Source organism: Microbacterium sp. CBA3102 (assembly GCF_007954505.1).
Taxonomy (GTDB): Bacteria; Actinomycetota; Actinomycetes; order Actinomycetales; family Microbacteriaceae; genus Microbacterium; species Microbacterium aurugineum.
The window spans coordinates 1-56568 of sequence record NZ_CP042412.1 but is presented as its reverse complement, the minus strand read 5'-3'; the positions used below and the strand labels follow the sequence as shown (position 1 = coordinate 56568).

Below are 56568 nucleotides of genomic sequence, written 5' to 3'. Positions count from 1 at the left end.
AAGCCCCCGCCCGGCAGAGTGACCTACCGGCCCCCGTTCACGCTGCAGTTCGCGACGCTGCGTGCACCCGCGTTCTTCGACCGCGGGAATCGCCTGATCGTCCCGCTCTCACGCCGAGGGGTTCTGGCATCCCTTCTGGTGGTGCTCTGCCTCGGCCTCGGCGCTGCGGCCCTGCAGACAGGTGAGGTGTGGGACGTCCTGACCATGCCGGTGTCGTTGCCCGGACTCGTGGGCGTCGTCATCGCGTTGTCCGTCATGACGCTGCTCCACGAGAGCGCTCATGGGCTCGCGCTCACACGCTTCGGCGGCGAACCGCGCCGCGCAGGTTTCATGCTCTACTACCTCACCCCCGCCTTCTTCGTCGATGTGACCGACGGCTGGCGCCTCTCCGACCGGTGGCAACGTGTCGCGGTCGCGCTCGCCGGGCCGGCCGTGCACGCCGTCGCCGCCGCGGTCGCCCTCCTCGCCGCGCTCGCCCTTCCGGACCCTCTGATCCACCAGGCGCTGTTGCTCCTCGCCGTGTCCTGCGTCGCGATCGTGCTGGTCAACCTGATTCCGTTCGTGCGATTCGACGGCTACATCGCGTTCATGAGTGCGCTCGACGAACCGAACCTCCGGGACCGGACGATTCACGACGGAGTGGACTTCCTGACCCGGATCCTGTTCGGCGGTCCGCGGACCGCACGGAGCCTCGATCGGTGGTGGAGCGTGCCGTTCGGTCTCGCCTGTCTCGTCGCCCCGATCGCGCTCGTGCTGTTCGCGGTCTCCCGCGTGGTGCGAGCGCTCGCCGGAGGCGGACCGGTGCTGGGGGTCCTCGTCGTCGTCCTGGAAGCTGCCGTGGTGCTCGTCGGCATCGTGATCCTCTCGACGGCGCTGCGCCGCGTCCTTCGGTCAGGCGTCTCCCGGCTCCGCTTCGTCGCCGTCGGTGCGACGCTGATCGCGAGCATCGTGGTCGTGGGCGCCGTGATCCCGCTGCCGGTGACGGCGACGTACGGTTTCGTCACCCGCGGTGACCGTGTGCTCCTCGTGCAGCCGGGCACCGCCGCCGAGGCGGAGGTGCCGGACGGCGCCCCGGTCGAGCTGATGAGCGCCGGGCTCCTCGCGAGCGCGCGGGTCGGCGGGGGGACCATCAGGCCGGAGCCGCCGATGCCGACGGAGGTCCCCTGGGCGGTGCTCGTCCCCGTCGCGGCGGACGGCGTGGACGTCCCCGCAACGGTCATCGCCGGCGTGGACGTGGACGACGGCGGCGGGAGCACGCCGCCGACCGGACGGGCGCAGGTCGCGCTCGGCACGAGGAGTCTGTGGCAGACGCTCTGGGCGACCGGCGTGGTGTCGCCGCTGTCCGCCCTTCTGGACCAGAAGCACGAGAGGCAGGAAGATGACTGAACACGCGATCGAGGTCCGAGGCCTCACGAAGAGGTACGGCCGCCGGACCGCCGTGGAAGACCTGTCCTTCGTCGTGCCGCGCGGGACGATCGTCGGGCTCCTGGGGCCGAACGGCGCGGGCAAATCGACGACGCTGCGCACGATCGTCGGCTTGCTCCGGCCGACGAGCGGCGAGAGCCTCATCGACGGTGTTCCGTTCTCGGCGCTCGACAACCCCGCATCGCACGTCGGTGTGCACATGGACGGCTTCGGTTTCGAGGCGGGCATCACTGCACGGCGGCACCTGGAGATCTGTCGGCTCGCGGCCGGTGCGCCGCGCGGCCGGACCGACGAGGTCCTCGAGGAGGTCGGGCTCACCGCCGACGCGCGTCGTCGCGTGAAGACGTTCTCGACGGGGATGGCTCAGCGGCTCGGCCTGGCCGCCGCCCTCATCGGGGCGCCGCCCACGCTCATCCTCGACGAACCGGCGAACGGCCTGGACCCCGACGGGATCCGCTGGCTGCGCAGGTTCCTCCGCCGCTTCGCCGAACGCGGCGGCACCGTGCTGGTCGCCAGTCATCAGCTGTCAGAACTCGAACACATCGTGGATGAGGTCGTGGTCATCAAACGGCGAGCACTCTTCGCCGGACGACTCGGCGACCTGGTCACGAGCAACGGCGACTCCCTGGAGAGCAAGTACTTCGAACTCGTCGAGGAAGTGCCGGTATGAGGGGCACGATCCAGAGCGAGGCCCTGCGCTCCGTGAGCGGACTCTCCCTCCTCGCCGTCTACCTCGTCGCGTTCCTCCTGCCCGCCTTCGTGCTGTTCTCCGACGGATCGCGCCTCGACGTGGCCGGCCTCGATCCCGCCGCGGCGACCACTCGTCTCCTGGAACCTCTCGCCTGGTCGGCGGTCTCCGCGGCGTTCGTCGGCGCGTACGGCGTCACTCGTGAGTACTACTACGGCTCGATGGACCGGACCCTCACCAGCGTCGGATTCCGGCGTGCATTCGCCGGAAAGCTCGTCGCGGGCGTCCTCGTCGCGCTCGCCCTGTCCGTCGGCCTCTTCGTCGTGTGGACCGCGGGTGTCGCCGTCTTCTTGAGCCGGAGCGGTCTCTCGCTCACTCTGACGCCGGACGGGTGGCGCCTCTGCGCGGGAGCTCTGGTCGGCGGCGTGCTCGGTGCGCTCATCGGGGGCTCCATCGGCTGGATCACCCGCAACTACTACGTGACGGCCGTCTTCGTCCTCGTCCTGCCGATGGTGGGGGAACTCGCACTGCTGCGCACGGTGCCGGAGGTGGCGAAGTTCTCGCCCGGGCTGGCGCTCGCGGCCTTGGGCGTGCCCGGATATCAGGGCCGCCTGCTCGAGTTCGGCCCGGCGCTCGTCGTCGCACTCGCGTGGACCGCGGGGCTGGCCGCGGTGGCGTGGACCGGTGGTCGCAGGAGGGCGGGATGATCGTCCGCGCGCTCCGAGCCCACGCGCGCGGTGTGACCGGCGACATCGTCCTCCTCTGGGTGGTCGCGGCCGCCGTCGTGTTGTCGACTTCGATGGCGACGAGCGTTCCTGCGGAGCTCGCCGAGGCACCGGCCGGGGTTCGCGCCGCACTCAGTGCGCCGTTCAGCGCGGTGCTCGCGACCTATGGTGCGGTGCTCGCGGCGGTCTACGGTTCCTTCCGCTACACCGTCGACCGGCGGGATGGCGTCATCGCGCAGCGGCTGATGCTGCACCCCCGGTGGGTGACGCTGCTCAGCCGGACACTCGGGTCTGCTCTCGGCGGCGCCGTCGTCGCTCTCGCGGGACTCGCCGGTGGCCACATCGCGCTGGCCGTCGCGATGGGCGGTGTCCCGGTGGGCTGGGCGTCGGTGGGATCCGCACTGGCCGTCGGCGCAGGCGCCGGCCTCTGGGGGCTGGGGGTGGGCATCGTCGTCCAGAACCATCTCGTGGCACTCTTCGTCGCGTCCATGTCTCTGGGCAGCGCCGTCCTCGTCGCGATGTTCTGGAGCGCCGCTGCCCACGGCTTCCCGCTGATCGCGCTGCTCGACGCTTTCGGGTTCGACGTCACGGCTGTGGGGGTGTCGCCAGCCGACGGATCCGGTGGCTCTGTGCCGGTCGCCGTCGGATGGATGCTGGCGGCTCTCGTCGCGGGGGGAGTCACCTTCGTGAAACGCGATGTGACGTAGCGGTCTCGAGCCGCACCGGGGTTCGGAACCGCTCGGGGTGACGACGTAGGATCCCTAGGTGGCAACCCCCAAGATCGTCCTCTTCTACGCGTTCACGCCCCTCGCCGATCCCGAGGCCGTCCGTGTCTGGCAACGCGACCTCGGCGAGGCACTCGGCCTGCGTGGGCGCCTGCTCATCTCGAAGGACGGGATCAACGGCACCCTCGGCGGCGATATCGGCGTGTTGAAGAAGTGGCTGCGATCGTTCCGCTCGTACGGCCCGTTCGCCGATGCGGACATCAAGTGGAGTGAGGGGACGGGGCTGGATGCGGACGGGCGCAGCCTCGATTTCCCCAAGCTCAGCGTGAAGGTGCGCGACGAGATCGTCTCATTCGGTGCGCCCGGTGAACTGCGCGTCGATGAGCACGGGGTCGTCGGCGGAGGCACGCGACTGACGCCCGAAGAGCTGCACGGGCTGATCGACGAGCGCGGAGACGAGGTGGTCTTCTTCGACGGCCGGAACGCCCTCGAGGCGCAGATCGGGAGGTTCCGCGGCGCGGTCGTGCCCGACACCGAGACCACCAGGGACTTCGTGAGACTGCTCGACTCCGGCGCCTACGACGATCTCAAGGGCAAACCCGTCGTCACCTACTGCACCGGCGGCATACGCTGTGAAGTGCTGTCGAGCCTAATGACGGCGCGCGGCTTCGGCGAGGTGTACCAGCTCGAGGGTGGCATCGTCCGCTACGGCGAGAAGTACGGCGACGACGGGCTGTGGGACGGATCGCTCTACGTGTTCGACGGCCGTGGTTCGGTCGACTTCTCGGACCATGCGCGCGTCATCGGGGAGTGCGTCGGGTGCGGGGTGCCGACCAAGCGCACCGCGAACTGCCCCGACCTGTCGTGCCGCTCGCAGTTCGTGGTGTGCGAGACCTGCGTGGCCGTGCCCTGCACGGCCCACGCCGCGTGACCGCGCAGGAGACGCGCCCGCGTGCGGGCATGCTCAGACGGCGACCTCGGGTTCCGCGGCGCGGGGAGCGTACAGTGACCGGGGCAGCAGCGTCGCCCGCACACGCGTCGGCCCATCCACACTCCGGCGCAATGCCTGCAGCACCTCGCTGAGCGGTTCGGTGAGATCCGTCTGCAGCTCGGCCGATCGCGCGTAGTTCGTCTGCTCGACCGCATCCGTCAGCCGTCGCATCGTCTCCGCGTCCACATGACGGTCGCGCACCAGGCCGGCAGCACGGACCCGCGGGGTGTCGGCGTCGGAGACCGGCAGCTGCAGGTCGATCAGGGTGTCGCGGAGCTCGGCCCAGGCTGCCGCGGGATCGCCGCGCCTCGCCTGCGTGAATCGTCTGCGACGCTCGATGATGCGGATCAGTGCCGGTACCAGGAGCAGCGCCACGGCGCCGAAAGCGATGAGCACGACCGGCGTCGGATCGAGACGACGCTGCGCGGCGCCGTCGGCCGAGTCGCCCCCGGCGTCCGCACGGTCGATCTCCGGTCCCGAGGTCTCCTCGCTCTGCGGGGCCGTGGTCGGTGCGGGGGTGGCGGGTGATCCGGACTCGCCGCCCTGCGTCACTCCCGCACGGAACGCGGTGGGCACGCCCAAGGATGCGGTCGGCTCGAACGGCACCCAGCCGATACCGGGGAAGAGCACCTCCGGCCAGGAATGCAGCTGATCGCTGGTCACGGAGAAGACCGATTCGCTGCCGCGCTTCTCGTCGGTGAGCGAGCCGGGAAGATAGCCGACGACGATGCGCACCTGCATCCCCAGGCTCTCCGCCATGAGCGCGAACGCCCCTGCGAAGTGCACGCAGTACCCCGATCGCACGTCGAGGAACTGCGCCACGGCTTCGGCGCCGGTGCCGTCGAAGCCTTCCTCCACCGGCGTCTCCAGCGAGTACGCGAACTGCGAGCGGAACCAGTTCTGCAGGGCGATCAGCCGGTCGTAGTCGGTGCTCGCGGCGGCCGTCACCTCGGCGGCACGCTCCGCGATGATCTCGGGCAGCTCCACCGGCTCGGCGTCGGGATCGACCACGGGCGATGCCGCATCGATCGCACGGATCTGCTCGAGCGTCGGAACGAGGCGGGAGGAGGTGACGGTGTAGTCGTTCCCCACCGCGTCGGCGCTGCGCGAGAAGAGGGTGCGGTTGAGCGGGGACACCCGCCACGAGCCGCTGAGCCCCTGCACGTCGGTCGCCGGGTACGGGACCGGCAGCCACGAACTCGACATGCGGAGCACGCGGATGGACGTGTTCTCCTCCTCCGTCGCGATCTCCGGTCCCCACTCCGGAGTGCCGAACCCGTCGTCCTGCGACTGCAGATCGCCCCGGTCCGGCTGCCACACCCGGCCGTCGAATCGAGAGAGTGTCGTCAGCCGCAGATACGGGGCCACGTCGGTCTTCGCCGCGATGGTCAGCACTTCGACCGGATTGGGCTGACGCAGATCATCGCCCAGACGCAACGAGGCATCGACCGTGACCCCGACGCCGGTGCCCGCCATGCTCGTCGCGACCGGTAGTGCGGGAGCGATCACCAGGGTCGTCACCAGAGCGGCGGCTCCGACACCGACGGCGACCGAGAGCGAGGACCTGCGGGGGGATTCCGGATGCCGCCTCGCGGTGTACCGGAAGAGGAAGAGTGCGACGAGGGCGAACAGCACGAACCACACGACGTTCGTGTCGCCGAGGGTGATGATCATCGGCACGGCGCCGACGATCCCTGTCAGCAGGGTCGCCAGCACCGCGGAGCGATGCGCCACCAGGTGATCGACCAGGAGCGCGACGCCCGCGAAGCCGGAGGCCATGGCGGCGGTGAGAGCCGGCGAGGCATCCAACGGCGCGGAGCCGAACACGATCGCTTCGAGGGCCGCAGCGCCGAGGGTGCCGAACACGGCGACGGTCGTCGGTGTCGGAAACACGCCGAAGAGCGCGGTATCGCCGGCCACCAGCAGCGTGACCATCGCGACCGCGACGATGATCTGACCGAGGAATGTCCCGGCGTCCCGGAGCCAGGCTGTCCGTCGGCGCAGCAGTCGCCGCAGGAGCATACCCCCACCCGCTACGGCGAGGATCACGATGAGGACCGAAGACGACCACGCTCCAGGGGAGATCACCGAGGTGTACGGCCACATCGCCACGATCGTCGCCGTCGCGGCCAGCACACCGGGACCGACGACACCGGTCGGCTCCTCCTCGTCGCGGTGCCACGTCGGCGCCGTGTGCGCGGGGGGCGCGGTCGCCCGCGGGCGCTGCTCAGCGCGGAACATCGCCGACTCCGATCCGCGCCGAGACGGCGTCCTCCCACGCGTCCGCGATGACGGGCCCGAGCGTCGCCACCGTCCAGCCGTGTGGAGTGGCCGCCTCCGCGGCGCCGGGGAGAAGCTCCGTGCTGAACAGCATCGGCGCGGCGGCGCCGGCCGGACGCAGCCGGGCGGCATCCTCCTCATCGAGCTGACCGGTGATGAAGACCAGAGGCCCGGGCGGGGTGCCGCCGATGAGTGCCGCCAGATCACGGCCCTCACCCCTGGGGGCGACCATCGCGAGCGCCACCAGCAGTCCGTCGCGATCGTCCTCGTGCCCGCGGAGCGCACCGAGCAGCGTGCCGGCGCTGTCGATCACATCGACGCTGTACCCCTCGGAGGCGAGGTGCACGGCCGCGGAGGCGCAGAGCGACACGGCGGTTTCGAAGGCCGGGTCGGCATCGGCGCCGGGCACATCCCAGCGGCCCGCACTGCGATCGAGGACGACGACCGCGTCGGGGCTGGATTCCTCCTCCTCCTGGCGCACCATGAGCTGTCCGCGGTGGGCGGTCGCACGCCAGTGGATGCGGCGCATCGAGTCTCCGGGGATGTACCCGCGCGGCGAGAGATTGTCGCTGCCCTGCCCGAGGCGCGTCGACGAAGTGTGCGCGGTTCCGCCGGCGGCTCCGACGCGCACGGCCAGCGGGGCGAGGGCGAAGACCTCGGGGACCACGGTGATGCTCCGGGTCTCTCCGAACGCTTGCTCGCGCTGTGCCAGGCCGAACGGATCGACGGTGCGCAGCATCAGCGGACCCAGCGGCCAGACACCCCGTCGCACACCGGTGATCGGGTACGTCAGCTGACCCGACTCGGGGGGATACTCACCGCCGGAATCGCCGGCGACCGCCGCGGGGAGGATGTCGTGCCAGAGCCCGTGCGGCACCCGCAGTGCGCGGAGTGAGATCCGCACCGTCACGCGCGACGTCTCCGACACGGTGAGCAGATCGGTGGAGATCTGACGCGTGACCGTCCCCGAGCGGCGGGGCAGGCGGACGGCGAGGAGCGAGAAGAGCGTGAGGGCGGCCAGGAGCAGCCCGATGTAGAGCAGGATGCGGGTGCCGAAGACGTTGGCGGCGATCACGCAGCACAGGGCGGCGACGAGCGCGCCGGCTCCACGGCCGGTGAGAGGTCGGCGTCTTCGCATGACCGACCCGATCAGGAACGCGTCGCGACGGGGACGCGCACCCGCTCGACGATCTGGGTGAGTGCGGCCTCGACGGGCTGTGCGCCTGCACGGTGGGCACCACGCGCCGGCAGCAGCCGGTGGGCGAGGACCGGGATGAGCAGGGCCGTGATGTCGTCGGGGATGACGTAGTCGCGGCCGTCCAATGCCGCCCACACCTTCGCGGCGCGGATCAGCTGCAGGGTCGCCCGCGGACTGGCGCCGAGGTGCAGGTTCGGGTCGGAGCGGGTCGCCTGTGCGAGGGCGACCGTGTACTCCTCCAGCGCGGGGGCGACGTGCACCGAGCGCGCCCAGGCGATGAGCTGGGAGATGGCGGTCGCGTCGGCGACGGGTGACACCGCGGCGAGCGGGTTCACCACATCGCGCTGACGGAGCATGAGCGTCTCGGCCTCCGCGTCCGGGTACCCCATCGAGATGCGCATCATGAAGCGGTCGCGCTGCGCCTCGGGGAGCGCGTACGTCCCCTCCATCTCGAGCGGGTTCTGGGTCGCCACCACCAGGAACGGTGTCGGCAGCATGTGGGTCGACCCGTCGACGGTGACCTGCCCCTCCTCCATCGCTTCGAGCAGGGCCGACTGCGTCTTGGGGGAGGAGCGGTTGATCTCATCGGCGATCACGATGTGCGCGAAGACCGCGCCGCGCTTGAACTCGAACTCCTGGTCGACCGGGTTGTAGACCGAGACACCCGTGACGTCGCCGGGCAGCAGGTCGGGCGTGAACTGGATGCGGCGCACGGTCGCGTCCACGCTCGCGGCGAGGGCACGGGCGAGCATCGTCTTGCCCACACCGGGGACGTCTTCGATGAGCAGGTGCCCTTCGGCGAGGAGGCAGACGAGGGCGCTGCGCACGGCGTCCGGCTTCCCGTCGATGACCCGTCCGATGGAGCCGAGGATCGCAGAGGTCTGCGCGGCGAACCGTTCGGCATCGATCATCACCGGGATCAGGGGGGCGTTCTCTGGCATGCGTTCCCTCTCACATCGGCGCTGCGGTGCGCGTTACTCGATCGTAACCCGGCGGCGCGGTCCCCGCTCTGGAAGCTTCCCCTGAGAGGGCGGTCGGCGGCGTCCGTGACCCACCCGGTCCGTCGAGCGCTCGAGCGGTGTCGTCGCACCCCACGTGCTCGGGTTAGGATGGTTGACGGCTCTCCGCGTGACAGCATCCAGGCCAATTCCCCCAGGGCGGAAACGCAGCAAGGGTAACCGGGCTCTGCTGGGTGCGCGGAGAGTCTTTTTCATGTGCGGGCGCCCTGTCGTGACGCCCACTCGAACGTCAGCGGCACCTGAGACAATCGTCCGGTGACCGTCTCCCCGCCTCCGAAGGCGCAGCATCCGCTCGGCCGATTCGCCTCGCCGGTGCTCCTCCTCGTCGCGATGTGGATCGTGCAGTTCGCCGATGCGGTCCTTCCGGGGTCGTTCACCGGTTTCGGCCTGAGGTCCTGGGATGTCTCGGGTCTGGGCGGCATCGTGCTCGGTCCGCTCCTGCATGCGAACTGGCAGCACCTCATCGCGAACTCCGTACCCTTCCTGGTGCTCGGATGCCTGGTCGCCGTCGAAGGTGCCCGGAGGTTCTGGGCCGTCACAGCCATCGTCGCGATCGTGGGCGGCATCGGGACCTGGGTCGTGAACGCTCCGGGGACGCTGACGGTCGGCGCCTCCGGGCTCGTGTTCGGCTACTTCGGCTACGTCGTGATGCGGGTGTTCGCCCCCGGACGCGTCGCCCATCGCATCCTCTACGCCGTGATCGCTCTGGTCGTGATCGCGCTGTACGGCGGCTCGATGGTGGCCGGAGTGTTCGGCGCCGCAGAGGGCATCTCCTGGCAGGGGCACCTGTTCGGCGCGATCGGCGGGGGTGTGGCTGCGTTCGCCGGTCGCCCCCGCACCCCGCGCGGCAGCGTGGCGACATGACCTCGGGGCGCACGGCGTCCCGGCCGAAAGGTCGAGCGGCGACGAAGAAGACCGCGAAGAGCCGCAGGAGCGCGACGCGGCGACGCAAGACCGGCGCGCGCAGACGCGCCGCGATCCGGGCGCGCCGGAGGAAGATCCTGCGACGGGTGCTGCTCTCCGCGGCGGCGGTCGTCGTCCTCGGGGGACTGCTCGCGCTGATCCCGCTGGGACTCGCCCGCGATCCCGCCCCGATCTGCCTCGACGAACCCCGGACGTTCCCGGAGGCGGGCATCCGCGGCTGGAGCGGGGAACAGCTCGACAATGCCGCGACGATCATCCGGACGGCGGGCGACCTCGGGTTCCGCCGCGACGGGCAGATCCTCGGGGTGATGACGGCGATGGGCGAGAGCAGCCTGCGCAACATCGACTACGGCGACTGGGAGACGAGCGGGTTCACCAACCCCGACGGATCGCGCACGACCAGCATCGGACTCTTCCAGCAGCAGGAGTGGTGGGGGAGCGTCGAGCAGCGCATGGATCCGCAGACCGCGGCGACGCTGTTCTACGACCGGCTGGGCCGCCTGCCCGGATGGCAGGAGCTGGAGCCCTCGCACGCGATCCACCGGGTGCAGATCAACACCGATCGCGACTACTACGCGCGCTTCCAGGAAGATGCCGCCGCCGTCGTCGACGCACTGTCCGGTCCGTGCGGGTGAGACCCCGCGTTTCTCCCGGTGGTTTCCCCGGCGGCTTCCCGAACGCCGCGCCTAAGCTGGGCTCGTGGCGCGGAGCATCTACATCACCTCGGCCGAAGGTCATACCGGCAAGTCGACGATCGCCCTCGGGGCGCTCGACGCCCTGATGCGCGTCTCGCCGCGGGTGGGGGTGTTCCGCCCGATCGCGCGGTCCACGACCGAGCGCGACGAGATCCTCGAACTGCTGCTCGCCCACGACGGCGTACACCTCGACTACGAGGACTGCATCGGCGTGACGTACGATGATGTGCGCTCCGACCCGGAGAGCGCGCTGTCGACGATCGTCGCGCGGTTCAAGTCCGTCGAGGCGCAGTGCGATTCCGTCGTCGTCATCGGCAGCGACTACACGGATGTCGCGAGCCCCGCCGAGCTCGGGTTCAACGCGCGGATCGCCGCCAACCTCGGTGTCCCGGTGCTGCTCGTGCTCAGCGGTCGCGATCAGCAGCGCCAGGCCGAACAGCTCGGCACCACGACCGCCCGTGAGGCCGCGGCGATCGGACAGATCGCCGCACTCGCGCTGTCGGAGCTCTCCGAGGAGCGTGCGGAGTTGTTCGCCGTCGCGGTGAACCGTGCCGACCCCGATGCGCTGGATGCCGTCATCGACGCGGTCCACGCCGTGCTCCCCGAGGACCGCACGCCGGTGTGGGCGATCCCCGAGGACCGTGCGCTCGTGGCCCCGTCGATCCGTGACATCCTCACCGCCGTCGACGGCACGCTGTTCACGGGCGACGAGGACCGGTTGACCAGGGAGGCGCTGACGATCGTCGTCGCCGGCATGTCGATGGTCAACGTGTTGCCGCGGCTCACCGAGGAGGCGGTCGTGGTGATCCCGGCCGACCGCACCGAGGTGCTGCTGGCCGCCCTGCTCGCCGATGCGTCCGGCACCTTCCCCCGCATCGCCGGCATCATCCTGAACGGCCCGTTCCCTCTTCCCGAGCAGATCGTGCGCCTGCTCGACGGCTTCGCGTCATCGGTGCCGATCATCACGACCGATCTGGGCACCTACGACACCGCCGTGCGTGTGATGAGCACCCGCGGGCGCCTCTCCGTGGATTCGCGCAGCCGCTACGACCGCGCGCTCGGCCTGTTCCAGGCGCACGTCGACATCGTGGAGCTGACCGAGCAGCTCGGGCTCGCCGAGGCACACGTGGTGACCCCGCTGATGTTCCAGTACGGCCTCATCGAGCGTGCACGCGCACATCGGCGTCGCATCGTCCTGCCCGAGGGCGACGATGACCGCATCCTGCGGGCCGCGGCGACGCTTCTCGCGAGGGAGGTCGCGGATCTGACGATCCTCGGCGACGAGGCGGCCGTCCGTGCCCGCGCCGTCGAGCTGGGCATCGACATCGCGGCGGCCCAGGTGCTGAGCCCCACCGACCCTGAACTGGTCGAGAGGTTCGCCGCCGAGTACGCACGGCTGCGGGCGCACAAGGGCATCACCCTCGCCCAAGCGGCGGACACGGTGACCGACGTGTCGTACTTCGGCACGATGATGGTGCATCTCGGTCTGGCCGACGGCATGGTCTCCGGCGCGGCGCACACCACGGCGCACACGATCCGTCCGTCGTTCGAGATCATCAAGACCAAGCCGGGCGTGAACGTGGTCTCCAGCGTCTTCCTCATGGCGCTCGCCGATCGTGTGCTCGTCTACGGAGACTGCGCGGTGATCCCCGATCCGACGAGCGCGCAGCTCGCCGACATCGCGATCTCCTCCGCCGAGACCGCCCGCCAGTTCGGCATCGATCCGCGCGTGGCCATGCTGTCGTACTCGACCGGGGAGTCCGGCTCCGGGGCCGACGTCGACAAGGTGCGCGCCGCGACCGCGCTCGTCCGCGAGCGTGCCCCCGAGCTCCCGGTCGAAGGGCCGATCCAGTACGACGCGGCGGCGGATGCGGCGGTGGCCAAGGCCAAGCTCCCGGACTCGGCGGTCGCCGGCCGGGCGACCGTGTTCGTGTTCCCCGACCTCAACACCGGTAACAACACGTACAAGGCCGTGCAGCGCTCAGCAGGAGCCGTCGCCATCGGACCGGTGCTCCAGGGGCTCAACAAGCCCATCAACGACCTGTCCCGCGGCGCGCTCGTCGATGACATCGTCAACACGGTCGCGATCACGGCGATCCAGGCGCAGGGAGATGAGGCATGAGCGCGATCCTGGTGATCAACAGCGGGTCGTCGTCGCTGAAGTACAGCCTGATCGACATCGAACAGGAGGACCTGCTCGCGAGCGGACTGATCGAGCGCATCGGGCAGGAGTCCAGTCCCGTGGCGCACACCGTCCGCCCCGCCGTGGACGCCGCCGCCGTGCCGACGATGCTCGACGCGACGTACCGCAGCGAGCAGCCGATCGCCGACCACGCCGCCGCCTTCGAGGTGATGCGGGAGCAGTTCGCCGCGCACGGGCCCTCGCTCGACGAGCGTCGCCCCGTCGCGGTCGGACACCGCGTGGTCCACGGCGGTGCGCGCTTCTACGCCCCGACCCTGATCGACGCCGACGTGGAGCGTCAGATCGACGAGCTCGCGGTGCTCGCCCCCCTGCACAACCCCGCGAACCTCGCCGGGATCCAGGCCGCACGCGCCGTGTTCGATCAGGTTCCGCACGTGGCCGTGTTCGACACCGCGTTCCATCAGACGCTTCCGCCCGCCGCGTACACCTATGCGATCGACGCAGCGCTCGCCGCCGAGCATCGGGTGCGGCGATACGGCTTCCACGGCACGAGCCATCAGTACGTGAGCGAGGCGGCGGCGGCATTCCTCGGGCGCGACCTCGCCGAGCTCCGGCAGCTCGTCTTCCACCTCGGCAACGGCGCCTCCGTGACCGCGATCGAGGGCGGGCGCTCGGTGGAGACGTCGATGGGGCTCACCCCGCTCGAGGGGCTGGTGATGGGCACGCGGTCGGGAGACATCGATCCGGCGGCCCTCGTCCACCTCTCCCGCCGTGCCGGGTACTCGATCGACGACCTGGACTCGCTGCTCAACACCCGCAGCGGTCTCGCCGGACTCGCCGGCCGCAGCGACATGCGCGACATCCTCGCCGGTGTGGAGGCCGGAGACGAGTCCGCCGTGCTCGCCTTCGACGTGTACGTGCACCGCCTGCGGGCTTACGCCGGGGCGTACATCGCACAGCTCGGCGGAGTGGACGTCATCTCGTTCACGGCCGGTGTGGGCGAGAACGCCGCGCCGGTGCGGGCCGCTGCGCTGGCGACGCTCGGTTTCGCGGGCGTCGAGATCGATCCGGCGAGGAACGACGCTCGTGAGCGCGGCATCCGTCGGATCTCCACGGACGCCTCCGCGGTGACGGTGCTCGTCGTGCCGACCGATGAGGAACTGCAGATCGCCAGGCAGACGGCCGAGCTCCTCTGATCCGCTCGCGGGGGTTACCCCGTGACGCGATGCCGCATTACGCTTGAGCGGTGGCACGGAGAGGTGCCGGCCCCCTGATCGCCCTTCTCCTGGAGGCTCTGTGCCAGACGCACTGCCCGACCTGTTCCACGCCGACGGCGTGCTCTTCGACCTCGACGGCGTCCTCACCCCGACCGCCGAGGTCCACATGCGCGCCTGGCAGGCCGTGTTCGACGATGTGTTCGCCCGGTGGAGCATCACCCCGCCGTACACGGATGCCGATTACTACGACTACGTCGACGGCAAGAAGCGCTACGACGGCGTCGCGAGTCTGCTGCGCAGCCGCAACGTCGAAGTCCCCTGGGGACACGTCGACGACGACCCCTCCGCCGAGACGATCTGCGGCATCGGCAACCGCAAGAACGCCGCCTTCGCAGCGTCTCTGCGCGCGCAGGGCATCGTTGCGTACCCGGGGTCGCTCGCGCTCGTCGAGAGCCTGCGTGCCGCCGGGATCCTGCTCGGCGTCGTGTCGAGCTCGAAGAACGCCGAGGAGGTGCTGGCCGCCGCCGGCATCCGCTCCCTCTTCCGGATCGTGGTCGACGGCGTCGTCGCGGAGCGCGATGGTCTCGCCTCCAAGCCGGCCGCCGACATGTTCGCCGCCGGCGCCGCGGCCCTCGGGGTCGACCCGAGCCGCTCCGTCGCCGTCGAGGATGCCACCTCCGGTGCCGCCTCCGCCTCCGCAGCCGGCTACCGCACCGTGGTCGGCGTCGATCGCGGGGCCGGTGCCGACGCCCTGCGAGCCGCCGGCGCCACGATCGTCGTCGACGACCTCGCCGTCTTCGTCCCCGCCACCCGCACCGACATCCCGGAGACCGCATGATCGACCGCGACCGCTTCCCCGTCGACGCGTGGCGTCTGATCGACACGCACTACTCAGAGGAAGGCGTCAGCGAGACGCTGTTCTCCGTGGGCAACGGCTACCTCGGCCTCCGCGGCAACCACATCGAAGGTCGGGGTGCCCAGGAGCACGGGACCTTCATCAACGGACTGCACGAGACCTGGACGATCCGGCACGCCGAGCAGGCCTATGGATTCGCGGAAGTCGGGCAGACGATCGTCAACGCCCCCGACGCGAAGGTCATGCGTGTGTACGTCGACGACGAGCCGATCTCGCTCGACGACGCCGACGTGCGCGAGTACCGGCGCACCCTCGACATGCGCACCGGTGTCCTGGAGCGCCTGGTGGTGTGGGAGACCCCGTCGGGCAAGCGCGTGCGCATGCGTGACGAGCGCATCGTGAGTTTCGAGGAGCGCCACCTCGCCGTCCTCCGGCTCGAGGTCGTCGTCGAGAACGCCGATGCCCCGGTCACGATCAGCTGCCAGTTGCTGAACCGCCAGGACGGAGCCGGTGTGTACGCCGGGACGCCGATCGGCACGAAGGCGGCCGCTTTCGACCCGCGCAAGGCCGAGAAGATCGCCGACCGCGTGCTGGAGCCGGCCGAGCACTGGCAGGACGGACTGCGTTCGGCGCTGTCGTACCGGGTCGCAGACTCCGGGATGACCGTCGCCGTGGTCGCCGACCACATCGTCGAGACCGAGAACGAGTACAACGCACGCACGCTCGTCGAGCCCGACATCGCGAAGAACGTGTTCCGCGTGCAGGCCAAGGCCGGCGTCCCGATCACGGTCACGAAGCTCGTCAGCTACCACACCTCACGCGGGGTGCCGCCGCGGGAACTCGTCGACCGCTGCCGTCGTTCGCTCGACCGTGCGGCGGATGAGGGCGTCGAGACGGTGTTCCGGCGTCAGCGGGAGTGGCTCGACGCGTTCTGGGAGCGCAGCGACGTGCAGATCGGCGGGCGCGACGACCTGCAGCAGGCCACTCGCTGGTGCCTGTTCCAACTCGCGCAGGCATCGGCGCGCGCCGACGGCGCCGGGGTCCCCGCCAAGGGCGTCTCCGGGTCGGGGTACAGCGGTCACTACTTCTGGGACACGGAGATCTACGTGCTCCCGTTCCTGACCTACACGACGCCGCGGTGGGCGTACAACGCGTTGCGCGCCCGCGCGGGCATGCTCCCGGCTGCGCGTCGTCGCGCGGCACAGCTCAACGAGGCGGGAGCGCTCTTCCCCTGGCGCACCATCAACGGCGAGGAAGCCTCCGCCTACTACGCCGCCGGCACCGCGCAGTACCACATCAACGCCGACATCAGCTTCGCGCTGGGTAAGTACGTGCGGGCCACGGGGGACGAGGAGTTCCTGCGGCGCGAGGGCGCCGACATCGCGATCGAGACCGCGCGGCTGTGGGCGACCCTCGGGTTCTGGCGCGCCTCGCGTCTGGTGGACGAGGTGGACACCGGAGACGGCATCGAGACCTTCCACATCCACGGCGTGACCGGCCCGGACGAATACACGACGGTCGTCAACGACAACCTGTACACGAACGTGATGGCGCGCTACAACCTCCGCTATGCGGCCAAGGTGGTGCGCGAGATCAAGGAGAGCCACCCGGAGGATTACGTCAAGCTCGTCGACCGCACGGGGCTCGGTCCCGGTGAGGCCGAGGCGTGGGAGCGGGCGGCGTCGGCGATGTTCATCCCGTACAGCGAGGGGCTCGGCATCCATCCGCAGGACTCGCTCTTCCTCGAGCGCGAGGTCTGGGATCTCGCCAACACCCCCTCCGAGCAGCGGCCGCTGCTGCTGCACTTCCACCCCCTGGTGATCTACCGGTTCCAGGTGCTCAAGCAGGCGGACGTCGTGCTCGCGCTGTTCCTGCAGGGCAACCACTTCACGCCCGAGGAGAAGAAGGCCGACTTCGACTACTACGACCCGCTGACCACGGGCGACTCCACCCTGTCGGCGGTCGTGCAGTCGATCATGGCCGCCGAGGTGGGCTACCAGGACCTCGCCAGGAAGTACTTCGAGCAGTCGCTGTTCGTCGACCTGCATGACCTGCACCACAACGCCGCGGATGGTGTGCACGTGGCCTCCGCCGGTGGGGTGTGGACCGCGCTGGTGTGCGGCTTCGGCGGCATGCGCGACTACGCGGGCGACCTCAGCTTCGATCCGCGACTTCCGGTGGACTGGCCCTCCCTCTCGTTCCCGCTGCAGTGGCAGGGGTCCACGATGCAGGTGACCGTGACCAGGGACGAGCTCCGCGTGGAGGTGCGCAGTGGTCCGCCGGTGCCGTTCAGCGTGCGCGACACCGCCTACTTCGCCACCGTGGAGGACGCGGCCGTCGTGCCCCTCGCTGATCAGGGGCCGATGCTCCCGGGGCGTCCGACCCTGCGGCAGTTCGCCGATGCACGACGCGAGGACGGCACGCGCATGTCGGCATCCGTTCCGGTGATCACGACCGCGGTCCCGGTGATCGAACCGATCGACTGACCCTCCCTCCTCCTCTCTCTTGTGCCGAGACCCCCGCTGGTCGTCGGCGCCCCCGCTGGCGTACGCCGAAGCGCGGGGGCGCGGACGCTCAGCGGGGGTCTCGGCGGCGTGTGTGGACGGATCATGCCGGGATGCCGGTCTCCCGAAGCGAAGGTCGGTGGCACGCCGTAGGCTGTTGAGGTGACCACAGCCCTCTACCGCCGCTACCGACCCGAGACCTTCGGCGAGATGATCGGGCAGTCCCAGGTGACCGATCCGCTGATGACGGCTCTGCGCGGCGATCGAGTCGGCCATGCGTACCTGTTCTCCGGTCCTCGCGGCTGTGGCAAGACGACCTCTGCCCGCATCCTCGCGCGCTGCCTGAACTGCGCTGAGGGGCCGACCGACGTTCCCTGCGGCGTGTGCCCGAGCTGCGTCGAGCTGTCGCGTGCCGGCGGAGGATCCCTCGACGTCGTCGAGATCGACGCGGCGAGCCACAACGGTGTCGACGACGCACGAGACCTGCGTGAACGGGCGACGTTCGCCCCCAGCCGCGACCGGTACAAGATCTTCATCCTCGACGAGGCGCACATGGTGACGCCGCAGGGCTTCAACGCGCTGCTCAAGCTCGTCGAAGAACCGCCGGAGCACGTCAAGTTCATCTTCGCGACCACCGAGCCCGAGAAGGTCCTCGGCACGATCCGCTCCCGCACGCATCACTACCCGTTCCGGCTCGTGCCGCCCGCAGCCATGCTCGAATACGTGGCCAAGCTGTGCGCCGAAGAGGGCGTGATCGTCGAACAGGGCGTCCTCCCGCTCGTGGTCCGCGCCGGTGGTGGCTCGCCTCGAGACACGCTGTCGCTGCTCGACCAGCTGATCGCCGGATCCGACGCCCCGGCCGACTCCGAGACGGTGACGGTGGGCTACGCGCGTGCCGTGTCGCTGCTCGGCTATACACATGCCGCCCTCCTCGACGAGATCGTCGACGCGCTCGCCGCAGGAGACGCGGCCGCCGCCTTCCCGGCGATCGACCGTGTGGTGCAGACGGGGCAGGATCCGCGCCGCTTCGTCGACGACCTGCTCGAACGCCTGCGAGACCTCATCGTCATCGCGGCGGTCGGAGCCGGTGCCTCGGCGGTCCTCCGCGGCATCGCCGAAGACGATCTGGAGCGCATGCGTGCCCAGGCGGCCACCTTCGGGTCGGCGCGGCTCTCGCGCACGGCCGATGTGGTCAGCGCCGCCCTCGACGACATGTCGGGTGCGACCTCTCCGCGCCTTCACCTCGAACTCATGGTGGCTCGCGTGCTCGCCGCTGCGTCGGAGGCGTCGACGTCGGATCCGACACCCGCGGCCGCGCCCGAGCGTGCGGCCGCACCGGCCCGCTCGACTCCCGCGGCTGTCTCGACTCCCGCGGCTGTCTCGACACCTGCAGCCGTCTCGACCTCCGAGCCCGCCACGGGCTCCCCGGCTGCTGCCCCAGTGGCGACGCCGGCCGCTGCCCCCGTTGCCCCCGCTGCTGCGCAGACCGCCCCCGCCGAGGAGCCGGCCGCCGCGCGCACCGAGAACGAAGCGCCGAGCCCCGCACCCGCACCCGCACCCGAGGCGGCAGCCGCACCGGAGCCCGCCGTCGCGCAGGGTCCCGTCACCCTCGAACGCATCACCGCCTCGTGGCCCGCCGTGCTGACCCGGCTCGAGAGCATCAGCCGCACGTCATGGTTGCTGGCGACCGCGGTGCAACCGCTCGCCTACGCCACCGACACCGAGGTCCTGACGCTCGGCTTCACGAGCCAGCATGATGTCGCGAAGTTCAAGGGCACCACTCCGGGCTCCGGACCCTCGGACCATCTGCGGTCGGCGATCGAGAGCGAGCTGGGCGTGCGGGTCAAGTACCTGCCCGCACCGATGCCCACCGGTGGAGCTCCGCGGCAGTCCGCGGCGTCCGGCCCGTCGGCACCCGCCGATCCTGCTCCCGCATCGGAGCCTGCGTCAGCGGGTTCCTCCCGTCCGCAGGTCCGCAGCGCGTCGGCCTCCACCGTGACGGAGTGGGCCGTCGCGCCGATCCCGTCCGCCGTGGAGCAGCCGAGCGTGCCGCCCGCAGCCGCCGCTCCGCTTCCGGTCGACGACGAGCCCGAAGAGGTCGAAGCGGCGGCATCCGCACCCCTGCCGCCGTCCGATGGTGCTGTCGATCGCGACGCACCGCCGCTTCCCGGTGATGACGAGGCCCCGGCATATGACGATGAGCCGCCCTACGACCCGTCGTACGAACCGCCGGTGGCGCGTCAGGCTCCGCCCGAACGGTCGGCACCGGCGCAGCGCACGGCGACAGCCCCTCCGGTCGTCATCGAGCGCGCTCCCACTGCCGGGGGAGTGCAGCGCTACGGTGAGGCCGTGATCCGCCAGGTGCTCGGCGCGACGTTCCTGCGTGAAGAGCCCTACGAGCCCCCGACGAGGTTCTCCTGATGTATGACGGCATCGTTCAGGAGCTGATCGACGAGTTCGGTCGGCTCCCCGGCATCGGCCCGAAGTCCGCACAGCGGATCGCGTTCCACATCCTCCAGACGCCGACGTTCGACGTCGCGCGTCTCGCCGAGCTGTTGAGCGAGATCCGACTCCGCGTGCGGTTCTGTGAGATCTGCGGCAACGTGGCCGAGCAGGAGCGATGCGGGATCTGCCGTGATCCGCGTCGCAGCCAGGCGCTGATCTGCGTGGTCGAAGACGCGAAGGATGTCGCCGCGATCGAGCGCACCAGGGAGTTCCGCGGGCTCTATCACGTCCTCGGCGGGGCCATCAGCCCCATCGCCGGCATCGGTCCCGACGACCTCCGTATCGCGCAGCTCATGACGCGTCTCGCCGATGGCACGGTGCAGGAGGTGATCCTCGCCACCAACCCGAACCTCGAGGGGGAGGCGACGGCGAGCTACCTGAGCCGACTGCTGACCACCATGCAGATCACCGTGTCCCGTCTCGCCTCCGGCCTGCCCGTCGGCGGCGACCTGGAATACGCCGACGAGGTCACGCTCGGGCGCGCGTTCGAGGGCCGGCGCGTCCTGTGACGCCCAGCGCGGGTTTCTCGCGTCGCGGCTGGCTGCTCTTCGGGGCCATGGCCCTGCTGTGGGGCGTGCCGTACCTGTTCATCAGTGTCGCGGTCGAGTCGATCTCCCCGCCGGCGATCGTGGCCGGACGCACGCTGATCGCCGCGGTGCTGCTGCTGCCGTTCGCGATCCGGAGTGGCGCGCTGCGGGCCGCTCTGAAGCACTGGCCCTGGGTCCTCGCCTTCGGCGCGGTCGAGATGGCCGGTCCCTTCCTCCTGCTGGGCCATGCCGAGATGACGCTGACCTCCGGGATGACCGGGCTGCTGGTGGCAACGGTGCCGTTGTTCGCCGCTCTGATCGCCCTCGGCGGGGGCGACCGCGGGGTGCTCCGGCCCGCCCGCGCGATCGGCCTGCTCGTCGGATTCCTCGGTGTCGCCGTCGTGGTCGCAGGCCCGGGACTCTTCGGGGGCGAAGTGAGCCTTCTCGCTGCGGGGGAGGTGCTCCTGGTGGCCGTGCTGTACGCGACGGCTCCCTTCATCGTCGCTCGCAAGCTCAACGCCGTCCCGTCTCTGGGCACCATCACGCTGTCGCTGCTCATGATCGGGATCTTCTACCTCCCGATCGGCCTGCTCACGCAGCATCAGGTGCCCACGCTGCCGTCGATCGGGGCGCTGCTCGCGCTGGCCGTGATCTGCACGGCGGTGGCGTTCCTCGCGTTCTTCGCGCTCATCCGCGAGGTGGGGCCGGTACGTGCTCCGCTGTTCACGTACGTCAACCCGGTGGTCGCGATCGTCCTCGGGGCGATCGTCCTCGCAGAACCGTTGACGCCGGGTCTGCTCCTCGGGTTCCCGCTGATCATCATCGGGTGCTGGTTCGCCGCCACGGGCGGTCGCCTGCGCCCGGTGTCTGCGCAGGCGCTCCCACCGACGCTCTGATCGCCGAGGCACCGTTCCTCGCCGTCGGAAGCGATGACACATGCGCAGCAGGGCATACGCGCCGATCATAGAATGAGCGTGGGCGGATCCGCCCGACATCCCAGGGAGTGATCGTGGCCCTCATCGTGCAGAAGTACGGCGGCTCGTCCGTCGCCGACGCAGAGAGCATCAAGCGCGTCGCCAAGCGCATCGTCGACACGCGTCGTGCCGGGCATGACGTGGTCGTGGCGGTCAGCGCCATGGGCGACACGACCGATGAGCTGTTGGAGCTCGCGGACGAGGTCGCCCCGATCCCCGCACCGCGTGAGCTCGACATGCTGCTCTCCAGCGGAGAACGCATCTCGATGGCACTGTTGGCCATGGCGATCCACTCGATGGGATTCGAGGCGCGGTCGTTCACCGGAAGCCAGGCGGGCATGATCACGGACTCCCAGCACGGTGCCGCACGCATCGTCGACGTGACGCCGATTCGTCTGCGCGAAGCCCTCGATGAGGGGGCGATCGTGATCGTCGCCGGGTTCCAGGGCTTCAACCGCGACACCAGGGACATCACGACGCTCGGCCGTGGAGGCTCCGACACCACGGCCGTCGCTCTCGCCGCCGCGCTCGACGCCGACGTGTGCGAGATCTACAGTGACGTGGACGGCATCTTCACCGCGGACCCGCGCGTCATCCCGAAGGCGCAGAAGCTCGATCACGTCTCCAGCGAGGAGATGCTCGAGCTGGCCGCCAACGGCGCCAAGGTGCTGTACATCCGCGCCGTCGAGTACGCACGCCGTCACGGCGTCCTCATTCATGCTCGGTCGACCTTCTCGTCGGCCGAGGGCACATACGTTCTGGGCGAGGGCATGAAGAACCCGCGCGAAGCCGAGGGAGCAGTCATGGAAGAACCGATCGTCGCCGGTGTCGCCACCGACTTCAGCCAGGCCAAGATCACGGTCGCGGGCGTGCCCGACGTGCCGGGCAAGGCCGCGGAGATCTTCAAGATCGTCGCGAAGTCGGGCGCGAACGTCGACATGATCGTGCAGAACGTCTCTGCGACCGGACGCACCGACATCTCCTTCACGGTTCCCAAGGCGGATGCGGCGGCTGCGCTCAAGGCGCTCGCCGGCGATCAGACCGAAGTCGGGTTCCAGAACCTGATCCACGACGATCAGATCGGCAAGCTCTCGGTCGTCGGCGCGGGAATGCGCACGCACTCGGGGGTCTCGGCGACCCTCTTCGAGGCGCTGTCGGCCGGCGGCATCAACATCGAGATGATCTCCACCTCGGAGATCCGCATCTCGGTGGTGCTGCGCGACACCGACCTGACCGAGGCAGCGCGGACGGTGCACACCGCCTATGGACTCGACGGCGACGCCGAAGCCACGGTCCACGCCGGCACCGGCCGCTGATCTCTGCCGATCGTCGCCGTTTTCCTGACACAGGTGAGTGGTCGCGGAGCGCAGAGCCGACGGTCCGTCGCGGCACGGTAGACTCACCGAAACCCTGACACCGGCGCCAGGCGCAGCATCCACATCCCGACGCCGCGCCCGAAGCCTCGTACGCAGTACCGCACGACGCCAAGGAACATCATGACCCGCATCTCCGAATCAGGACTCTCCGTCGCCATCGTCGGCGCCACCGGCCAGGTGGGCACCGTGATGCGCGAGATTCTCGCCGAGCGGTCGTTCCCGATCCGCGACCTGCGGCTGTTCTCATCCGCACGCTCCGCGGGCACGGCCATCGAGTTCGGCGGCGCGACCGTCATCGTCGAAGACGTCGAGACGGCGGATGCCTCGGGCATCGACATCGCCCTGTTCTCGGCAGGAGCCACCGCGAGCCGTGCCTATGCGCCGCGTTTCGCCGCCGCCGGCGCTGTGGTCGTCGACAACTCCAGCGCCTGGCGGATGGACCCCGAGGTTCCCCTCGTGGTCAGCGAGGTCAACCCGCACGCGATCGACGATCGCCCCAAGGGCATCATCGCGAACCCGAACTGCACCACCATGGCGGCCATGCCGGTGCTGAAGGCCCTCGACGCCGAGGCCGGCCTCGAGCGGCTCATCGTGTCCACCTACCAGGCGGTCTCCGGCTCCGGACTCGCCGGCGCCCAGGAGCTCCTCGGCCAGGTCGAGGGAGTGCTCGCGCAGGGCGACACCCTCCGCCTCGTGCACGACGGCTCGTCCGTCGATTTCCCGGAGCCCGAGAAGTACATCGCTCCGATCGCCTTCGACGTGATCCCGTTCGCCGGCAATCTGGTCGAAGACGGGGACAACGAGACGGACGAGGAGAAGAAGCTCCGCAACGAGAGCCGCAAGATCCTCGAACTCCCCGATCTCCGGGTCGCGGGCACCTGCGTGCGTGTCCCGGTCTTCACCGGTCACTCCCTCTCGATCAACGTCGAGTTCGCCCGTGCCATCTCGCCCGAGCGTGCGCGCGAGGTCTTGAGCGCGGCTCCCGGCGTGGTCCTCGACGAGGTCCCCACGCCGCTGCAGGCTGCCGGCAAGGACCCCAGCTTCGTCGGTCGCATCCGGGCCGATCAGTCCGCGCCGGAGGGCAAGGGGCTCGTGCTGTTCCTCAGCAACGACAACCTCCGCAAGGGAGCCGCACTGAATGCGGTGCAGATCGCCGAGGTCCTCGCGGAGCGTCTCGCCGTCGTGCGCTGATCTCTTCGCCGCGGACACCGTCGCATGGTCCGCGGTGGCGTGCCCGCGAACTAGACTGGTTCGGTGACTGAAAACGTCGATGTCGTCCTGATCGGCGGTGGCATCATGAGCGCCACCCTGGGTACTCTGCTGCACGAATTGCAGCCGGAGTGGAAGATCGTCGCCTTCGAGCGACTCTCCGATGTGGCCCAGGAGAGCTCGAACCCGTGGAACAACGCCGGCACGGGTCACGCCGCCCTGTGTGAGCTGAACTACATGCCGCAGCAGGGGGATGCCCCGCTGGACCCCGCCAAGGCGGTGTCGATCAACGAGCAGTTCCAGCAGAGTCGCCAGTTCTGGTCGTCGCTCGTGGACCGTGGTGTGCTCGATGCGCCGTCGACGTTCATCAACGCGACTCCGCACATGACGTTCGTCCGCGGTGAGAAGGATGTCGCCTACCTGAAGGCACGCTACGAGGTGCTCAAGGAGCAGCCGCTGTTCGCGGGCATCGAGTACAGCGAGGACTCGCGCGTCATCAACACCTGGGCGCCTCTGCTGATGCAGCAGCGCCGCAAGGGCGAGCCGTTCGCCGCGACCCGCGTTCCCGCAGGAACCGACGTCGACTTCGGCGCGCTCACCCACCAGCTCTTCGACCATCTCACCGAGTCGGGCGTCACGCTGCGCACCAACCATGAGGTGCGCAGCCTGAAGAAGCAGAAGGACGGGACCTGGCTGGTCAAGTACCGCAACAGCATCGGCCACACGCCGAACGAGGTCAAGGCGCGCTTCGTGTTCGTCGGCGCCGGTGGCTGGGCCCTCAAGCTCCTGCAGAACTCCGGGATCCCCGAGATCAAGGGATACGGTGTCTTCCCGATCGGCGGACAGTTCCTCAAGACCACGAACCCGAAGATCGTGGCGCAGCACAAGGCGAAGGTGTATTCGCAGGCCTCGGTCGGTGCGCCGCCGATGTCGGTCCCGCACCTCGACACCCGCGTCGTCGATGGGGAGTCCTCGCTCATGTTCGGGCCGTTCGCGACGTTCAGCCCGAAGTTCCTGAAGAACGGATCGATGCTCGACATCGTGTCGCAGGTGCGGGCGCACAACCTGCTCCCGATGCTGCAGGTGGCGGTGAAGAACCCCGACCTCATCACCTACCTGGTGGGCGAGCTGCTGAAGAACCACGCCAAGAAGGTCGACAGTCTGCGGACCTTCATGCCGACGGCGAAGGATGAGGACTGGACCCTCATCGACGCCGGTCAGCGTGCGCAGGTCATGAAGAAGGACCCGCAGAAGGGGGGCATCCTGCAGTTCGGCACGGAAGTGGTCTCGTCTGCGGATGGCTCGATCGCCGGGCTCCTCGGTGCCTCGCCCGGCGCGTCCACGGCGGTCCCGATCATGCTGGGTCTGTTGAAGACCTGCTTCCCGTCGGAGTACCCCGGCTGGGAGCCCGAGCTTCGCGCCCTGATCCCCACGTTCGGCCAGAAGCTGAACACGGATGCGGCGCTCGCGGAGGAATCCACGGAGGCGACCGCCGCCACCCTCGGCATCAACGCCTGAGCTCGACCCGTGGCGAAGCTCTACTTCCGCTACGGCGCGATGAACTCCGGCAAGTCGACCGCCCTGCTCCAAGCCGCGTACAACTACGAGGAGCGCGGACAGCACGTGCTGCTCGCGAAGCCGGAGATCGACACCAAGGGTGCGGCCGAGATCGAGAGTCGGCTCGGCGTCACCCGTCAGGTCGACTTCCTCGTCGGGCAGGCCGACGACGCCCGCGAGCTGTTCACCCAGCATCGTGACCGCCTCCGTCGTTCCACGGATGAAGAACTGCTCCCCGGCGGGCCCGTGGATGTGGCATGCCTCCTCGTCGACGAGGCACAGTTCCTCACTCCGTCGCAGGTCGACGATCTCTTCCGGATCGCTGTGGAGGACGGGGTGCCGGTGATGGCATACGGCATCCGGAACGACTTCCTCACGCACGCTTTCCCCGGATCCGCGCGGCTGCTCGCGATCGCGCACTCGCTCGAGGAGCTCAAGACCATCTGCCGGTGCGGGCGGAAGGCCGTGTTCAACGGCCGGGTGGTCGGCGGGCGCTTCGTCTTCGACGGCGATCAGGTCGCGATCGACGAGGGCGCGGTCGGAACGGCTTCCCCCGAGCTGACGACCTACGAGTCGCTGTGCGGGACGTGCTACCTCGACGAATCGGGTGGGCGCCTGGGCTGAGCCCCCTCCCGGGCCTGCTCCCGCGGTGGTTTCGCCGCCTCGTCGCGTTCACGACTCCGCAGATCCTCGACCGGATCCTGCGGTGACGCCGCTCCGCAGGGTGTTCCGTGAATTCTTTGCGGAGTTGTGAACCTGAACGAACCCGAGGCTGCCTGTGTTGCGTGGTCTGACCACAGGAGGATACGCTGTGGTCAGACCACAGGAGGATCGATGAGTGAACAGCCGGCGCGCGCCTGGCAGCTCGTACTCGAACACATCGAGCGCGACCTCCTCGACGCTCGTCTGGGCCCGGGGGACAGGCTCCCTTCGGAGCGTGACCTCGCGAGCGAGCTCGGTGTCGGGCGCTCCAGCGTCCGTGAGGCGTTCCGTGTGCTCGAGGTGATGGGTCTCATCCGCACCGCGACAGGTTCGGGTCCGCAGTCCGGCGCCATCGTCATCGCGACCCCGACCGGAGGGATGTCCGCGCTCCTCCGGCTGCAGGTCGCCGCGCAGGGCTTCCCGTTGGACGACGTGGTGCGCACGCGCCTGGTGCTCGAAGACGCGGTGGTGACGGCGCTCGCCGCATCCGCAGATCGCGACACGACACGCGCGCACCAGCTGCTCGAGGCGATGGACGCGACAGGCCTTGCTGCCGCGGAGTTCCTCGCCCTCGACGCCGAATTGCATCTCTCCCTCGCTGAAGCCAGCGGCAACACGGTCATCGCCGCGATGATGGCGGGCCTGCGTTCATCCATCGAGTCCTACGTGCAGGCGGGCGTCGCCGCGATCCCCGACTGGGACGCGATGGCGGAGCGGCTGCGCACCGAACACCGGGCCCTGGTCGCCGCGATCGACGAGGGCGATGGCGATGCCGCTCGCGCTCTCGTCCATTCGCACATCACCGGCTACTACACGTCCGCGGGGCTGACCCGCGACCTCCATCCCCTGAACTGAGAGGCACACCATGGTGCAGCGCCAGCTCCCGAATCCCGTCGAACTCCTCGACCTCATGAAGTTCAAGAAGCCGGAGTTCGACGGCCGCAAGCGCCGTCTCGATGCCGCGCTCACGATCGACGATCTTCGTCTGATCGCCAAGCGCCGCACGCCCAAGGCGGCTTTCGACTACACCGATGGCGCCGCCGAGGGCGAACTCTCGCTCTCGCGCGCCCGGCAGGCGTTCCAGGACGTGGAGTTCCACCCGGGCATCCTGCGGCCCGCTCCCGACGTCGACACGAGCGTCGAGATCCTCGGCGGCCCCTCCGCGCTGCCCTTCGGGATCGCGCCCACGGGCTTCACCCGGTTGATGCAGACCGAGGGCGAGGTCGCCGGTGCCGGAGCCGCCGGCGCTGCGGGCATCCCGTTCACGCTGTCCACCCTCGGCACCACGTCGATCGAGGGCGTCACGGCCGCCAACCCGCATGGGCGCAACTGGTTCCAGCTCTACGTCATGCGCGACCGGGAGATCTCGTACGAGCTCACCCGCCGCGCCGCCGCGTCCGGCTTCGACACCCTCCAGTTCACAGTGGACACCCCGGTCGCGGGTGCCCGTCTGCGGGACAAGCGGAACGGCTTCAGCATCCCGCCGCAGCTCACGCTCGGCACGATCATCAACGCGATCCCGCGGCCGTGGTGGTGGTTCGACTTCCTGACGACTCCGAAGCTGGAGTTCGCCTCCTTGAGCACCACGGGCGGAACGGTCGGTGAGCTGCTGGACGCCGCGATGGACCCGACGATCAGCTACGACGATCTCGACGTGATCCGTGACATCTGGCCAGGGAAGATCGTGATCAAGGGCGTGCAGAACGTCGAGGACTCGGTGCGCCTGCGTGATGCGGGAGTCGACGGCATCGTGCTCTCGAACCACGGCGGACGACAGCTCGATCGCGCGCCGATTCCGTTCCATCTCCTGCCCGAGGTGCGACGGGCCGTCGGCGACGACTTCACGGTCATGATCGACACCGGCATCATGAACGGTGCCGACATCGTCGCCGCCGTGGCGCTCGGGGCGGACTTCACCCTGATCGGGCGCGCGTACCTCTACGGCTTGATGGCCGGCGGGCGCCAGGGGGTCGACCGGACGATCGCGATCCTGCGCAGTGAGATCGAGCGCACGATGCGTCTGCTGGGGGTCTCCTCACTTGCGGAGCTCGAACCGGGACACGTCACTCAGCTCACGCGCCTGGTGCCCGTGGCGAGGGCGGCTGCGGACGCGCGCACGCGCACGCGCTGAGCGGGAGTGGCGGGGCGACCCCCGGACAGGCTCAGGCCTGCGGGGCGACGGCCCTGCGGCGCGGCGGCCACGGCACCAGCATCGACGTCGTCCGGCGATACTCGGCGTAGGCCGGATACTTCGACGCGGTGATCGACTCGGTGAAGACCGTCGAGCCGATGAAGAGCACCGTCAGCAGGGCAGGGCCGATGATCGTCGGATTCAGGACGCCACCGAGCACACCCGCGCCCGCCGCAGTGGCGGCCGTCGCACCGATCGCGTAGAGGGCCCACCACTGTGCCTGCTCGAAGAAGAAGTTCGGGTGTCGGCTGTAGCGGAACAGCCCGGTGGTCGCGAAGCCGGGGGAGAGGGAGCCGCCCGCCCGCTTCTTGCGCTGATGGAAGGCCCACTGCTGCTGGTCGGCGATGGTCTCGCCGACCAGGAAGGCGAGGAACGCCGCGATGAAGAGCGCGTCCCACCCCGTGAGCGCCGAGGGGTTCTGCGCGGCGACGAGGGCCGGCAAGGTGATGAGGACGAGCAGTGTCATCTGATAGCCGATGATGAACAGCAGGTTGAAGATCTGGAACTGCCAGGGCCGCATGCGTGCGCGAAGAATCGCCCAGCGGTAGTCCTCCATGCCCGTGTAGCCGCCCTTGCGCGCGAAGTTGAAGGTCAGGCGGGCTCCCCAGGCGGTCACGAGCACCCCCATCAGCACGACGCGCGCCGATCCGTCGCCCTCTGCGAAGGCACCGGCGACGAAGATCCACACGTAGGCCACGGGCACGATCGACCAGGCACGGTCGACCCACGAGGTGTCGCGGGTGGCCAGGGACAGGATCCAGCAGGCCGCGCTGGTGGCCGCGGCGACGATGATCACGATCAGCAAGGCGTCCATGTCGCCATGCTAGGGCCACGCGGTGACGTCGCGCCGTGCGACACCGCGGCGGCTCAGAGCGAGCGCAGGAGCTCGTCGAGCTTGTCGGCGGTGTCTTCCCAGCCGTCGACGGCGACCGACGGCACGCCGATGGCGAGCACCGGGTAGTCGTTCCCGCCCTCGTCGAGCCGGTCGCCGTAGAACAGCATGTCCGTGAGAGGGATCCCGGTGTGAGCGGCGAGCTGCGTCATCCCGAACGCCTTGTCGATGCCGGCGCGGGTGATGTCGATCGACGTTGACCCGCCGGAGCGCACCTCGAGGCCGGGGAGGCGGGCGGCGACCGCATCCCGCAGAGCCGCGCGCTTCGCCCCGGTCGGATCCCAGTCGTGCTTGGCTTCGCGCGGGGCGCGCTGGCCCAGCGCGGAGAAGGTGATCTGAGATCCGCGGTCCTCGAGGATCTCGCCCAGGGGTCCGCTTCCCAGAGCCCGAGACGCTCGGCCTCTTCGCGCAGAGCGGTCAGGGCCGCCTGCTTCTCCTCTTCGCTGAGGTCGTGCGCGTAGACGGGCACGAAGTCCGCCCCGTCGTGGCGCAGATACCGCGTGCCGCAGGTGGGCAGCAGATGGAGTCGTGCGAGCGCAGCAGGGTCCGCGTCACCGAGGCGGGCGACGACCTGCGAGCGGAACTGCGCCTCGTTGCCGCCCGAGATGATCGCGACGTCCACGGTGCGCAGCAGGGCCCGCAGCTGTTCGGCGATGCGCGGGTCGATCACTCCCTTGGACGGCGCGAGCGTGTCGTCGAGATCGAAGGCGACGAGGACAGGCGTGGTCATGGTGTCTCCAGCCTAGAAGATGGGCGCGGGGAGGCGCGCGGGGCGAACAGCAGTGTGCACATGACGGCGAGGGCCACGCCGAACACGGCGCCCGTGGAGTTCGCCAGGACATCGGTGAGGGTCGCTGCACGATGGGGGAGTGCGAGGTGCTGAACTGTCTCGATCGCCAGGGAGAGCGCCGGTCCGACGAGCAGTGCGAGAGGCCAGACACGGCGGGGGAGCAGCACGAAGGCGAGGATGCCGACCGGGATGAAGACGAGGATGTTCGCCAGGATCTCGAGGCGGGTGAAGTCGAGCGACGCCCAGCCGAGGCGATGGGCCATGCCGAGGATCACGTCGAGCAGATTGGGCATCGTGTGTTCGACGCGTGAGGGCGTCAGCGTGAGCGCCGCGAGGACGAGGAGGAACGGGATGCCGAGGGCGAGAGCCCAGGCGCGGGTGAACCGGCGCGGCGGCGGGAGCAGAGACCCCATGCGTTCCCTTCGTGCGCGAAGCCGATACAGAGAAGGCCGCCCCTGAGGGCGGCCTTCCGGTGTCACTGGTCGGGGTGACAGGATTTGAACCTGCGACCTCTTCGTCCCGAACGAAGCGCGCTACCAAGCTGCGCCACACCCCGTTTGCAACCCTCCGAGTCTACAGGGAAATGCTCCGTGCGCCGAATCGAGACCGGGATCAGTTCCGGGCCGTGAGGGTGAGCAGCGTCGCCTCGGGGCGGCACGCGAAGCGGACCGGGGCGTAGATCGAGTGACCGCACCCCGCGCTGACGTTGAGCGGGACCGTGCGCCCGCCGTGCGACCAGGTGCTGAGGCCCTTGGCCTGTTTGAGCGGGATATCGCAGTTCGCAACGAGCGCACCGTATCCGGGCAGGCAGACCTGACCGCCGTGTGTGTGGCCGCCGAGGATCGCATCCGCGCCGAGGTCGGTGAATCCGTTGAGCACGCGCTGGTAGGGGGCGTGGGTGACGCCCAGCAACGGTGTCGATGCGTCGCGCGGACCGAGGGCACCGATCGCGTCGGGGAGCACATCGAGGCGGTCCCAGTCCCGGTGCGCGTCATTCACGCCGAAGGCGTCGACCACCGTGCCGGCGACCGTGAGGCGCGCTGCGGAGTTGTTGAGGTCGGTCCACCCCAGCTCGTCGGTGAAGTACCGGTCCATCGCCGCAGTGTCCAGCGGCGTCGGCTCATGATGCTTCTTCGAAGGACCGAGGAAGTAGCGCAGCGGGTTGCGCGGGGAGGGAGCGGTGACGTCGTTCGACCCGTGCACGAAGACGCCGGGGATACCGGCGTGCGGATCGAACGCCCGGCGGATGCCGGCGAGGCCGTCGAGGTGGCCGAGGTTGTCGCCGGTGTTGACGATCAGATCGGGCTTCAACTCCGCGAGCGATGCCAGCCAATCCTGCTTCCGATGCTGCCACGGCGCCATGTGCGCATCCGAGAGGTGCAGGATGCGGATCGGAGCTGAACCGGCGGGGAGGGCGGGGGCGGTGACCTCGCGCACCGTGAACAGGTAGCGCTCGATGCCGATGCCCCAGACGGCGGCAGCAGCACCGACGACCCCCACCGCGCCGAGCGCGATGAGGGCCGGGTGGGCCGTGCGCCGCGAGGCTACTCGCACGTCACTCGCACGGCGGTGGACTTGCTCGTGGCGGTGCCGGGTGCCGGATCCGTGGAGCTCACGACAGCGTTCGGCGGGTTGCACGAGTTGTCGAAGTCGATCGACGTGAAGCCGGCGGCACCCAGCGCGGCCGCCGCGTCCGCACGGGACATCCCGGCCAGGTTCCCCGGAACCGTGGTCCCCTGCCCATTGCTGGGGGAGATCGTCACGGTCGTGCCTCCTGCAGCCTGCCCGGAGGGATCCTGGGCGACGACGATGTTCGTCGGCTGGTCGCTATCGACAGCCGGCCCGTCGGCGACCGAGAAGCCCCGGCTCTCCAGCGTCGACCGCGCTTCGTCCATCGTCATCCCGACGACGTTCGGCACCTCGGTGAGCACCCGACGGGTCAGGTTGTTGTCGGGGCGGGGGAAAGCGTCTCCGCCGTAGGCGCCGTTGGCCGCAGCCTGCGCTGCCTTCGCCAGCGGGTACCGCATGTTGTTGAGCAGGTGGTCACCGGCTCGCTTCTGGTAGATGTCGGACTGGCCCTTCCAGCGCCCGGCCCACACCGCGGTCGTGACCTTGGTGCTGGACTCGATCATCATGGTCGACCAACGGTCGTGGGTTCCGGTCTTGCCGATGAGCGGGGTTCCGTCGAACGGGTTGGCGCGGGCACCGGTGCCGCCGCCGGACATCACACCCTGAAGCGCGTAGGCGGCGGTCGCCGCGACCTCCTTCGAGATGACGCCGTCGGTGCAGGACGACTTCGGGAGCTCGCGGTCCTTGCCGTCGGGGCCGACCACGCGGTCGATCGCACGCGGTGTGCAGTACTTGCCGCCGCTGGCGACCGTGGCGTAGGCGTTGGCCATGGCGATCGGGGAGATGTTCTTCGGGCCGAGCACGTCGTACGGCACGTTCTCGTCCGTGACCTTCTTGCCGCTCGCGAGGGTGACGCCCATGCGGTCGGCGACCTGGTTGATCTCGCAGATGTCCAGCTTCGAGGCCATCGCGAAGTAGCCGCTGTTCAGGGACTGTCGGGTGAAGTCCATGACGCTCGCGGTGTAGCCGCCGCCGCCGCCGAAGTTGCCGATCTCCTTGGTGTTGGTGGTCTGTGGGCTCTCGCACACGGGGATCTTCAGGTTCGTCTGCACCCGGCCGTTGAGGACCTCGTTGACGGAGTGGCCCTTCTCGAGCCAGTCGATCAGGGTGAAGAGCTTGTAGACCGATCCGACCTGGAACCCGCCCGAGTTGCCGTGCGTCGTGTCTCCGGCGAAGACCAGCGAGCTCTTCGCCAGGTCGTCCGTCGTGGTCTCATCGAACTGCGTGTTCTGCGTGATCGACAGGATGCGTCCCGTGCCCACCTCGATCGATACTCCGGCAGCACCGAAGTAGTCGTTGTCGTAGTTGGCCGGCACGATGTCCTTCATCGCCTGCGCGGCGGGGTCCTGGATGCGGTAGTCCAGCGAGGTGTAGATCTTGAGGCCCCCGCGACGGAGCAGGTCGGCCCGGTCCTGCGGCTCCTTGCCGAATGCCTCGTCGTTCAGCACGATCGACTTCACGTACTGGCAGAAGTAGGCGTTGGCGCCCGCGGAGGCACAACCCTGCGTGGGCGGGTTGAGCGAGGGAGTGATCTCGGAGGCGTCGGCCTCGTCGTACTGCGCTTGGGTGATCTTGCCGTCCGCGAGCATGCGGCCGAGCACGTAGTGACGCCGATCCTTCGTGAGGGCGTAGCCGCTCTCGGCGGTGTTGAGCGCCTCACCCTTCGAATTCGTGATGGTGCCCTCGGGCTTGTCGATGCGGTACGTGTTGGGGTTCTGCACGATGCCCGCCAGCGTCGCCGCCTGCGCGACCGTGAGCTTCGCCGAGGTCGTGTTGAAGTAGTAGTTGGCCGCGGCCTCGATGCCGTAGACCGTTCCGCCGAAGTTCGCGATGTTCAGGTAGCCGAGGAGGATATCGTTCTTCGAGAACTCCTTCTCGATCTGGATCGCGTAGCGCATCTCCTGGAGCTTGCGCTCGATGCCGTCGGCGCCCGTCGCGTTCGTCGCGTCCTTCCAGCACTGCTGCAGATCCTCGTTGTGCGTCTCCGAGGTCGTGTCGACCTTCTGCTCGCACTCCTGGATCAGCACGTTCTTCACGTACTGCTGGCTGATGGTCGATGCACCGCGGCTGGAGGTGCCGCGGACGTTGTCGATCAGCGCCTTCACCGTCGCGCCGACGTTGACGCCGCCGTGGCTGTAGAAGCTCTTGTCCTCACTGGACAGGATCGCGTCGTAGAGCACTGGGGAGACCTGCTCGTAGGTCACGGGCACACGATTCTGCTCGTAGAACGACGCGAGGGCGACGTTCTTGCCGTCGGGCGTCGTGGCGTAGATCGTGGACTGCTCCATCGGCGTACCCGGGTTGAGGTTCTCGGGGAGCTGGTCGAAGAGTGTGAGGGCCTGGGTGCCGGCGAGGCCGGTCATCGTGAGGACGGGCGTGACGCTCGCTGCGACCAGGAGTCCGGCGACGGCACTCAGCCCGACGAGCCCGACGAGTCCGCCGAGCACGCCTCTCACCGTGCGATTCTTTTGGGGCATACGCTTGATCGTAGGGGAGTTCCCTGAATACCGCCTTTGACGAGCCCGACGCGGAATCACGGCGTCGCGCCCCGATCGACAGGAGTGCCATGACCACGTGGGAGTACCTCACCACGCCGCTGCTCATCCACAACACCGCCGCGATCCTCAACAACTGGGGCAAGCAGGGCTGGGAGCTCGTCCAGGTCGTGCAGGGCCCCGAGGGTGGGCTCGTCGCCTACCTCAAGCGCCCTGTCACGGCCGAGGCTTCTGCCAACGCCGGCCTCGCTGCGGCAGAACAGGCCGCCCGCCAGTTCGAGGGGGAGCAGGCATGACCGTCGCTTCCCGCCTGGCCGAGCTCGGCATCGAGCTGCCCGCGGTCGCCGCACCGGTGGCCGCCTACGTGCCCGCGGTCGTGCACGGCGGGCTCGTGTACACGTCGGGCCAGCTGCCGTTCATCGAAGGCGCGCTCCCCGCCGTGGGCAAGGTCGGTGCGGAGGTCTCCGCCGAGGATGCGAAGACCTACGCACGGACCTGTGCGCTGAACGCTCTCGCCGCGGCAGCGGATGCCGCGGGTGGACTCGACCGCATCGCCGGTGTGCTGCGCGTGGGCGGATTCGTCGCCTCCGCCGAAGGCTTCACCGGGCAGCCCGGGGTCATCAACGGTGCCAGCGATGTGCTTGGCGAGATCTTCGGGGATGCCGGACGCCACGCCCGCGCAGCCGTGGGCGTCGCGGAGCTTCCCCTCGGCAGTCCGGTCGAGGTCGAGGTGGCCTTCCGCCTCGCTTGACCCGCCGCCCCGCCCGCGTGCGGGATCGAAAACGCGCCTCCCGGAAGCCCGGGAGGCGCGTTTTCGATCTTTCAGGGGCTTACTTCACCTGGGCCGAGATGATGCTCATCACTGCGGTGTCGGCGAGGGTCGTCGTGTCACCGACCTCGCGGCCTTCGGCCACATCGCGCAGCAGACGGCGCATGATCTTGCCGGATCGCGTCTTGGGGAGTTCGCCGACGATGTAGACGTCACGCGGACGCGCGATGGCGCCGATCTGCTCGCCGACCCACAGCCGCAGCAGCTGGGCGAGTCCGGCGGGCTCATGCGCCGCGAGGTAGCTCTCCTTGATGATGACGAACGCCACGACGGCCTGCCCGGTGGTCTCATCCGATGCCCCGACCACGGCGGCCTCGGCGGTGGCTTCGTGCGCCACCAGCGACGATTCGATCTCGGCGGTGGACAGGCGGTGGCCCGACACGTTCATGACGTCGTCGACGCGCCCCAGCAGCCACAGGTCGCCGTCCTCGTCGAGGCGGGCCCCGTCTCCGGCGAAGTAGTAGCCCTGGTCCTCGAACTTCTCCCAGTAGGTTTCGCGGTAGCGCTCCGGGTCGCCCCAGATTCCGCGCAGCATGCTCGGCCAGGGCTCCGTGATGACGAGCAGGCCGCCGTTGCCGTTGCCGACTTCGACACCGCTCTCGTCGACCACATCGATCGAGATCCCGGGCAGCGGCACCTGGGCGGACCCGGGCTTGGTCTCGGTGACGCCGGGGAGGGCGGAGACCATGATCGCTCCGGTCTCGGTCTGCCACCAGGTGTCGACGATCGGGGTCTTGCCTGCGCCGATGACGTCGCGGTACCACATCCACGCCTCGGGGTTGATGGGTTCGCCGACCGAGCCGAGCAGGCGCAGCGACGACAGGTCGAACTTCTGCGGGACGCTGCGGCCGATCTTCATGAAGGAGCGGATCGCGGTCGGCGCGGTGTAGAAGATGGAGACCTTGTACTTCTCGATGATCTCCCACCAGCGGCCGGGGTGCGGGGTGTCCGGCGTGCCTTCGTAGAGCACCTGGGTCGCACCGTTCGCGAGCGGGCCGTAGGCCACGTAGCTGTGCCCGGTGATCCAGCCGATGTCAGCCGTGCACCAGAAGACATCGGTCTCGGGGTGCAGGTCGAACACGTATTTGTGCGAGTACGCCGCCTGGGTGAGGTAGCCGCCGGAGGTGTGCAGGATGCCCTTCGGCTTCCCGGTGGTCCCCGAGGTGTACAGGATGAAGAGGGGGTTCTCCGCCGGGAACGCCGATGCGGTGTGCTCGGACGACGCTGCGGGGACGACGTCGTGCCACCAGACGTCGCGGCCCTCGACCCAGTCGACGTCGTTCTCGCCGCGCTTGACGACCAGCACGTGCTCGACGGTCTGCTGCTCACCGTCGCCCCGATCGGCCAGTGCCTGGTCGACCGCGGGCTTGAGCGCCGAGACACGGCCCTTGCGGTATCCGCCGTCTGCCGTGATCACCAGCTTCGCTCCGGCGTCGTCGATGCGTGAGCGCAGGCTGTCGGCGCTGAATCCGCCGAAGACGACCGAGTGGATGGCGCCGAGACGCGCGACCGCGAGCATCGAGGCGATCGCCTCGGGGATCATGGGCAGGTAGATCGCGACGCGGTCGCCCTGCCCCACTCCCAACCCTTCGAGCACGTTGGCGACACGCTTGACCTCGTCGGTCAGCTCGGCGTAGGTGATGCGGCGGGAGTCGCCGGGCTCTCCTTCCCAGTGCAGCGCGACGCGGTCGCCGTTGCCGGCCTCGACGTGACGGTCGAGGCAGTTGTACGCCACATTCAGCTCGCCGTCGTCGAACCACTTCGCGAACGGCGGATTCGTCCAATCGAGCACCTGCGTGAACGGCTTGTGCCAGTGCACGAGTTCGCGGGACTGCTCTCCCCAGAAGGCCTCGCGATCAGCCGCGGCGCGCTCGTACAGCTCTGGCGAGGAGATGGTCTGGGCGATGAATTCCTCCGACGGCGGGAATCGCCGGGTCTCATCGAGAAGGTGGTCGATCTGGCTGCTCATCGGCAGGCGCTCCTTTGCGGCATTCGGTCGTTCGAGCATGGTCGTGGGGTGGACGACCAGGTCAGGGTGAATCTATCCCCGCGGACTCCCCTCGAATACTGCCGAAAGTCGGTAGTGGTTTCGGTTTTGTGAGGACGGTTGCCTTGCGTACACTCGACGACAGCCGAGATCTCATTCCGGCCTTGGTGCGCCCGATTCCCCCGATCGTGGCCCACCGTGGGCGGCATCTCATTCCCCCCGTGAGGTGCCGCCCATTTCGTTTGGGAGCGCTCCCGCGTGACGGCTCCCGCGATGCCCGATCGACTCCTGCACGGGCGTTGCCGGATGGCACTTCTACACAGGCCCCGCTCCGCCCGTACTCGACCACGTTCTCGTGCCGGGGGTGCCGCCTAGCGTCGCTGTATGCCCGATTCGTTCGTCATCCAGCCCCGGGGAGCGGCCTCCGCCCGGACGGACTCCCTCCTCGACCCTTTGCACCTCGATCCCGCGTTCGGTCCCCTTCTCGCCCACATCGACGACACCGTGACCGATGTCTTCGTGAATGGCACGGCCGGGCTGTTCGTCGACCGCGGCAGCGGCGCGGAACCGGCGACGCAGTGGCGGGCCTCCGAGCGAGAGGTCAGGGATCTGGCGGTCGCTCTCGTCGGTCTCGGCGGACGACACCTCGATGATCAAGCGCCGTGCGTGGACGTCCGTCTCGCTTCCGGCATCCGCGTGCATGCCGTGCTCGCGCCGGTCTCGACGACGGGAACGGCGCTCTCGATCCGCATCCCGAGGGTGCGCGCGGCGGATCTCGCGGCGCTCGCCGCCCTCGGCGCCTTCGACGCGCGCCAGCAGGCCTGGCTGCTCGGGCTCGTCGCCGACCGGGCGAACATCCTCATCACCGGGGGCACCGGAACGGGAAAGACGACGTTGCTGTCCGCGCTGCTCTCCGAGGTCCCGCCGACCGAGCGCATCGTCACGATCGAGGATGTGGCGGAGTTGCGTCCCCGGCACCCGCACCACGTCGCGCTCGAAGCCCGCCAGGCGAATCTGGAGGGGGCGGGCGGGATCACCCTTGCTCGCCTGGTGCGGGAGTCCCTGCGTATGCGGCCCGATCGGCTGGTGGTCGGGGAGTGTCGAGGGGAGGAGGTGCGTGAGTTGCTCAGCGCGCTCAACACCGGGCACGACGGGGGAGCGGGCACGATGCACGCCAGCGGTCTGCGCGACGTGCCCGCCCGACTCGAGGCGCTCGGTGCGCTCGCGGGAATGGATGCCACCGCGCTCGCACGGCAGGCGGTGAGCGCGTTCTCCGTGGTTCTCCATCTCGATCGAACCCCGGATGGTGTCCGTCGGATACGCCAGGCCGGTCGCCTCGTGCTCGTGGCCGATCGCCTGGATATCGAGGAGGTGTCCCCGTGGTGATCCGACTCAGGCAGGCGCACCGCAATGAGTCGGCAGGCGCCGCGGAAGCCGCGACATCGGTGCAGACGCTGGCGGTGCTGTTGCAGGCGGGCGCGGTTCCTCTCACTGCGTGGCGACATCTCGCAGGCACCGGCGACCCGCATGCGGTGGCCGTGGTCGGGCGGGTCGACGAGGGCGTCCCTCTCCTCTCGGCGATCGAAGCCGAGCGGGGGGCGTGGACCGATCTCGCAGCCGCGTGGGAGATCGCGACGACCGTCGGCGCACCTCTCGCGGAGGTGCTCCGGATCATCGCGGAGTCGCTGCGCGATGCCGCCTCGGCAGCCGACGACGTCCGCATCGCCCTCGCGGAACCCGCCGGAACAGCCCGTCTGCTGCTCTGGATGCCGCTCGCGGGGCTCCTTCTCGGATTCGCGCTCGGCTTCGACACCCTCGGCGTCATCGTCGGCAACCCCCTCGGCGCCGGGTGCGTGGTCGTGGGCCTGCTCCTGGTGCTGGCGGCGCGACAGTGGACGAAGGGACTTCTGCGGCAGGCGAAGCCAGGGCCGGGCACGCCAGGGATGCGCGCGGAACTCGTGGCCGTCGCGCTCGCCGGAGGAGCGTCCATCGACCGAGCGCTTGCACTCGTGGACGACAGCTCTGCCTCCGGAGGGAGTGACGAGCGGATCCGCGCCGTGCTCGATCTGTCCCGAGCGGCAGGGGTGCCCGCGGTGGAACTGCTCCGTGCGTCCGCGGCGCAGGACCGCCATGCCGCTCGGGTCGGAGGCCGTCTCCGCGCGGCGAAGCTCTCGACACGACTCCTGATCCCTCTCGGAGTGTGCACCCTGCCCGCGTTCCTCCTGCTCGGTGTGGCCCCGATGCTCCTGAGCGTCCTGTCATCGACACCCTTGCCGTTGTGATCGCCCGCGTGGCGGTCCCTCCTCCATGCGAAACATCTCAGAGAAAGAAGGAACACCATGACGACCATTCCCCGACTCGACCGGCGCAGGGCGGCGATGCTGTTCGGCGACGACACCGGTGCGGCCACAGCGGAGTACGCGATCACGACCATGGCGGCTGTCGCGTTCGCCGGTCTCCTCGTCGTGATCATGAGATCCGATGAAGTCCGCGGCATCCTGACGGATCTCGTGCGGCGCGCCCTGACCGTGTCGTGAGGAGGCTGCCGATCATGGCCCTGTGGCGACGACGGACAACATCGCTCATCGCCATCGGGGGAGAGCGGGGATCGGTCGCGGCAGAGCTCGCGCTCGCCGTGCCCGCTGTGGTGCTGGCCCTGCTGCTGGGCGCGGGTGCGCTCGGAGCGGCGTCGCGTCAGGTCGCGCTGCAGGATGCGTCGGCCGATGCCGCTCGCCTGCTCGGTCGGGGAGAAGGACTCGGCGCCGCGGAGGGGGTTGTGCGTGCGGCGGTCCCCGGCGCCGGGGTATCCGCGTCACGCCGCGGTGAGCTCGTGTGCGTCACCTCGTCGGTGGAGGTCTCGTGGGGTGCGGCGGTGCGGGTGCCCCTGCGGGCGTCGAGCTGCGCGCTCGACGGAGGACTCTGATGGCGGGCACGGCGCTCGCTGCGGGTGTCCTCGCCGTGGCGGCCGCGCTGTCCCTCGGCTTGGCGGCCGTGGCCGGTGCTTCGGTGACGGCGCAGCGGGCGGCGGGCGCTGCGGATGCCGCGGCACTCGCCGCGGCCGATGCCGCCAGCGGCGCCGTGCCGACCTCGGCGGAGCCGTGCGCCCTCGCCGCGACGGTCGCAGAGGCGGCCGGTGCCGACCTCACCGGATGCGTTCTGGAGGGCTTCGTGGCGACCGTGGAGGTGCAGGCGGCGTACGCTGGACTCGCAGCCGTCTCCCGAGCCCGTGCCGGGCCACCCGAGGGACAGTGACGGCCGCGCGACCTCGCTCACTGTGAATGACCCCACACAGTGGTGTGTATGGTGTGCTTCGAAGAAAGGACGCACCCTTGGCTGAAGGCAAGAAGCTCGTCATCGTCGAGTCCCCGACGAAGATGCGGTCTATTCAGGGATACCTCGGCGACGGCTACGAGGTGCTCAGCTCCGTCGGCCACATCCGCGACCTCGCCGACAAGAAGGACATTCCGGCGGAGGACAAGCAGGCCTACGGGAAGTACTCGATCGACATCGACAACGGGTTCGACCCGTACTACGTCGTGTCCGATCGCAAGACCAAGACGGTCGCCGAGCTCAAGCGCGCCCTCAAGAGTGCCGACGAACTCCTGCTCGCGACAGATGAGGACCGCGAAGGCGAGGCGATCGCCTGGCACCTTCTGGAGACCCTCAAGCCCAAGGTCCCGGTCAAGCGCATGGTCTTCCATGAGATCACCAAGGATGCGATCCAGGCGGCCGTCGGCAACACCCGCGAGCTCGACCACGACCTCGTCGATGCCCAGGAGACCCGCCGCATCCTCGACCGTCTGTACGGCTGGGACGTCTCCCCGGTGCTCTGGTACAAGGTCAAGACCGGAATCTCCGCAGGACGCGTCCAGTCGGCGGCGACCCGACTCATCGTCGACCGGGAGCGTGAGCGCATGGCGTTCACCTCCGCCGAGTACTGGGACGTCGACGCCGCAGCCGCGGCGACCGGCACGTCCTTCAAGATCCGCCTCGTCCGCGTCGACGGCGGCCAGCTCGCGCGAGGCGCCGACTTCGACGACGACGGAAAGCTCAAGAAGGCCGTCGTCGTCCTCGATGAAGCCGCGGCTTCCGCTCTCGCCGAGGCGATCGACGCGGTCGGCTCCGGCTCCGTCACCAAGGTCGAGGCCAAGCCGGGAACGCGCAGCCCCTACGCGCCCTTCACGACCTCGACGATGCAGCAGGAGGCCGGGCGCAAGCTCTCCATGGGAGCCAAGCAGGCGATGGGTGTCGCCCAGCGGCTGTACGAGAAGGGGTACATCACCTATATGCGTACCGACTCCACGTCGCTGAGCACCCAGGCGGTGCAGGCGGCGCGGAGCCAGGCGGTGGCCCTCTACGGTGATGCCGCCGTGCCGCTGAAGCCGCGGGTCTACAAGTCCAAGAGCAAGAACGCGCAGGAGGCGCACGAGGCCATCCGTCCCTCGGGCGACAACTTCCGGACGCCGGCATCGCTGTCGTCCGAGCTCGATCGCGATGAGCAGCGCCTCTACGACCTCATCTGGAAGCGCACGGTGGCCAGCCAGATGGCCGACGCGAAGTACGAGACCACCACGGTCACCATCGCCGTCGATGCCGCGGGGAAGAAGGCCGAGTTCACGGCGTCCGGAACCGTCTACACCTTCAAGGGCTTCCTCGAGGCCTACGAGGAGGGGCGGGACGAGAAGCGCGGTGACGCGGATGCCGCAGAGAACCAGTCGCTCCCGGCCGTCGCCGTGGGCGATCAGCTCGCGGTGTCGGACGCTGAGGCGAAGGGCCACCGCACCACGCCGAAGCCGCGCTACACCGAGGCTTCGCTCGTCAAGGTGCTCGAGGAGAAGGGCATCGGTCGTCCCTCCACTTTCGCGTCGATCCCCGAGACGATCCTCGACCGCGGCTACGCCGTCAAGCGCGGCCAGGCCCTGGTGCCGACTTGGCTGGCGTTCAGCGTGGTGCGTCTGCTCGAAGAGCATTTCGCGGACCTCGTCGACTACGACTTCACGGCAGCGCTCGAAGACGACCTCGACACCATCGCGCGCGGTGAACAGAACCGTGTCGAATGGCTCAAGTCGTTCTACTTCGGCTCGGACTCGCACGTCGGTCTCCGCCAGGTCGTCGACAACCTCGGCGAGATCGATGCGCGTGCGCTGAACTCCACGCGCATCACCGACACGGCCACTCTCCGCTTCGGCAAGTACGGCCCCTACCTCGAGGTCGCCGACCCCGAGAACCCGGAAGCGAAGCCGCGCATCGTGAACGTGCCGGAAGACCTGGCGCCCGATGAGCTGACAGCGGAGAAGGCACAGGAGCTCATCGATGCTCCTGTCGCGGGCGACCGCGTGCTCGGGGAGAACCCGGCGAACGGCAAGATCGTCGTCGTCAAGGACGGCCGCTTCGGGCCTTATGTGCAGGAGAACGATCCGGTGGCGGAAGACGCCGCGATCGATGAAGCGACCGGAGAGGTCGTCGAGGCCCCGAAGCCGAAGCGCGGAGCGAAGAAGGACGCGGCACCCAAGCCGCGGACGGCGTCGCTCTTCCGCTCGATGTCCGTCGATGAGATCGACCTCGACACGGCGCTGCAGCTGCTCAGCCTCCCGCGCGTGGTGGGTGTGGACCCGGAATCCGGTGATGAGATCACGGCGCAGAACGGCCGCTTCGGTCCATACTTGAAGAAGGGCACGGACTCCCGCTCCCTCGAGAGCGAGTCGCAGATCTTCAGCATCACGCTCGAGCAGGCGCTCGAGATCTACGCGCAGCCGAAATACGGTGCCGGTCGACGGGCGTCGAGCGCACTCGCCGAGTTCGAGGCCGATCCCGTCAGCGGCAAGCCGATCCGCATTCGCGACGGTCGTTTCGGGGCGTACGTCACCGACGGAGAGACCAACGTGACCATCCCGCGTGGTCAGACCGTCGAAGACATCACCTTCGAGATCGCGGTGCAGATGCTCGCCGACAAGCGTGCAAAGGGGCCGGCCCCCAAGCGGGGAGCAGCGAAGAAGGCCCCGGCGAAGAAGGCGCCAGCCAAGAAGACGGCGGCCAAGGCGACCTCCGCGAAGAAGGCTCCCGCGAAGAAGACGACAGCGGCGACATCGGCCGCGCGGTCGGCGGCGGCGAAGAAGGCGGCGGCCACCCGTGCGGCGAACGCGGCCGCGAAGGCCGCCGAGAAGGCGGACTCGTGACCTCAGGCCGCGGGGTGTGGATCACACTCGAAGGCGGCGACGGGTCCGGCAAGACCACGCAGTCGAACCTGCTCGCCGAGTGGCTCGTGGCTGCGGGTCGCACGGTCGTGCGCACGCGTGAACCGGGCGGCTCCGAGGTCGGCCAGCTGATTCGCGACATCGTGCTGCATCACCGCGGTGACATCGCACCGCGCGCGGAGGCGCTGCTGTACGCGGCCGACCGTGCGCATCACGTCGCGACCGTCGTGCGACCGGCGCTCGAGCGTGGCGAGGTCGTGCTGCAGGACCGCTACCTCGATTCGTCCGTGGCTTATCAGGGGGCCGGGCGCGTGCTCGATGCGAAAGAGATCCGCGACCTGTCGCTCTGGGCGGCAGAAGGTGCGCTTCCTGACTTGACCGTGCTTCTCGACCTCGATCCCGCGGCAGCACGCACCCGTCTCGACTCGGCGGACAAGCCGTTCGACCGCCTCGAGGCCGAGCAGGAAGAGTTCCACGGCCGGGTCCGCGATGCCTACCTCGCGCTCGCCGACGCCGAGCCCGACAGGTTCCTGGTTCTGGACGCCGCTGCCTCTCCCGAGAGCATCGCCGACCGGATCCGCGCGCGGGTCGGAGAGCTGCTCGGCTGATCAGGCCGCGGCTCTCCGCGCGGGGAGGTCAGGTCCCGACGAGGTCGGTGGTCCCGATTAGGCTGAGTACATGCCCCAGACTGTTCCCGCTCCCTTCCCGTGGGTGGATGTGTGGGGGCAGGACGCCGCGGTCGACACGCTCCGTGCCGCCGCCTCCGATCCCGCCGCGCTGTCGCACGCCTGGCTGATCACCGGTCCACCCGGATCAGGAAGATCGACCCTGGCCTATGCCTTCGCGGCCGCGCTGATCGCCGATCACCCCGACGACGAGAACGTGATGCGGCAAGTGCTGGCGGGCACGCATCCCGACGTCACCGCGCTGCGCACCGACAAGGTCATCATCACGATCGCCGAGGCCCGAGGCCTGGTGGAGCGCTCCTACTTCGCGCCCTCCGCGGGGCGATATCGCGTGATCGTGGTCGAAGACGCCGACCGCATGGTCGAGCGCACGTCCAACGTGCTTCTGAAGGCGCTCGAGGAGCCGCCGGAGCAGACGGTCTGGATCCTGTGCGCCCCCAGCGAGGCCGACCTCCTGCCCACGATCCGCTCTCGCGTGCGGTCGTTGCGGCTGACGGAACCGGACGTCGACGATGTCGCGCGTCTCATCAGCCTGCGCACGGGGGCGGACGAGGCCATCGCCGAGCAGGCCGCGCGGCACGCGCAGCGCCACATCGGCATGGCCCAGCGGTTGGCGACCGACGATGCGGCACGCCGTCGCCGCGACGAGACGCTGCGATCCGTCCTCGGTGTACGTGGCGTCGGCGATGCCGTCGAGGTCGCCGGCCGGATCATCCAGGCCGCGACGGAGGATGCGAAGGCGCTCACGGCCGAGCGCGATGCGAGCGAGCGCGCCTCGCTGCTGCGCACGATCGGCATCGCGGAGGGCCAGGCTGTGCCGCCGGCGCTGCGCACCCAGCTGTCCGCGCTCGAAGACGATCAGAAGAAGCGCGCCACCCGGAGTCTGCGCGACGGGATCGACCGGGTGCTCACCGACCTGCAATCGCTGTTCCGTGACGTCGTGATGCTGCAGTTCGACCGTGGCGGCGACCTCATCAACCGAGAACTCCGTCCCGAACTCGAGGAGCTCGCGGCCGTCTGGCCCGTGACCCGTACTCTTGTCGTACTTGACCACCTAGCCGAGACGCGGCAGTCCTTGGAGCGCAACGTCGCTCCGCTGCTCGCCCTGGAGAGCTTGCTCGTGACGATCACGAGCGGGAGGAAACCGTGAACAACCGATCGACTTCCCGCTTCCGGCGTGCCCTCGGGGTCATCGCCGGCCTCGCCGCGGCTTCCGTCGCCCTCTCCGGCTGCCTCTACGCGATGATCCCCGAGCAGTCCTCGCGGCCGTCCACGACCGCCGCTCCCGATACCGAGGGTGTGGCAGAAGACCTGCTGCCGTTCTACTCGCAGGAATTGACCTGGACCGAGTGCGGCACCGGCTTCGACTGCACCGACGTCACGGCGCCGCTCGACTGGGAGAACCCGGCAGCGGGCGACATCACGCTCGCGGTCGTGCGCCATCGGGCGGAGGGCACCCCGGTCGGCTCGCTGCTGACCAACCCCGGTGGCCCTGGTGCCAGCGGTGTGGACCTCGTCCTGAACAACCTCGGATTCGCTGTCGGGGCCGACCTCATCGAGAACTTCGACGTGATCGGCTTCGACCCGCGCGGAGTCGGCGACTCGACCGCGGTGACCTGCTACGACGCCCCTGAGATGGACGACTACCTCTACGGCATCCCCGCCGCCGCCCGCGGTACCGCGGAGTGGGAGGCCGAACTGCTCGACGCGCACAAGTCGTTCGCCGAGGCGTGCGATGCGAACAGCGGCGGGATCCTGCCGTACATCACCACGGTCAACGCCGCCCGCGACATGGATCTGATCCGTGCCGTGCTGGGCGACAAGCAGCTGAACTACCTCGGCTACTCGTACGGCACATTCCTCGGCGCGACCTACGCGAAGCTCTACCCCGAGAAGGCCGGGCGTCTGGTGCTCGACGGTGCGATCGATCCCGCTGTCCCCGGCCTCGAGGTCGGCGCGACGCAGGCACTCGGTTTCGAATCGGCGCTGCGCGCCTACATGCAGAGCTGCCTCGACTCCGGGGAGTGCCCGTTCGCCGGGACGGTCGATGAAGCGATGGCCGATCTCGGAGCGCTGCTGGCGAGCGTCGATCGCACGCCGTTGCAGAGCGGAGACGGTCGACTCATGGGCGCGGACACCCTGCTGACGGGCATCATCGCGGCGCTCTATTCGCAGGACAACTGGGGATTCCTCACGCAGGCGCTCGATGAGGCTCTGCAGGGCGACCCGACCTCGGCGTTCCTCCTCGCCGACTTCTACAACAGCCGCGAAGACGGCGTCTACATCGACAACTCCACCGAGGCGTTCCGCGCATACAACTGCATGGACTACCCGGTGGAGGACGACCCCGCCGCGGAAGCCGCCATCGATGCCAAGATCGCCGAGGGTGCCCCGACCATCGCGCCGTATTGGAGCGGTCCGGATTCCTGCGAGGTCTGGCCCTATCCGCCGACCGGAACCCGGGGTGAGATCACGGCCGAAGGTGCGGGACCCATCCTCGTGATCGGGACGACCAACGACCCGGCGACCCCGTACGAGTGGTCCGAATCGCTCGCGGATCAGCTGGAGGAGGGCGTTCTCATCACTCGCGTGGGCGAGGGGCACACCGGCTACAACAAGGGCAACACCTGCGTCGACGACGCGGTCGAGGCGTTCCTGCTCGACGACGTGGTGCCCGAAGACGGCCTCCGCTGCGAGTGAGACCGGCCCGATTCGCGAGCGAGCGCGAGACAGGGTAAGATCGGTGATCGCGCCGCTCACGCGTCGCACGCCGCTTTAGCTCAGTCGGCAGAGCATTTCACTCGTAATGAAAAGGTCGTCAGTTCGATTCTGACAAGCGGCTCCATCAAACCCCCGGAATCCCTTGAGATTCCGGGGGTTTCGGCGTTCATGTCGGCGGCACCTGCAAACATATGTTTTGCAGGTGTATGTGTGCATCCATGTGTGCACCGGTCCGAGGAGAGATGATGCCGAAGGTTCGTAGCAACGGAGACGGAGGTCTCTACGAGATCAAGTCGCGGGGGCACTGGCGCGGGGTGATCGACGTTGGGTTCCACCCGGACGGACGCCGCAAACAGAAGTACGTCACGGGCCGCACGAAGAAGGAAGCTCGCGACAAGCTTGATGCCCTCCGCGCAGAGGTGAACGAGTACGGTGCTCCGCTGGACAAGACGATGACCGTCGAGAAGTGGGCCGATCACTGGCTCAGGACGATTTGTGAACCCAAGATGAAGCCTGCAGCTCTCGCGGGGTATGAGTCTGCGGTGAACAAGTGGATCGTGCCACCGCTGAGGAAGAAGCGGATATCGGCACTCAGGCCGTCAGATGTCCGCGCCGTCACGCTGGCCGTCACCGAGGCAGGGCGAGCGATCTCGTCGGCGCAGAAGGTTCACGCGGTGATGTCGTCGATGCTCGATGCTGCCCGACTCGATGGCGTCTGTGCGAAGAACGTAGCCGCCGATGTCACGCCACCGGGGACAGGCGAAGGGGCGCGCGGTGCTCTGGACACAGATGTCGCTCTACGGGTGCTGCAAGCCGCTCTGCGTCGTCCTGACGGCGTGCGCTGGTGGTTCGCCGTCCTGACCGGAATGAGGCAGGGAGAGCGGCTAGGAGCCACGCTGGACAGCATCGACCTCGTGCGGCATGAGTTCACCATCCAGTGGTCCCTCTCCGAGGTTCGCTTCAAACATGGATGTGGCGGGGAGTGCGGCAAGAAGCGTGCTGGATCCTGCCCGAGTCGACGACTGATGGTGGGAGCAGGGCTCGTGCATGAACCGCTCGACGGTCGGCTCTGTCTTGTGCGGCCAAAGTCAGGGAGGGTCCGTACGTTCCCACTGATCCCGGCGCTGGAGAAGGAACTCAAGAAGTACCTCAAGGCGAACAAGCGCCCCAACCCTCACGGTCTTATCTGGCGCAACCCTGACGGCTCCCCGATCACCGCGGAGCAGGACCAGATCGAATGGCGATCCATCCTTCTCGACGCCGGCGTGATCACCGCAGACCAGGCGTTGCCGCCGAAGGATCGACCGGACGGAACACCCCCGACGCCCACGACACACTTCGCGCGCCACACCACGGCCACAGTGCTGATGGAACTCGGTGTAGATGCGAAAGTCATTGGTGAGATCGTGGGACACGTCAACGTGCGAACCACCCGTGGGTATCAGCACGTGTCGTCTGCGGAGGCGCGCAAGGCGCTCGAAGCGATCGGCACCCACTTCCAAGCTGCCTTCGACCAGTAGCAGACACAAAGCCGCCCGACACTCAGGTGTCGGGCGGCTTTCTGCGTTAACCGGCGAACGCTCGATGACGCCACTGACCGACCCCGTGCCGCGCCCTGCTGTACGTCACGCCGCGGAGCTTGGTCAGGCAATGCTGCTCGTACGCGAAGATCCCCTCGACCGACACCGAGAACTCTTCGGCCAGCCAATGCTGATCAGAGTTGATCGCCTCGAGACGGGCATACTCGGCTGGGTCGATCAACAACCGCGCTGCATACGCGTTCGCCTGCCGCTCAGCCGCATCACGAACGTGTGGTCCGCTGCACGTGTGGTTGTAGTAAGCGTGCCCGCACTCGTGTCCCAGCACCCACCTGGACTGATCGAAAGTCATCCCCAACCGGACGACGATCATCTTCCGCTTCGGCAGGTAGTACCCGAGTAGATCGGGGTCATCGTCGATGTGAGCGAAATGAACCTGTGCGCCGAGCGTGGCCGCGTGGTGGATCAGTTCGCCGTACATCGGGCTCCTACTCTGCGTGCGGGATGTTCGCCTCGTTGTGACCGCGGTACGCCGCAAGGTCGTGTTCGCTCTTCCTGAGCTCCTGCTCTTCCTCACGGGAGAGCACAGGGGCATCATCCTCGACGCCGCCGACATTGCGGAGTCTCGCGAGCGCCTGCGCGCCCCACCCGTCGAGGCTGTCGTCGGACCATGTGTACGGCGGGTCCAGCCGCACCTCTTCGTCGACATAGCTGATCGCAGAAGCTCGGATCCCTTGGTTCAGAACCAGAGACTCAACGCTCGAAAGCAGCTCACCCATGTCGATCGCGAGCGCATCACAGATCGTCGCAAGATGATCGACCGTCATCGGACGGGCGGCGCGGATGATCTTCGAGAACTGGGACTGGCTCACACCACACAGGGTTGCCAGCTCTGCCTGGCTGACGTCGTATCTGGCGATCTGCCCGCGGAGACGGGAGGCAATTTCCTTCGATACGGCAGTGGGTTCGTAGTCGCTCACGGACTCATCGTGTCAGATCTGACACGAAACACGCAAATGCGCTTGCTTTCTAGTTCAGAGGAACTATCTTAGTTCACATGAACTACTCGACTCCGAGCGGCAAGGCGGCCAGGGCCGTCCGCTCCATTCTCGCAGATCGCCGCGAGTCGGTCGAGACCTTGTCAGAGATGACGGGGATCTCGCTCAGCACTCTCAAGCGTCGACTCTTGCTCGCTACCCCATTCACCATCGACGAACTGGGTCTCATCGCTCAGCACTTCGAGGTCTCGATCATCGATGTCCTCATTCCGATCAGTGAGCGCGAGGCAGCGGTATGAACGCTCTCATTCCGATCCGCGAACACGACGGACGACAGGCCGTCTCTGGCCGCGAGTTGCACGCGTTCCTCGAAGTTGGCGCGCGGTACAGCGACTGGTTTCCTCGGATGCTGGCCTACGGCTTCGCGGAGGGCGAGGACTACGCGCTCATTTCTGAGTACGTGAGATCCGAGGAGCGAGGCCGAGATTACGCCCAGACTGATCACGTCCTCACCCTGGACATGGCGAAGGAACTCGCGATGATCCAGCGCACCGACAAGGGCAAGCAGGCTCGCCAGTACTTCATTGAGGTGGAGAAGCGAGTGAAGCAGAATCCTGCGATCCCCGACATCTCAACCCCCGAGGGCATCCTCGCGCTCGCTCAGCAGTTCACCCGCACCGCAGAGGAGTTGGTCGCAGCGAAGCACGAGGTTGCCACACTCACGCCGCTTGCAGCACAGGCGCACGTGCACAATCTCGGTAAGGAATTTACGACTCGGCAAGACTTCGCCCGCGAGATAGTGAAGTGGGCGCTCCACAACGGGATCAAGGTGACCGCGCCCCAGGTGTTCGAGTTCCTTGCTCGCAAGCTCGACATGTTCGTAGCGGGCAACCGTGAGGACAACGGAGACGCGACCCTCAGCGGCGAACGCCGCGGGCTGTCCACGACCGTAAAGGGAACGTCGACCGTCAACGGGTTCGCTTTCCACACAGGGAAGCTGACGCCTAAGGGCGTCGAGTATGCGTGGTCACGTGCGCAGAAGTACATCATCGAGCACGGAGATCTCGTGCTTCGCAGCAAGGAGATCGGACGATGAGCACCTACCTGTACCGGGCCGTGAACGCCGAGCCCATCAATGTCATCGAGGAATGGGACGACGATGGCACCCCCTACACGATTCGCTACGAACCGGGGGAGTGGACGTTCGGCCGACAGACGGGTTACCTTTCCCGTTCCGGGGCGTCGAGCGCCGGTCAGCGATCCGGTCACCTCTTCACTGTGCTCCGTTCTGAGCCGATCGTGTTCCTGACCCGCGCCGAGAAGATCCAGAAGCGGATCAACGAGCTGCACGCACAGCTCGCCGCGTTGGCGGTGGAGTCATGAGCGCCGGCGTTGTGCAGCGGATCGAGTTTCCGCCCGCACTGTTCACCCGTGAGCTTGCGGCCTACTACCTCTCCAAGTCGCTGCGTGAGATCGACGACCTCCGCAAGACGGGCGATTTGATCCCGGTGGGCGACGGAAAGCGGGTCATGTTCCAGAAGTCGGAGCTTGACCGCTACGTCGAGAAGCTGCCCGAGCGTGATTCGGCGGTGGCGTGATGGACACCCTGCCTCTCTGGTTCGCTGTCCCGGCGATCATCCTCGCGTGGATCGGTTACATCGCCCTCGAGTTCCGTTCGTCGAAGCGGTACTGGGCTGAACGTGACGCGTATGACCCGGTTGTGGTGACTGGTTCTGGTGTCCGTCGTGACCACCGCATGTACGCGTGCAAGAGCGTAGGAGGTGTGCGATGAGCGATGCACATCAGCACCTCGCCGTCGAAGGTCAGCCGCTTACCGAGCATGAGCGCATTCTTCGAGCGTGTGACTGGTCGGACTACCGCAAGGCTTACGGATGCTCGCCGGATCCCGTCGAACTCAATCGTGAGCACATCTTGTTCTGCGCTGGCTGGGATGCAGGGCGTCGATCTGGTGGTGCATCGTGACTCAGTTCTCTTCCTCCCTGTACCCACAGACCAACCCGACGAATCCAATCCTGCTCGAGCTGCGGCAAGACCTCCCGCTCGACCGTGCGGAAGGTATTGCTTTCACAGTCTCCGTGGCGAAAGCCCTCGAGACGTGTCGTCGATCGTTGTGGAGCTATTCCGAAGCTACGGATGCGCATCTCGACCATGCCGGCCGTGTGCTGACTCGTCTGGCGGCTCTGTCCGGCTGATCCCCGTAAACGATCCCCGCACCTCCCTGTCGTGGGGAGGCGTGGACTAGTGCGCTCAAAAACGCACGTGCTGACAACTCAATACACACAACCGGTGAAGATATGCCGGCCCCACGCCAACGGGGTCGGACACCCCCAGATGGGGGCTACGGGATCAGGGAGAACCCACGACAAGACGTGTGGGGGACCGGTGGACCTGTGGTGCACGAGGACGAATGGACGGGCCGCTAGGCAGCGGAGATGCCGCCCCTCAGGAACGCAACCGGGTGGAGTCGAAGAAAAGGGTGCGGAGTACCCGTGTAAGTGGCGGCTGAGAAGCGACGGTCCATCGGTGAAAGGCACAGCGCGACTGGAAGACACCGATGTTCGAGTCATCGGCGCGCACTCGATCAACGAAGGGAGCCCGGACATGGGCGCAGATATTCACTCAATGGCCGAGCAGTTCCGGCCCCGATACGCAAGGCAAAGCGAGGAGCCGACATCGCGATGGGTGCCGATCGACAGCAACATCTTCCCGCGCGCATCGTGGCGCGGAGAAGGTCGCGGCACCGTTCCGCTTGACGAACGGAACTACGACCTGTTCGCACTTCTCGCCAACGTACGCAACGGATACGGCTTCGCTGGCATCAAGCGCGGCGACCCGATCGCGCCTCTCGCCCTGCCGCGTGGCGTGCCGGAAGACGCAAGCTTCGCATGGCTCGCGGAAGTCGACCAGTGGGACGTGGACATGCACAGCCATTCCTACTTCACCCTTGCCGAGCTGCTTCAGTTCGACGCCGAGGGGCGTTTCGACCAGCCCATGCGGAGAACGGGCGCTATCTCAGCCGAGCAGTACGAGGAGATCAAGCGTGCGGGCGTCAAGCCGACGACGTGGAGCGGGAGCGTTTCGGGCTTCGGAATCCAGACGCTCTCGGTTGAGGAGTACGAGGCTGGCAAACGTGCGGAGATCACGCCTGAAGATCTGGAGAACGCAGCCTCGTGGAAGCGACGCGGGAACGAAGTGGGCGATGTGCTCACTCGCCAGCCGCAGACGTACGTGCAGTACGTGTGGGAGGACTCGCTGAGCGAAAGCGTGAAGGAGCTGCGCAGTGCCATCGAGGCGTTGACCCGATACGCGGCCGACATCCCCGCAGACCCCGAGCAGAAAGACCACGAGGGAAAGCGCTGGGGGGACAAGCCGGGATGGTACGGCCATGGCGGAATCGCGCATGACCATCTACGGATCGTGTTCGGCTTCGACAACTAAGTCCGGCCCGTGCGTGCGCTCACAGATCGGCGCACGGGCACTCGGGGGTGACGGTTCTGAGCGTCCACCAGGAGAGGGGTCTCCTGCGGCTCCCGTCACCCCCTCCTCTCTTCCCACTCTCTGGGGGAGTGGGAACCCGGCCTGTGGGGTGCCGGACCAGTGCAGGGCCGGGCGATCTGGGGATCAGCCCGGCCCTCACTCAATCGACGACGAAGGAGTTCGACATGCCTGAGCGCATCTGGCATTCCCGCGAAAAGGGCTGGAAGCTGCCCCCGAACACGGTGAAGGTCTCCCGGCGCACCAAGTGGGCTAACCCGTTCTCCGCTCGCGTGAGGGGCGGCGAGGACGGTCAGGCGACGATGACGCGGGAGATGTTCTGTGACGAATACCGGGAATGGCTGACAAAGGAGACATACCTCAATCGAGACGTTGATGGCCGATGGGTGCAGATGAGCTATTCGTCTTACCCGTCACTGCTAGGCATCCCGTATGAAGGTCGCCCAAGCCTGGACGAGATCCGAACGGCACTGCGGGGCAAGGATCTCGCGTGCGACTGCCACATGAGCCAGCCGTGTCACGCCGACGTACTGCTTGAGATCGCGAACCGCGATGCATGACCGAAGACCAAACCCGGCCGTTCCCAACCCGTGCGCGTCTTGCGCTGGTTGGGGGAGCACCACGGTCCGTAAAGGGACCGACTACGAGAAGGACAACGAATGCCTCGACTGCAGCGGCAGTGGGCAGAGGACGAAGGAGACGACATGAGCGAGCGATACCCGGCAATTGGCGAACTGCTCAGCAGAAGCGATGACTACCCGAGGCAAGACGGCACAGTCGGCTTCGGATTGAGCCGGGATGGGTTGATCGCACTGTTGCAGGAATGCACTCCGCGTATGGACTCCATCTCGGTCGTTCCCCACCACGTTGGGAACGGAGACATGACGTCGTTCACGATCACCACCTACGTCAGCTTCTCGCGCTCAGAGATGAGCCGGCCATGACTGCGAACAGTATCCCTCCGCTCCCGGTGGAGCGTGCAGATACAAGACCGGTCCGCATCGTCCCCCTACACGACACCCGTGCATGGGCCACGTTCATCACCATCACATCCGGGGCTATCGGTGCCCTTGCAGGTGGCTGGTTCGTCTACGGGTTGGTGATCATCAATGGGTGACCTGGGGAGTGTTCTCGCTGACCCGTACGTGCTGATCGAAGAGTTCTTGCCGCGAATGCAGGACGCAATCGACAGGCCGCACATCGAAGGTCTCTGGTTTTTGATCCGTTCAGATTTCCGTGAGGCGTTCGAGGGGACTGAGTTCGACGATGACGTTCCTGATGCACTGTTCGACCTCATGACCGCCTTCGCATCGATCGAGCCTCGGATCGTCCCATGACTGACACCGACTGCCCGAAGTGCACCCCCCCGAACCGGGACAACCACCACACAAGCCATCTGACGCCTGCGTGCGTCCCAAACCGCGACCGCACTGCGACTGTGCGGCCTGCTTCTAAGGAGAACCACCATGACATCGATCGCTGAGCTTGAACACAGACTGCAGCTCGCTCAGGAAGAGAAGGCCGCGGCGCTCATGCACTACAAGTACCGCGAAGGGAAGGAAGCCGCCGCTCTCGACGCGCTCACAAAGGCCCGCATCGAGCAGGGAGAAATGTGATGGCTGAGCAATTCAAGGCCATCGTGCGGAGACGGGATGCGAGCGACGACGCTGGTCTGGATGCAGACGAAATCTGGCCCGCGAAGCTCCGTTGGGTTTCGGAGTGGGATCGGTTCGACTCCGAGACGGGCAAGTTCATTAGCGGGTGCACCAGCCCGTTCGAAACGCACGCAGAGGCGCTCGCGGAGGCTGTCCACGAAGCCGACGAGGTGCGACGGAAGAACGCCGATGAAGCCGCTCAGGACGGCATCGTCAGTCTCGAGATCTGCTCATGACGTGCCCGCTCTGCCTTGACCACGGAGAAGTGGTCATCACCCATAACCCGACCGTGTGGATGGACTGCCCCCACACGTACTGGAAGGACCAGACATGATCGAATACACGGCAAGGAATTGCTCATTCGAGAAATGTACTCGTGTTGTGCATGCGTTGGGGTTGTGCATTGGTCACTACGCCCAACGTCGATCAGATCGGCCTCTAACGCCACTGCGGACGAAGAGGGACCGCGCTCGACGATCCCGCCGAGAGCTTCTGGGGCCGGGTCGACAAGTCCGGCGATTGCTGGCTGTGGATGGGGGCAGCCTCAGAAGGATATGGAGTGGTCTGGTGGGAGGGAAGGAGGCGCGGCGCGCACGTGATCGCCTTCGAGCTGACACACGGTGATCTCGCTCGCGGCACTGTGCCAGATCACCGCTGCCGCAACAGGCTCTGCGTCAACCCCGATCACCTCCGTCCTGCAACGGCGAAACAGAATGCTGAGAATCGCGGGCCTCAGTCAAACAACAGCTCGGGATACCGGGGCGTAAGGAAGGACCGAAGGGGTAAGCGCTGGGTGGCTTCTGCGCGCCACTTCGGAGTGGAACACCGCGTTCCTGGCTCATTTGCCTCTCCGGAAGAAGCCAACCTAGCCGCGATCGCACTTCGGTCGAGGCTCTTCACCCACGCCGAGGAGGCATCTCATGTTTGACCCAAGGACGACCACGGTCACGGAGCGTGACGAAGAACTCGGACGGTGGAGGTGGCCCGAGAACCCCGACTACGTGGTGTACCCGGATGAGGATGGTGATGCTGTCGTTCTGAACGAGCGGGATGGCATGTCTGGAATCGGGCAAACCCGCGCAACCGTCGATCGATACCCGAAATCGTTCGGCGCTGACGCCGCCCGCGCCTACTTCGAGGCTCACCCGGAGAAGCCCTGGCATGAGGCTAAGCCCGGTGAGGTGTGGGCTCTGACCACGGAGAACGTGGGCGACGAGATTGCCGCCAGGGTAGCCGAGGTGAATGAGCAGACCGTCTTCGAGTACGTCGCTGGACTGTCCAAGTTCGCCATCACGGATACGCGATTCACATCTGGTCGTCGCATCTGGCCGGAGGACGCATCGTGACGGACTACAACGGCTTGGTCTACGGACTCGACGAGCAGAACAACAGGAGAAGCGCATGAGCCTCACAACGTATCCCGAGCTCGAGCAGGGCTCACAGGAATGGGTGGACGCAAGATGCGGGATGGTCACCGCATCCACAATCGGCGCACTCATCACCCAGAAGTCTCGTGACGCGTTCACGGTCGACTGTGTGAAGTGTGGGGCGAAAGCGTTCAGTCCGTGCATGAGCGCGGCGCGCAAGGAACCCACACCGATCAAGACGGTGCACGATGAGCGCACATCTGTTGTCGCCGCGATGCCGAAGGTGCTCGAGGTGGCTGATGGTGACACGTCTCGCACTCTCACTATGCAGCTCGCGGCCGAACGCATCACCGGTCACGTCGACTATGTGCACCCGACGTTCGACATGCAACGCGGCACTGAGGATGAACCATTCGCCCGTGACGCATACTCCGAGAACTATGCCCCCGTCGAACAGGTCGGGTTCATGGTTCGCGACTTCGGAAGCTACCGGATCGGCTACTCACCAGACGGTCTTGTCGGTGATGACGGGCTGATTGAGATCAAGTCACGTCGCCCGAAGGAACACCTCAAGACGGTGCTCGCTGACAGGCCACCGCTCGAGAACATGGCGCAGATGATGGCAGGCATGGTCGTCAGTGGCCGCGAATGGTGCGACTACGTGTCGTTCAGTGCGGGGCTTCCTTTGTGGCGGAAACGGGTTCGTCTCGAAGACCGTTGGGTGACAGCCATTCATGCCGCCGCCGAGGTGTTCGAGATCAACGTCACCAACATCGTCAACAACTTCACCGCCGCCACCGCCGGTCTACCCATGACCGAACGGCGGGCAAGCATCGAGGA

The 56568-nt window shown here is 67.9% G+C and carries 55 protein-coding genes, 2 tRNA genes, 1 other RNA gene and 2 pseudogenes (1 of these 60 only partly in view); 48 read left to right on the top strand and 12 right to left on the bottom strand.

Annotated features, from left to right (window positions below; all coding sequences use genetic code 11):
* The 5 genes in view from mpaP to FGL91_RS00280 are tightly spaced (at most 58 nt apart) and all read left to right on the top strand, a layout consistent with a single transcriptional unit that may run on beyond the window.
* On the top strand, positions 1–1386 hold the 3' portion of the coding sequence (gene mpaP, locus FGL91_RS00300; protein ID WP_153242743.1) for a daptide biosynthesis intramembrane metalloprotease. It extends 264 nt beyond the left edge of the window; only the last 1386 of its 1650 coding nucleotides appear in the window; its start codon lies beyond the left edge, outside the window; it ends in the stop codon at positions 1384–1386.
* Positions 1379–2095 carry an ATP-binding cassette domain-containing protein gene (locus tag FGL91_RS00295; protein ID WP_131491384.1) on the top strand — a complete coding sequence of 239 codons (717 nt, stop codon included), beginning with the start codon at positions 1379–1381 and terminating at the stop codon, positions 2093–2095. Before mpaP ends, FGL91_RS00295 begins: the two co-directional genes overlap by 8 nt.
* The gene (locus FGL91_RS00290; RefSeq protein ID WP_153242742.1) at positions 2092–2820 is read left to right on the top strand and encodes an ABC transporter permease; all 729 of its coding nucleotides are present in this window, start codon (positions 2092–2094) and stop codon (positions 2818–2820) included. The genes FGL91_RS00295 and FGL91_RS00290 overlap by 4 nt, the downstream gene beginning before the upstream one ends.
* Entirely contained in the window at positions 2817–3545 is a 729-nt protein-coding gene (locus tag FGL91_RS00285; RefSeq protein WP_153242741.1) for a hypothetical protein, read from the top strand. The genes FGL91_RS00290 and FGL91_RS00285 overlap by 4 nt, the downstream gene beginning before the upstream one ends.
* Before the next feature lie 58 nt (positions 3546–3603).
* Positions 3604–4494 carry a rhodanese-related sulfurtransferase gene (locus FGL91_RS00280; protein ID WP_131491387.1) on the top strand — a complete coding sequence of 297 codons (891 nt, stop codon included), beginning with the start codon at positions 3604–3606 and terminating at the stop codon, positions 4492–4494.
* Positions 4495–4527: 33 nt separating this feature from the next.
* Here the strand turns inward: FGL91_RS00280 and FGL91_RS00275 are convergent, their stop codons facing one another.
* From FGL91_RS00275 to FGL91_RS00265, 3 genes are read right to left on the bottom strand one after another with little or no spacing between them, the layout of a single operon-like run.
* A complete protein-coding gene (locus FGL91_RS00275; protein ID WP_153242740.1) occupies positions 4528–6795 on the bottom strand; it encodes a transglutaminaseTgpA domain-containing protein in 2268 nt (755 codons plus the stop codon).
* Positions 6782–7972, bottom strand: coding sequence for a DUF58 domain-containing protein (locus FGL91_RS00270; protein ID WP_153242739.1), 1191 nt, complete (start codon positions 7970–7972; stop codon positions 6782–6784). The genes FGL91_RS00275 and FGL91_RS00270 overlap by 14 nt, the downstream gene beginning before the upstream one ends.
* 11 nt (positions 7973–7983) lie before the next feature.
* Positions 7984–8973 carry an AAA family ATPase gene (locus FGL91_RS00265; RefSeq protein WP_047522165.1) on the bottom strand — a complete coding sequence of 330 codons (990 nt, stop codon included), beginning with the start codon at positions 8971–8973 and terminating at the stop codon, positions 7984–7986.
* A gap of 174 nt (positions 8974–9147) precedes the next feature.
* Here FGL91_RS00265 and ffs point away from each other — a divergent pair.
* The 16 genes from ffs to FGL91_RS00185 all read left to right on the top strand — a co-directional run bounded on the left by ffs (position 9148) and on the right by FGL91_RS00185 (position 28371).
* An RNA gene (gene ffs / locus FGL91_RS00260) (signal recognition particle sRNA small type) lies at positions 9148–9244 on the top strand.
* A 62-nt stretch (positions 9245–9306) separates the two neighbouring features.
* Positions 9307–9915 carry a rhomboid family intramembrane serine protease gene (locus FGL91_RS00255; RefSeq protein WP_153242737.1) on the top strand — a complete coding sequence of 203 codons (609 nt, stop codon included), beginning with the start codon at positions 9307–9309 and terminating at the stop codon, positions 9913–9915.
* A complete protein-coding gene (locus tag FGL91_RS00250) occupies positions 9912–10610 on the top strand; it encodes a hypothetical protein (RefSeq protein ID WP_153242736.1) in 699 nt (232 codons plus the stop codon). The genes FGL91_RS00255 and FGL91_RS00250 overlap by 4 nt, the downstream gene beginning before the upstream one ends.
* A 64-nt stretch (positions 10611–10674) precedes the next feature.
* Positions 10675–12792, top strand: a complete 2118-nt coding sequence (pta, locus tag FGL91_RS00245) for a phosphate acetyltransferase (protein WP_153242734.1) — start codon at positions 10675–10677, stop codon at positions 12790–12792.
* Complete coding sequence (locus FGL91_RS00240) at positions 12789–14009, top strand: acetate/propionate family kinase (RefSeq protein WP_153242732.1); 1221 nt, start codon at positions 12789–12791, stop codon at positions 14007–14009. The genes pta and FGL91_RS00240 overlap by 4 nt, the downstream gene beginning before the upstream one ends.
* A 100-nt stretch (positions 14010–14109) precedes the next feature.
* Positions 14110–14868: an HAD-IA family hydrolase gene (locus FGL91_RS00235; protein ID WP_153242731.1), complete on the top strand. Its 759-nt coding sequence runs from the start codon at positions 14110–14112 to the stop codon at positions 14866–14868.
* Complete coding sequence (locus tag FGL91_RS00230; RefSeq protein WP_047522175.1) at positions 14865–17372, top strand: glycoside hydrolase family 65 protein; 2508 nt, start codon at positions 14865–14867, stop codon at positions 17370–17372. The genes FGL91_RS00235 and FGL91_RS00230 overlap by 4 nt, the downstream gene beginning before the upstream one ends.
* Before the next feature lie 180 nt (positions 17373–17552).
* Positions 17553–19811, top strand: coding sequence for a DNA polymerase III subunit gamma and tau (locus FGL91_RS00225; protein WP_153242729.1), 2259 nt, complete (start codon positions 17553–17555; stop codon positions 19809–19811).
* Positions 19811–20404 carry a recombination mediator RecR gene (recR, locus tag FGL91_RS00220; RefSeq protein ID WP_047521806.1) on the top strand — a complete coding sequence of 198 codons (594 nt, stop codon included), beginning with the start codon at positions 19811–19813 and terminating at the stop codon, positions 20402–20404. The genes FGL91_RS00225 and recR overlap by 1 nt, the downstream gene beginning before the upstream one ends.
* Positions 20401–21318, top strand: a complete 918-nt coding sequence (locus FGL91_RS00215) for a DMT family transporter (RefSeq protein WP_131491395.1) — start codon at positions 20401–20403, stop codon at positions 21316–21318. Before recR ends, FGL91_RS00215 begins: the two co-directional genes overlap by 4 nt.
* Positions 21319–21431: 113 nt before the next feature.
* Positions 21432–22712: an aspartate kinase gene (locus tag FGL91_RS00210; RefSeq protein WP_047521813.1), complete on the top strand. Its 1281-nt coding sequence runs from the start codon at positions 21432–21434 to the stop codon at positions 22710–22712.
* Positions 22713–22892: 180 nt separating this feature from the next.
* Positions 22893–23963, top strand: a complete 1071-nt coding sequence (locus FGL91_RS00205; protein ID WP_047521803.1) for an aspartate-semialdehyde dehydrogenase — start codon at positions 22893–22895, stop codon at positions 23961–23963.
* A 63-nt stretch (positions 23964–24026) separates the two neighbouring features.
* A complete protein-coding gene (locus FGL91_RS00200) occupies positions 24027–25499 on the top strand; it encodes a malate:quinone oxidoreductase (protein ID WP_153242728.1) in 1473 nt (490 codons plus the stop codon).
* 9 nt (positions 25500–25508) lie between these two features.
* Entirely contained in the window at positions 25509–26162 is a 654-nt protein-coding gene (locus FGL91_RS00195) for a thymidine kinase (protein WP_047521800.1), read from the top strand.
* Between the two features lie 210 nt (positions 26163–26372).
* Positions 26373–27095 (top strand): FadR/GntR family transcriptional regulator, encoded by a 723-nt coding sequence (locus FGL91_RS00190; protein WP_153242726.1) that lies wholly within the window; start codon positions 26373–26375, stop codon positions 27093–27095.
* A 10-nt stretch (positions 27096–27105) separates the two neighbouring features.
* Complete coding sequence (locus FGL91_RS00185; protein WP_153242725.1) at positions 27106–28371, top strand: alpha-hydroxy acid oxidase; 1266 nt, start codon at positions 27106–27108, stop codon at positions 28369–28371.
* A gap of 31 nt (positions 28372–28402) precedes the next feature.
* Here FGL91_RS00185 and FGL91_RS00180 read toward each other — a convergent pair whose 3' ends face one another.
* From FGL91_RS00180 to FGL91_RS00155, 6 genes and pseudogenes are all read right to left on the bottom strand, one after another.
* Positions 28403–29245, bottom strand: a complete 843-nt coding sequence (locus FGL91_RS00180; protein ID WP_153242723.1) for a DUF1295 domain-containing protein — start codon at positions 29243–29245, stop codon at positions 28403–28405.
* A gap of 53 nt (positions 29246–29298) precedes the next feature.
* Positions 29299–30053 (bottom strand): annotated as a pseudogene (locus FGL91_RS00175) (HAD-IIB family hydrolase).
* Complete coding sequence (locus FGL91_RS00170) at positions 30050–30526, bottom strand: VanZ family protein (RefSeq protein WP_153242721.1); 477 nt, start codon at positions 30524–30526, stop codon at positions 30050–30052. The pseudogene FGL91_RS00175 and the gene FGL91_RS00170 overlap by 4 nt, the downstream one beginning before the upstream one ends.
* Positions 30527–30592: 66 nt before the next feature.
* A tRNA-Pro gene (locus FGL91_RS00165) sits at positions 30593–30669 on the bottom strand.
* A 56-nt stretch (positions 30670–30725) separates the two neighbouring features.
* Complete coding sequence (locus FGL91_RS00160) at positions 30726–31667, bottom strand: metallophosphoesterase (protein ID WP_153242720.1); 942 nt, start codon at positions 31665–31667, stop codon at positions 30726–30728.
* The gene (locus tag FGL91_RS00155; RefSeq protein WP_227991768.1) at positions 31658–34219 is read right to left on the bottom strand and encodes a transglycosylase domain-containing protein; all 2562 of its coding nucleotides are present in this window, start codon (positions 34217–34219) and stop codon (positions 31658–31660) included. Before FGL91_RS00155 ends, FGL91_RS00160 begins: the two co-directional genes overlap by 10 nt.
* A gap of 89 nt (positions 34220–34308) precedes the next feature.
* On the opposite strand from FGL91_RS00155, the gene FGL91_RS00150 reads away from it, so the two are divergent.
* Both FGL91_RS00150 and FGL91_RS00145 read left to right on the top strand, forming a co-directional pair.
* Positions 34309–34533, top strand: a complete 225-nt coding sequence (locus tag FGL91_RS00150) for a hypothetical protein (protein ID WP_047521785.1) — start codon at positions 34309–34311, stop codon at positions 34531–34533.
* Complete coding sequence (locus FGL91_RS00145) at positions 34530–34988, top strand: RidA family protein (RefSeq protein WP_134351985.1); 459 nt, start codon at positions 34530–34532, stop codon at positions 34986–34988. Before FGL91_RS00150 ends, FGL91_RS00145 begins: the two co-directional genes overlap by 4 nt.
* Before the next feature lie 79 nt (positions 34989–35067).
* On the opposite strand, the gene acs is transcribed toward FGL91_RS00145, so the two are convergent.
* On the bottom strand, positions 35068–37035 hold the full coding sequence (gene acs / locus FGL91_RS00140) for an acetate--CoA ligase (protein ID WP_131491406.1): 1968 nt from the start codon (positions 37033–37035) through the stop codon (positions 35068–35070).
* Positions 37036–37437: 402 nt separating this feature from the next.
* On the opposite strand from acs, the gene FGL91_RS00135 reads away from it, so the two are divergent.
* The 11 genes from FGL91_RS00135 (at position 37438) to FGL91_RS00085 (ending at position 48174) form a co-directional block, all read left to right on the top strand.
* Positions 37438–38439 carry a TadA family conjugal transfer-associated ATPase gene (locus FGL91_RS00135; RefSeq protein WP_134351983.1) on the top strand — a complete coding sequence of 334 codons (1002 nt, stop codon included), beginning with the start codon at positions 37438–37440 and terminating at the stop codon, positions 38437–38439.
* Positions 38436–39335: a type II secretion system F family protein gene (locus FGL91_RS00130; RefSeq protein WP_416202670.1), complete on the top strand. Its 900-nt coding sequence runs from the start codon at positions 38436–38438 to the stop codon at positions 39333–39335. Before FGL91_RS00135 ends, FGL91_RS00130 begins: the two co-directional genes overlap by 4 nt.
* A gap of 57 nt (positions 39336–39392) precedes the next feature.
* A complete protein-coding gene (locus tag FGL91_RS00125) occupies positions 39393–39590 on the top strand; it encodes a DUF4244 domain-containing protein (RefSeq protein WP_047521780.1) in 198 nt (65 codons plus the stop codon).
* Positions 39591–39604: 14 nt separating this feature from the next.
* Positions 39605–39976, top strand: coding sequence for a TadE family type IV pilus minor pilin (locus FGL91_RS00120; RefSeq protein WP_153242719.1), 372 nt, complete (start codon positions 39605–39607; stop codon positions 39974–39976).
* The gene (locus FGL91_RS00115; RefSeq protein ID WP_134351979.1) at positions 39976–40305 is read left to right on the top strand and encodes a helicase; all 330 of its coding nucleotides are present in this window, start codon (positions 39976–39978) and stop codon (positions 40303–40305) included. The genes FGL91_RS00120 and FGL91_RS00115 overlap by 1 nt, the downstream gene beginning before the upstream one ends.
* A gap of 77 nt (positions 40306–40382) precedes the next feature.
* The gene (gene topA, locus FGL91_RS00110) at positions 40383–43229 is read left to right on the top strand and encodes a type I DNA topoisomerase (protein WP_153242718.1); all 2847 of its coding nucleotides are present in this window, start codon (positions 40383–40385) and stop codon (positions 43227–43229) included.
* A complete protein-coding gene (gene tmk, locus FGL91_RS00105) occupies positions 43226–43855 on the top strand; it encodes a dTMP kinase (protein ID WP_153242717.1) in 630 nt (209 codons plus the stop codon). Before topA ends, tmk begins: the two co-directional genes overlap by 4 nt.
* 70 nt (positions 43856–43925) lie before the next feature.
* On the top strand, positions 43926–45083 hold the full coding sequence (locus FGL91_RS00100) for a DNA polymerase III subunit delta' (protein ID WP_047521576.1): 1158 nt from the start codon (positions 43926–43928) through the stop codon (positions 45081–45083).
* Positions 45080–46633, top strand: a complete 1554-nt coding sequence (locus tag FGL91_RS00095) for an alpha/beta hydrolase (protein WP_153242716.1) — start codon at positions 45080–45082, stop codon at positions 46631–46633. The genes FGL91_RS00100 and FGL91_RS00095 overlap by 4 nt, the downstream gene beginning before the upstream one ends.
* A 69-nt stretch (positions 46634–46702) precedes the next feature.
* Positions 46703–46778 (top strand) — tRNA-Thr (locus FGL91_RS00090).
* Positions 46779–47106: 328 nt separating this feature from the next.
* Positions 47107–48174 (top strand): tyrosine-type recombinase/integrase, encoded by a 1068-nt coding sequence (locus tag FGL91_RS00085; protein WP_227991766.1) that lies wholly within the window; start codon positions 47107–47109, stop codon positions 48172–48174.
* A 46-nt stretch (positions 48175–48220) separates the two neighbouring features.
* Here FGL91_RS00085 and FGL91_RS00080 read toward each other — a convergent pair whose 3' ends face one another.
* Together FGL91_RS00080 and FGL91_RS00075 are read right to left on the bottom strand one after the other, a co-directional pair.
* Positions 48221–48673 (bottom strand): ImmA/IrrE family metallo-endopeptidase, encoded by a 453-nt coding sequence (locus FGL91_RS00080; protein ID WP_194239281.1) that lies wholly within the window; start codon positions 48671–48673, stop codon positions 48221–48223.
* 7 nt (positions 48674–48680) lie between these two features.
* A complete protein-coding gene (locus FGL91_RS00075; protein ID WP_153242713.1) occupies positions 48681–49172 on the bottom strand; it encodes a helix-turn-helix domain-containing protein in 492 nt (163 codons plus the stop codon).
* A 77-nt stretch (positions 49173–49249) separates the two neighbouring features.
* Here FGL91_RS00075 and FGL91_RS00070 point away from each other — a divergent pair, with 77 nt between their 5' ends.
* The 14 genes and pseudogenes from FGL91_RS00070 to FGL91_RS00005 form a co-directional block, all read left to right on the top strand.
* Positions 49250–49489, top strand: coding sequence for a helix-turn-helix domain-containing protein (locus FGL91_RS00070; protein WP_153242712.1), 240 nt, complete (start codon positions 49250–49252; stop codon positions 49487–49489).
* Positions 49486–50286, top strand: a complete 801-nt coding sequence (locus FGL91_RS00065; RefSeq protein WP_153242711.1) for an antA/AntB antirepressor family protein — start codon at positions 49486–49488, stop codon at positions 50284–50286. Before FGL91_RS00070 ends, FGL91_RS00065 begins: the two co-directional genes overlap by 4 nt.
* Complete coding sequence (locus tag FGL91_RS00060; protein ID WP_153242710.1) at positions 50283–50573, top strand: hypothetical protein; 291 nt, start codon at positions 50283–50285, stop codon at positions 50571–50573. The genes FGL91_RS00065 and FGL91_RS00060 overlap by 4 nt, the downstream gene beginning before the upstream one ends.
* A complete protein-coding gene (locus FGL91_RS00055; protein ID WP_153242709.1) occupies positions 50570–50788 on the top strand; it encodes a helix-turn-helix domain-containing protein in 219 nt (72 codons plus the stop codon). The genes FGL91_RS00060 and FGL91_RS00055 overlap by 4 nt, the downstream gene beginning before the upstream one ends.
* A gap of 190 nt (positions 50789–50978) precedes the next feature.
* A complete protein-coding gene (locus tag FGL91_RS00050; protein WP_153242708.1) occupies positions 50979–51173 on the top strand; it encodes a hypothetical protein in 195 nt (64 codons plus the stop codon).
* 561 nt (positions 51174–51734) lie between these two features.
* Positions 51735–52649 (top strand): hypothetical protein, encoded by a 915-nt coding sequence (locus tag FGL91_RS00045; protein ID WP_153242707.1) that lies wholly within the window; start codon positions 51735–51737, stop codon positions 52647–52649.
* Positions 52650–52873: 224 nt separating this feature from the next.
* Positions 52874–53266 (top strand): DUF4326 domain-containing protein, encoded by a 393-nt coding sequence (locus tag FGL91_RS00040; protein ID WP_058630643.1) that lies wholly within the window; start codon positions 52874–52876, stop codon positions 53264–53266.
* A gap of 144 nt (positions 53267–53410) precedes the next feature.
* On the top strand, positions 53411–53650 hold the full coding sequence (locus FGL91_RS00035; protein WP_153242706.1) for a hypothetical protein: 240 nt from the start codon (positions 53411–53413) through the stop codon (positions 53648–53650).
* 201 nt (positions 53651–53851) lie between these two features.
* Positions 53852–54043, top strand: coding sequence for a hypothetical protein (locus FGL91_RS00030; RefSeq protein WP_153242705.1), 192 nt, complete (start codon positions 53852–53854; stop codon positions 54041–54043).
* A 129-nt stretch (positions 54044–54172) separates the two neighbouring features.
* The gene (locus FGL91_RS00025; protein WP_153242704.1) at positions 54173–54322 is read left to right on the top strand and encodes a hypothetical protein; all 150 of its coding nucleotides are present in this window, start codon (positions 54173–54175) and stop codon (positions 54320–54322) included.
* Positions 54322–54597 (top strand): hypothetical protein, encoded by a 276-nt coding sequence (locus tag FGL91_RS00020; RefSeq protein ID WP_153242703.1) that lies wholly within the window; start codon positions 54322–54324, stop codon positions 54595–54597. Before FGL91_RS00025 ends, FGL91_RS00020 begins: the two co-directional genes overlap by 1 nt.
* 296 nt (positions 54598–54893) lie before the next feature.
* Positions 54894–55289, top strand: a complete 396-nt coding sequence (locus FGL91_RS19360) for an HNH endonuclease (protein ID WP_153242702.1) — start codon at positions 54894–54896, stop codon at positions 55287–55289.
* Positions 55282–55707, top strand: a complete 426-nt coding sequence (locus FGL91_RS00010; RefSeq protein ID WP_153242701.1) for a hypothetical protein — start codon at positions 55282–55284, stop codon at positions 55705–55707. The genes FGL91_RS19360 and FGL91_RS00010 overlap by 8 nt, the downstream gene beginning before the upstream one ends.
* A pseudogene (locus tag FGL91_RS00005) lies at positions 55604–56317 on the top strand (YqaJ viral recombinase family protein); the annotation flags it as partial. The gene FGL91_RS00010 and the pseudogene FGL91_RS00005, both read left to right, overlap by 104 nt.
* Between the last annotated feature and the right edge of the window lie 251 nt (positions 56318–56568).

What these genes read in the sequence shown, in the direction of transcription:
- FGL91_RS00135 (WP_134351983.1), top strand. Translation starts at nt 37,438, where the DNA reads ATGCCCGATTCGTTCGTCATCCAGCCCCGGGGAGCGGCCTCCGCCCGG.
- FGL91_RS00290 (WP_153242742.1), top strand. Translation starts at nt 2,092, where the DNA reads ATGAGGGGCACGATCCAGAGCGAGGCCCTGCGCTCCGTGAGCGGACTC.
- FGL91_RS00145 (WP_134351985.1), top strand. Translation starts at nt 34,530, where the DNA reads ATGACCGTCGCTTCCCGCCTGGCCGAGCTCGGCATCGAGCTGCCCGCG.
- acs (WP_131491406.1), bottom strand. Translation starts at nt 37,035, where the DNA reads ATGAGCAGCCAGATCGACCACCTTCTCGATGAGACCCGGCGATTCCCG.
- FGL91_RS00250 (WP_153242736.1), top strand. Translation starts at nt 9,912, where the DNA reads ATGACCTCGGGGCGCACGGCGTCCCGGCCGAAAGGTCGAGCGGCGACG.
- FGL91_RS00010 (WP_153242701.1), top strand. Translation starts at nt 55,282, where the DNA reads ATGTTTGACCCAAGGACGACCACGGTCACGGAGCGTGACGAAGAACTC.
- FGL91_RS00085 (WP_227991766.1), top strand. Translation starts at nt 47,107, where the DNA reads ATGACCGTCGAGAAGTGGGCCGATCACTGGCTCAGGACGATTTGTGAA.
- FGL91_RS19360 (WP_153242702.1), top strand. Translation starts at nt 54,894, where the DNA reads ATGGGGGCAGCCTCAGAAGGATATGGAGTGGTCTGGTGGGAGGGAAGG.
- FGL91_RS00050 (WP_153242708.1), top strand. Translation starts at nt 50,979, where the DNA reads ATGAGCGATGCACATCAGCACCTCGCCGTCGAAGGTCAGCCGCTTACC.
- FGL91_RS00125 (WP_047521780.1), top strand. Translation starts at nt 39,393, where the DNA reads ATGACGACCATTCCCCGACTCGACCGGCGCAGGGCGGCGATGCTGTTC.
- FGL91_RS00170 (WP_153242721.1), bottom strand. Translation starts at nt 30,526, where the DNA reads ATGGGGTCTCTGCTCCCGCCGCCGCGCCGGTTCACCCGCGCCTGGGCT.
- FGL91_RS00270 (WP_153242739.1), bottom strand. Translation starts at nt 7,972, where the DNA reads ATGCGAAGACGCCGACCTCTCACCGGCCGTGGAGCCGGCGCGCTCGTC.
- FGL91_RS00035 (WP_153242706.1), top strand. Translation starts at nt 53,411, where the DNA reads ATGAGCGAGCGATACCCGGCAATTGGCGAACTGCTCAGCAGAAGCGAT.
- FGL91_RS00080 (WP_194239281.1), bottom strand. Translation starts at nt 48,673, where the DNA reads ATGTACGGCGAACTGATCCACCACGCGGCCACGCTCGGCGCACAGGTT.
- FGL91_RS00185 (WP_153242725.1), top strand. Translation starts at nt 27,106, where the DNA reads ATGGTGCAGCGCCAGCTCCCGAATCCCGTCGAACTCCTCGACCTCATG.
- FGL91_RS00115 (WP_134351979.1), top strand. Translation starts at nt 39,976, where the DNA reads ATGGCGGGCACGGCGCTCGCTGCGGGTGTCCTCGCCGTGGCGGCCGCG.
- recR (WP_047521806.1), top strand. Translation starts at nt 19,811, where the DNA reads ATGTATGACGGCATCGTTCAGGAGCTGATCGACGAGTTCGGTCGGCTC.
- FGL91_RS00065 (WP_153242711.1), top strand. Translation starts at nt 49,486, where the DNA reads ATGAACGCTCTCATTCCGATCCGCGAACACGACGGACGACAGGCCGTC.
- FGL91_RS00020 (WP_153242703.1), top strand. Translation starts at nt 54,322, where the DNA reads ATGGCTGAGCAATTCAAGGCCATCGTGCGGAGACGGGATGCGAGCGAC.
- FGL91_RS00040 (WP_058630643.1), top strand. Translation starts at nt 52,874, where the DNA reads ATGCCTGAGCGCATCTGGCATTCCCGCGAAAAGGGCTGGAAGCTGCCC.
- FGL91_RS00155 (WP_227991768.1), bottom strand. Translation starts at nt 34,219, where the DNA reads ATGCCCCAAAAGAATCGCACGGTGAGAGGCGTGCTCGGCGGACTCGTC.
- FGL91_RS00190 (WP_153242726.1), top strand. Translation starts at nt 26,373, where the DNA reads ATGAGTGAACAGCCGGCGCGCGCCTGGCAGCTCGTACTCGAACACATC.
- FGL91_RS00025 (WP_153242704.1), top strand. Translation starts at nt 54,173, where the DNA reads ATGACATCGATCGCTGAGCTTGAACACAGACTGCAGCTCGCTCAGGAA.
- FGL91_RS00070 (WP_153242712.1), top strand. Translation starts at nt 49,250, where the DNA reads ATGAACTACTCGACTCCGAGCGGCAAGGCGGCCAGGGCCGTCCGCTCC.
- FGL91_RS00120 (WP_153242719.1), top strand. Translation starts at nt 39,605, where the DNA reads ATGGCCCTGTGGCGACGACGGACAACATCGCTCATCGCCATCGGGGGA.
- FGL91_RS00240 (WP_153242732.1), top strand. Translation starts at nt 12,789, where the DNA reads ATGAGCGCGATCCTGGTGATCAACAGCGGGTCGTCGTCGCTGAAGTAC.
- FGL91_RS00060 (WP_153242710.1), top strand. Translation starts at nt 50,283, where the DNA reads ATGAGCACCTACCTGTACCGGGCCGTGAACGCCGAGCCCATCAATGTC.
- FGL91_RS00205 (WP_047521803.1), top strand. Translation starts at nt 22,893, where the DNA reads ATGACCCGCATCTCCGAATCAGGACTCTCCGTCGCCATCGTCGGCGCC.
- FGL91_RS00180 (WP_153242723.1), bottom strand. Translation starts at nt 29,245, where the DNA reads ATGGACGCCTTGCTGATCGTGATCATCGTCGCCGCGGCCACCAGCGCG.
- FGL91_RS00150 (WP_047521785.1), top strand. Translation starts at nt 34,309, where the DNA reads ATGACCACGTGGGAGTACCTCACCACGCCGCTGCTCATCCACAACACC.
- FGL91_RS00265 (WP_047522165.1), bottom strand. Translation starts at nt 8,973, where the DNA reads ATGCCAGAGAACGCCCCCCTGATCCCGGTGATGATCGATGCCGAACGG.
- FGL91_RS00275 (WP_153242740.1), bottom strand. Translation starts at nt 6,795, where the DNA reads ATGTTCCGCGCTGAGCAGCGCCCGCGGGCGACCGCGCCCCCCGCGCAC.
- FGL91_RS00100 (WP_047521576.1), top strand. Translation starts at nt 43,926, where the DNA reads ATGCCCCAGACTGTTCCCGCTCCCTTCCCGTGGGTGGATGTGTGGGGG.
- FGL91_RS00230 (WP_047522175.1), top strand. Translation starts at nt 14,865, where the DNA reads ATGATCGACCGCGACCGCTTCCCCGTCGACGCGTGGCGTCTGATCGAC.
- FGL91_RS00295 (WP_131491384.1), top strand. Translation starts at nt 1,379, where the DNA reads ATGACTGAACACGCGATCGAGGTCCGAGGCCTCACGAAGAGGTACGGC.
- FGL91_RS00285 (WP_153242741.1), top strand. Translation starts at nt 2,817, where the DNA reads ATGATCGTCCGCGCGCTCCGAGCCCACGCGCGCGGTGTGACCGGCGAC.
- FGL91_RS00055 (WP_153242709.1), top strand. Translation starts at nt 50,570, where the DNA reads ATGAGCGCCGGCGTTGTGCAGCGGATCGAGTTTCCGCCCGCACTGTTC.